The organism is Celeribacter baekdonensis, from assembly GCF_900102315.1.
GTDB classification, from domain to species: Bacteria; Pseudomonadota; Alphaproteobacteria; order Rhodobacterales; family Rhodobacteraceae; genus Celeribacter; species Celeribacter baekdonensis.
On the sequence record NZ_FNBL01000002.1, the window covers coordinates 1 to 57,327 of the forward strand.

A 57,327-nucleotide genomic window follows, 5' to 3' on the forward strand; every position below is an offset into this window, starting at 1 on the left:
CAACAGCGGCGGTCAGAACAACCCAGTCAACGGTCACAGCACCGTCTTCGTCGCGGGAGAATTTGTTTGCAAGTTTGAAGAATTTCATTGGTGTTCCCTCCAAGGATACATTTCGATTTTTTTCCACGTCTCAGCGTTTGGAGCGTTGGCGTTTCCCGTGCCGTGTGCCGCTCTGTCTTGCTTTTGATGAGGCTATATGGCCTTTGAACTGGGGCAGGAGTTGGGCAGCATTGGTACGTTTTTGGACCCTCGAAAATTTTATGGAATAATCTGATTAACACATTGAAATCATGTAATAAAAAATTTTAACTATTTTGCATAAAAATGCTTTTTTGGTGTTTTTAGAGTTAAAATTCAAATTTGATTGAGTCTGATTGTCGCTAAATCACTGGCAGAAAGGCATGATTTTTGCCAAACTGGGGTCAATAAAAGCACGCGAAGCCAAAGACGTGCCCACCCCGAGCCGTAAAAGTCAGAGATATGTTCATGATCACCGCAGTTGCGCGCAGAGTTTGCGCCATCGGGTTTAAGGCGGGTGCCGCCTTGGCGCTGACGTCTTTTATATGTGTTGGCGCTTGGGGAACGCCCAGCCTGGCGCAAGAGGCCGACCCAGAGACCGCGCCCAAGACCTATGTTCCGCCCCCGCCTTGGCCCGACGTCAAACCCAAGCGCATCGGTGTGCCCACGGGCGGAGCTGGCACGCTGATCACCGTGCAAATCCGTCCCGGCATGAAAACCGTCACGGCCCCGCCCAAACCGGCGGCTGTGCCAGAGGGCCTGCCAGAGGCGCCCAGTGTCGATCTGATGGCGTGGTATTGGAACGCGGTGCCGCATGATCTGTTTGGTGCCGGCCCCGAGCGGTTCGGCGCGGCTTTGGCGGCGCTGGATCTGTCTGAGGCGCGGGCCGTGCCAAAACCCAGCTTTCAACAGATCACCGATCTTGCCAATCGCTATGGCACGTCCTTGTTGCTGCATTCCATCGGCACCAAGGTCAGCCCGGCCTTGGCTTTGGCGGTGATTTCGGTTGAATCTTCGGGGAAAGAAGACGCAGTGAGCGGGGCAGGGGCGCAGGGGCTGATGCAGCTCATTCCCGACACCGCCGCGCGGTTTGGCGTTGATCCCACCAACCCCGATCAAAACATCAAAGGCGGCATTGCCTATCTCGATTGGCTGATCAATGAGTTCAATGGGGATGTGGCGCTGGCGCTGGCGGGGTATAATGCCGGCGAAAACGCGGTCAAATCCAACAACGGCCCGCCGCCTTACGCCGAAACCCGCGCCTATGTCCCGAAAGTCTTGGCGGCGTGGCAGGTGGCCAAGGGCCTCTGCGTGACCCCGCCCGAACTTTATTCCGACGGTTGTGTGTTTGCCACCAATGCGGTGCGGGCACAAAACTAACAGATATGACAAAGGGGCCGCAAAGGCCCCTTTTTATTGTTTCTCTGTCGTCCTCAGATCGACATTTTCTTAAAGATAAATTCCGGGATGTGCCGGATGATCAACATGATGTAGCGCCAGAAAAACGGCGTGTAGATCACGTTCTTTTTCTTGGCGACCGCGGTCAAAATATCACCCGCCACGGCATCGGGTGACGCGACCAAAAACATCCCCTCGATCCCCCAGGTCATCGCCGTATCGACAAACCCCGGTTTCACCGTGACCACATGGCCGCCCGCGCGCGTCAACCGATTGCGCAGACCGGACAGGTAGGTGGCAAAACCCGCTTTCGCCGAGCCATAGACGTAATTGCCACTCCGGCCCCGGTCGCCCGCCACCGATCCGACGCCGACAACCGTACCTTGGCCGCGTTCCTCAATGTGAGGCGCAAGCATGTGCAGAAAGGTGGCCGGGCCGGTGTGGCTGTCGGTGACAACACCTGCGATCAGCGTCGGGTCGGCGTCAATCGCGTCTTGTTCCGGCATCGAGCCAACGAAGACCGCGCAGTTGATCACGCCCTCTTCCGTTGTTGCGCGCTCAATAATTGGCGCAAACGTGTCTGTGTCGCGGGCGTCAAAGGGCAATGCCTCGGCGCACACAGCACCGCGTGCCAGACAATCGGCCGCCGTGGCCGCCAGATCGTCCATGTCTCGGCCACATAAAAACAAGGTCGCGCCCTCTTTCGCCAATCTGCGCGCCATCGCACGCGCCATGGATGAGGTTGCGCCCAAAATGATCCAGCTCTGTTGCATCATGCCGCTCCTGTGCCATCGCGCAGGCCCAACCGGCGCACGAGGTCTGTTTCAAAGGCGCGGTCCGGGTCGGCTTTCGTCACCGCTTTGGCCCATGTGTCCTGGTCCGGGTACATGCCCGCGATCTGTGCGGCGCTGGCCACGCTGTCCTTGGCAAAATAAATCCGCCCGCCCGCGTCATGCGCCATATCGGTGAGTTCGGAAATCAACTCTTCCGCACCATCGCGATTGGGGAAATCGACCGCCAAAGTATAGCCCTCCATCGGGAAGGACATATAGCCGCCGCGCCCCGCGCCCATCTTTTTGAGCACCGCCAAAGGCGAGGCCAGACCGGATGTGCCGATCCGTGTCAACATCGCGCGCAGCACCTCGACCTGATCCATCGGCACAACGCATTGGAATTGGTGAAAGCCGCGTTTGCCGTAGAGCCGGTTCCAATTGTGGATCGCATCAAGCGGGAAGAACGGGTCAGTGATGGGTTTGACCGAGGTGCGGCCCTTGGCCGGAACCCGGCGGAAATACAGCTCGTTGAACACCCGCACCACGGGGGCCGACAGCGCCCAGCTCGGGGCATTGAACGGTACAGATTTTGCCGCATCGCGGCTTTTGTTGATGCCGGAGGTGATTTCGCCCTCCTCTAAAATTCCACGCCCCAACCGCGCGCCGGTGGCGGTCGCGTCGATCCAACCGACCGTGTAATCGGTGCGGCTCTCATCAAAGGCCACAAGAAATGCGTCCAACCCATCAATGCGGCGTTCGGTCAGCACCATCATGTCGCCTTTGCAGGGCATGAGTTGGATTTTCGCACGCGCAATCACCCCGGTTTGACCCAGACCACCCACCGTGGCCTGCCACAGATCAGGGGCGGATTTCGGGGTTATTTTGCGGGTTTTCGCACCTTGGATCAGGGTGATCGCGGTCACATGCTGACCAAAAGACCCCATCACATGATGGTTTTTGCCATGCACATCATTGGCGATACAGCCGCCGACCGTGGCAAACCCGGTGCCCGGCATCACCGGCGGAATCCAGCCTTTGTTGGCAAAAGCGCGGCCCAGATCGCCGATCGGCATCCCGGCTTCGACCTCGACGATCCCGGTGGCGGGATCAAAGGCAATCACCCGGTCCAGCCGGGTCATGTCATAGGCGCGGCCTTCGTCATTGAGCGCGACATCGCCATATGAGCGACGCATGCCAAAGGCGGGCGCGCGGGTCTCAGTCAGATCGCGGATCAGGGTCGAAAGACGTTCGGGGCGGGCCACCAAACCAGAGGCCACGCGGGCGCGACCCCAGCCGGTGTAGGTGAGTTTATTCCAGGTCATGTTGGACCTTCTTTGACAGGCGTTCAGCGAAAGGGAAAACCACAAGGCCGATGAGAATGGCGAACCAAAGCGTGGTCAGGCGAATGAGGGCGGTGGCGGGCACGGACATGGCCAAGGGCACGCCTTCGAGCGACAAAAGGGCGATCATGGCGGCCTCCGCGCCGCCAAGCCCGCCGGGTGCGCCGGTCAGCCCGCCCGCCAATGTGGCAAACAAAAAGATCGCGATGGCACTGGCGGCGTGAACCTCGGCACCCATCCAATGCAGCAAGAGATAAAAGGCCACCCCTTCGGCCAACCAGCCGCAGAGGGCCAGGGTCGAACCCGCAAACAAGGTGCCGCCTTTGGAAAAGGGTTCAAGCGAGCGCGCGGCGCGGCGGATGCGGGCGAACAGCCGCGGGGCCTTGCCCGTGCTGCGGTGGCCGAATTGGGCGAGGCTGGCCAAAAGCCGGGGGCGTGTGGCGATAAACGCCGCCAAAAGCGCGGCCATCACCACCGGCACACCACCAGAAATTCGCGTGCCAGAGGCCAAAAGCGCCGCCCCCATCAACACGGCCATCGCCGCCAGATCAGAGGCCCGGTCGACCAAAACAAGCGGTGCTGTGCGTTCAAACGCCCAGCCGGTTTCGCGTTTGATCCAGCGCATCCGCACCAATTCTCCGACGCGCCCCGGCGTGACCGTCATGGCAAACCCGCCCAGAAAATGGCGCAGGTTGGTGGCCAAGGAGAGCGGCAATCCGAGGTGGCGGGCAAAGAGGTGCCAGCGCAGCCCACGAAACAGGTAATTGACCAGAGAGAGCGCCAAAAGTGCGGCACCTTGCGGGATCGACAGCTTGGTGATCTGGGCGCGGACCTCGTCCCATCCTGTCGCCGTCACAGCGCCGGTCAGACCCACCGCAAGCAAGGCCAAAAGGCCCAGCATGAGCGCGCTGTCGCGCAAACGTGGGGACATGTTCGATGCCTTAGGTTTGGCAGATATGGGACGCTGCTCGGCGGTCATGGACATTTTGGGCTCTGTGTGTGGCCTGATTTCCCGATGTTTTAGCGACAAATTGGGGCAAGAATATGATGCTGTTTCTAATTTTAGAACAATAAGGTCATGAAAAACGACATGAAAAAGCGCGGCCACCCGTTTCGGCCGCCGCGCCTTGTTTTGAATTTAGATATTCACAGAGGACTTAGTCGACAATCGTCGCCTCGGTCGCAGCGCGCAACTCGGCCTCGGTCACGCCATCGGCGCATTCGACGATTTTCAAACCGCCCTCAACCACGTCCAAAACGCCCAGGTTGGTGATCACCCGGTCGACCACGCCCAGCCCGGTCAGCGGCAGGGTGCATTCCTTCAACAATTTGCTCTCACCGTGTTTGTTGGTGTGGTCCATCACCACCACAACCCGGCCCACGCCCGCGACCAAATCCATCGCGCCGCCCATGCCTTTGACCAGCTTGCCGGGGATCATCCAATTCGCCAAATCGCCTTTCTCATCGACCTCCATCGCGCCCAAAATCGCCATCGCGATCTTGCCGCCCCGGATCATGCCAAAGCTGAACGAGCTGTCGAAATAGGCGGTGTTGGGCAGTTCGGTGATGGTCTGTTTGCCGGCGTTGATCAGGTCCGCGTCCTCTTCGCCCTCATAGGGGAAGGGGCCCATGCCCAACATGCCGTTTTCAGACTGAAGTGTCACGTTGACGCCTTCGGGGATGAAATTGGGGACCAGGGTCGGGATGCCGATGCCAAGGTTCACATAGGTGCCGTCTTCGAGTTCCAATGCGGCGCGCGCCGCCATTTGATTGCGATCCCACATGGCTTAGGCCTCCTCACGCTTGCGCAACGTGCGCTGTTCAATCCGCTTTTCGTGGTTGCCCTGAATGAGGCGGTGGACATAGACGCCGGGCATGTGGATGCAATCGGGGTCGAGACTGCCCGTTGGCACGATCTCTTCGACTTCCATGATGCAGACCTTGCCACACATTGCGGCGGGTGGGTTGAAATTACGGGCGGTTTTGCGGAAAATCGCGTTGCCGGTCTCGTCGGCTTTCCACGCTTTCACGATGGAAATATCGGCAAAAATGCCCTCTTCCAAAATATAAGTCTCGCCGTTGAAATCTTTGTGTTCTTTGCCCTCGGCGATCACCGTGCCCACGCCGGTTTTGGTGTAAAATCCTGGGATTCCAGCACCACCGGCGCGCATGCGTTCGGCCAAAGTGCCCTGCGGGTTGAACTCAAGCTCCAACTCACCAGAGAGGTATTGCCGCATGAATTCAGCGTTTTCACCCACATAAGACGACATCATTTTCTTGATCTGATGTGTCTCCAACAGCTTGCCAAGGCCAAAGCCATCGACACCTGCGTTGTTGGAGGCAATGGTGAGGTCCTTGACGCCGCTTTCCACCAGCGCGTCGATCAACAACTCAGGTATCCCGCACAGTCCAAACCCCCCGGCTGCGATCAACATCCCGTCGTGCAAAAGCCCCTCTAAGGCCTCTGTGGCGGAGCCGTATACTTTCTTCATTACTCTCTCCCGTTTCGTTTGGCGCAATTGGAATGAATAGGATGCGGGCTGTCAATGGAGGATGCCGCGCTGCAACAAAATGGTGCAGCAAAAAGGGCCCGGTGAGGGGCCCTTTGGCGGATGGGATCTTGGGCTGGGTGGTGTTTTGCCCGGTTTACGCGTCTGGGGCCTTGGCCGCGGGTTTCTTGGCTGCGGGCTTTTTCGCGGCGGTTTTTTTGGCCGCCGGTTTCTTTGCGGCTGCCTTTTTCGCCGGGGCTTTCTTTTTGCCGCCCTTGGTCGCTTTTTCCGCAATCAAGGCCACCGCCTGCTCCATCGTCAGGTCTTCGGGCGTGATGTCCTTTGGCAAGGTCGCGTTGACTTTTTCCCATTTGACATAGGGGCCATAGCGGCCTTCCATGACGCTGATCGCGCCACCGCTCTCTGGGTGATCCCCTAATTCTTTCAACGGCTTGGCTGCCGCAGACCGACCCCGCCCCGGATTGTTGCGCTTGTCGGTGATCAATTCAACCGCGCGGTTCATGCCGCATTCAAACACATCGTTCGGGTCTTTGAGATTGGCGTAAACGGGCTTTTCGTCGCCCGGCAGTTTGTGCATCAAATAGGGGCCAAAGCGCCCGAAATTGGCGGAAATCACGCCGCCTTCCGGGTGTTCGCCGATTTGGCGCGGCAGGCTTAGAAGCGTGAGCGCCTTTTCAAGGTCCATCGCATCCGCGTCCCAGCCTTTCGGCAAAGAGGCGCGTTTGGGCTTTTTGTTCTCTTCCGAAACTTCGCCGCGTTGGACATAGGGGCCAAAGCGACCCGAGCGCAGTGAGATTTCGTTGCCGTCTTCGTCCTCGCCCAAAATCCGGTCGCCCGCTTCGGCGGCGTCGCCACTGATCGGGCGGGTGTAGCGGCATTCGGGGTAGTTCGAACAGCCAACAAAGCCGCCCGAGCGCGAGGTTTTCAGGTGCAAGCTGCCTTGGCCACAGAGCGGACAGACGCGCGGGTCGCTGCCGTCTTCGCGCGGTGGATACAGCTGCGGGGCGAGGGCAGCGTCCAATTTGTCGAGCACTTCGGAAATCCGCAGCTCGGAGGTCTCGCCAATGGCCGCCGAAAAATCGCGCCAGAATTTCGCCAAAACCTCTTTGTAATCGAGCGCGCCGGCTGAGATTTCGTCGAGTTCTTCTTCGAGATTGGCGGTGAATTCATAGCCGACATATTTGCGGAAGAAATTCATCAAAAAGATCGTGACGATCCGGCCTTTGTCCTCGGGGATCAGGCGGTTTTGTTCTTTGCGGACATATTCGCGATCCACGATGGTGGTCAACACGGAGGCGTAGGTCGAGGGGCGGCCGATGCCCAACTCTTCCATCCGTTTGACCAAAGTCGCCTCGGTGTAGCGCGGCGGCGGGTTGGTATGGTGTTGCAGGCCCAAAACGGCATCTTCACCGGCCAAAATGGCCTCTTTGTCGGCGGCTTGCGCTTTGAGACCGCCCGCGACACGTTTTAACGCTTCGCCGTCCATGATTTGCGGCAGGCGACCTTCGTCATCCTCGTCCACATCGTCGCGGCCCTCGGTGTAAACCGCCATAAACCCATCAAACACAATGACTTGACCTGTGGCGCGCAGCACGACCTCGTGGTCATCGGAGGTGATGTCTACGGTGGTCCGTTCAAGGCGCGCCGCCTCCATTTGCGACGCAATGGTGCGTTTCCAGATCAGGTCGTAGAGTTTGCGTTGATCCGCGTCCGTCAGCTTGGCCTCATCGGGGGAGACAAACATATCGGTCGGGCGGATACATTCGTGCGCCTCCTGGGCGTTTTTGGCTTTGTTCTTATAAATCCGTGGGTTGGCGGGCACATAGCGGTCGCCATAGCGGGCTTTGATCGCGTCGCGCGCCTGTGTCACCGCTTCGGGTGCCATGTCGATCCCGTCTGTCCGCATATAGGTGATGAGGCCGGCCTCGTAGAGGCGTTGCGCGGCGTTCATCGCTTGGCGCGCGTCCATGCCGAATTTGCGCGACGCTTCCTGTTGCAGGGTCGAGGTCATGAACGGCGCAGAGGGGTTGCGCGAACCGGGTTTGGCCTCGACGGAGGCGACTTTGAGCGCGCGCGAACTGACCGCTTGCACGGCCATCTCGGCGGTGAGGCGGTCTTTGAGGTCGAATTTATCGAGTTTCTTGCCCGAAAGCTGGGTCAGCCGCGCTTCAAACGTTTGTCCGCGCGGGGTCTCCAAAAGGGCCTTAACGGTCCAGTATTCTTGCGGATTGAAGGCTTCGATTTCGATCTCACGCTCGACGATGAGGCGCAGACACACCGATTGCACCCGTCCGGCCGAGCGCGCGCCGGGCAGTTTGCGCCAAAGCACCGGGGAGAGGTTGAAGCCGACAAGGTAATCCAAAGCGCGGCGCGCCAGATAGGCGTCGACCAGCGGCACATCGACTTGGCGCGGGTGTTTCATCGCTTCCAGGATGGCGGTTTTGGTGATGGCATTGAAGGTCACGCGCGACACGGCGGTGGATTTTTTGATCGCCTTGCGTTTGGTCAGCGCCTCTTGCAGGTGCCACGAAATCGCTTCGCCTTCGCGATCAGGGTCCGTTGCGAGGATCAGTTCGTCGTCGTTTTTGAGCGCATCGGCGATGGCTTTGACGTGTTTGCGACTGTCCGCGCCGATCTCCCAGGTCATGTCGAACTCATTGTCGGTGTCGACAGATCCGTCTTTGGCCGGAAGGTCGCGGACGTGGCCATAAGAGGCGAGGACGGTGTAATTGCTGCCGAGATATTTGTTGATCGTTTTCGCCTTGGCCGGGGATTCAACAACAACAACTGGCATGGACTGTCCTTCGGGTTATGGTCTCTTGGCCTTATGGCGGCGGAAAATGGGGTCTGCAATGACTGATTGTCAATGTGGCATCTACGGTTTTTTTGCGCCAAGGCAAGGCCGTTTTACCCATCATGCGGCATGATGTCCGCGCGATACCTAAAGGTATCGGGACGAAAAACCGGGTCTCAGCGGTTTGGGAATTTTTTGTGACACGGGTGAGGGCAGGGGCGTGTGAGCCGGGGTGCGCTGTCATCCAAGCGCCAAAAGCCCGCCGGGTTTGCGGAAGATACGACCATCGAGTTCGAGGGTGAGAATTTCAGAACTGAGTTGATCCGCCGGGATGCCGATGTCGCGGATCAGGTCGTCTTCGGGCAGGGGCGCGCCGGAGAGGCGGGCGAGGATTTCGGCGTGGAGCATGGTGTGGTCGGTGAATGCGCGCGGTTCGGGGCGCGGTGTGACGGGGATCGCGGTTTTCGGCGTGTGGTGTACGGTTTGGGCCAAGGGCGAGGCGGCGGCCAGCGTGTCGATCACATCGCGCGCGCCACGCACCAAAGTGGCCCCATCGCGGATCAACATGTTGCAGCCTGCGGTGCGCGCATCAAACGGATGCCCCGGTACGGCCATGACCTCGCGCCCCTGATCCAGGGCATTGCCTGCCGTGAGCAGTGACCCCGAGCGCGCCGCCGCCTCGATCACCACGGTGGCATGAGACAGGCCGGAGACGATGCGATTGCGCATCGGGAAATGCCGGGCAAAGGGTTTCATGCCAAAGGGCTGTTCCGAGATCAAAAGCCCGGTCTCGGCGATTTTATGGTAAAGATCGGTGTTCTCGGTGGGGTAGATCACATCAAGGCCCCCCGCCAAAACGGCGATGGTGCCGCTTGCAAGCGCCGATTCGTGCGCCGCCGCGTCAATGCCACGGGCCAGACCGGAGGTGACGGCAAAACCTTCGTCGCCCAATTCGCGCGCCAGAGTGCGGGCAAAGCGCACGCCCAATGATGAGGCATTGCGCGCACCGACCAGCGCCAGAGAGGGGCGTTCAAACAGCGATATGTCGCCTTTGACCCAAAGTGCGGGTGGAGCGTCATCAATCAATGCGAGAAGGGCGGGATATTCGGGATCGGCGCGGGTGATCAAACGCGCGTCATGTTTGCGACCGGCTTTCAATTCGGCCTCAACGACACCACGCGGACAGGTTTGATAATCGGATACACCGGCTTGTTTGGCGATTTCAGGGAGGGCCTCAAGGGCGGCGCGCGCATTTCCATGTTCCTCCAGCATCCGATAAAAGGTGCTGATACCAACGCGGCGGGAGCGCAAGAGGCGGAGCCAATCGACCCGATCTTCCACGGTGTGGGGTGGGGTGAGGGGGTGGTGGGAAGGGATGAACTCCAAGGCCAACTCTCTCCGTCTCTTGCCCTTTCACATTGCCGCAAATTGGTTAACGAGGCGTTACCAAAACCAAGAAAGATTGCATTTGAGCGGAATGATCTTGATTTTTTTTACCATACCGACCGCACCTCGGTCTCGCCCCATACAAAAGGGCGACCTCTTCGGTCGCCCTGTTCATAAAGGTTAACGTGACAAGGTTAACGTGATCCCGCCCAAGATTTGGCCCAGGCTTGGACGAGACTTGGGCCAAGCGCGGGGACGATCAGGCCGATCCGCCCACGGTCAGCCCCCCGATCAAAAGCGTCGGTTGCCCCACGCCCACCGGCACCCATTGTCCCGATTTGCCGCAATTTCCGACACCGGGGTCGAGCGCCATGTCATTACCAATGGCGCGGATGTTGCGCATGGCGGTGGCCCCATCGCCAATCAGCGTCGCCCCCTTGACCGGGGCGCCGACGCGGCCGTTTTCGACCCGATACGCTTCGGTGCAGTTAAAGACGAATTTGCCGTTGGTGATGTCAACCTGCCCGCCGGAAAAGCCCACGGCATAAATCCCGTCTTTGATCTCGGAGACGATCTCTTCGGGGGCGGCGTCTCCGCCGAGCATATAGGTGTTGGTCATCCGTGGCATCGGCGCATGGGCGTAGCTTTCGCGGCGACCATTGCCGGTGGGGGCCACATTCATGAGGCGGGCGTTTTGGCGGTCTTGCATGTAGCCGACAAGGATGCCGTCTTCGATCAGGGTGGTTTTGGACGAGGGCGTGCCTTCGTCATCGACCGAAATCGACCCGCGCCGATCCGGGATTGTGCCATCGTCCAAAACGGTGACGCCCTTGGCGGCGACCTGTTGCCCCATCAGACCGGCAAAGGCGGAGGTGCCTTTGCGGTTGAAATCGCCCTCAAGCCCGTGCCCGACCGCTTCGTGCAACAACACGCCCGGCCAACCATTGCCAAGGGCCACGTCCATGACGCCCGCAGGGGCGGGGACGGCCTCAAGGTTGACGGTGGCGATGCGCAGGGCCTCGCGGGCCACGGATTTCCAATGGTCGGGCTGCAACAGGCCGTCAAAGCCATAGCGCCCGCCACCGCCAGATGAGCCACTTTCGCGGCGTCCGGCCTGATCGACAATGACCGAAATATTGAGCCGCGCCATCGGGCGGATGTCGGAGACAAGCGTGCCTTCGGGGCGCAGGATGAACACCTCTTGATGCGAAGCGGCCAGCGTGGCGGAGACTTGCACCACGCGCGGGTCGAGGTCGCGCAGATAGGCGTCAATCTCGCCCAATGTGTCGATTTTGACCTCGAAGGCCGCGCCGTCGAGCGGGTTCTCGTCGGTGTAGAGTTTGACATTCGTGGCGCGCGGGCCCGCCGCCATGGAGCCGCCGCCATCGCCCACCGCAAGACGGGCGGTTTCAGCGGCGCGTTTGATCGCGGCTTCACTGATTGTGGTGGAATGGGCGTAGCCTGCGGTTTCGCCGCGCACGGCGCGCAGGCCGAATCCCTCGGAGGCATCATAGGATGCGGTGCGAATCCGTCCGTCGTCCAAAACGATGCCTTCGGAGGTGCGCCGTTCAAAGAACAGTTCGCCATCATCGGCCCCATCCACGGCTGCGCGCAGAATCGCCAGCGACGTGTCGAAGTCGAGTGTGTTTGTAAATGGGTCAAAACGTCTCGATGGCATTGATTTTTCTCCCTTGGGACTTGATCTAGATCAAAAAAACCGCTCAAAGCGGCGGGGAATTCTTGTCCCGTCGCGTCTAATATGGTTTTTGATGGGAAAGACTCAAACGAAAACGCACCCGCATGAACGGGGCGGCATCGACAGGCACCCGCCTTCGACTGCAATAATGGGAAGAGAGAATGCGCACAAAACCCCTTTTGTCCGGCTTGGCGGCCGTTTTTTTCGCAACCCTTGGCGCGACACAAGCCTTTGCCCAAGACGCTGGTGAGCTTTTGGGCGCGCCAGTCTCCGGGAAAATGGGCTTTCAGCCCGCCGCGACCGAGTTGGCGCGCGATATTCACGGTCTGGATCATATGCTGAACTGGATCATCGGTGCGATTGTGCTTTTCGTTGCGCTTTTGATCCTTTGGGTGATTGTGCGCTACAACACGCGCAGCAACAAAACCCCCGCGACCTTCACCCACCACACTCAAATCGAGGTGGCCTGGACGATTGTGCCGATTTTGATCCTTGTGGTGATCGGGGCCTTCTCGCTTCCGGTTCTGTTCAAGCAACAGGAAATCCCCGAAGGCGACATTTACATCAAAGTGACCGGGTATCAGTGGTACTGGGGCTACGAATATGTGGACGAAGGGTTTGCCTTTGACAGCTACATGATCGGTCAACCGGCCACGGGCGGCGAGTATATGCGCACGCCTGAGGTTGAGCAGATGTTGGTCGATGCGGGTTACACCCCTGATCAGTTCCTCTTGGCAACGGATACACAGGTTGTTGTCCCGGTTGGCAAAACCATCGTCATGGGCGTGACCGGCGCGGATGTGATCCACAGCTGGACCATCCCGGCCTTTGGCGTGAAACAGGATGGCGTGCCGGGTCGTGTGGCTGAACTTTGGTTCAAAGCCGAGAAAACCGGCACTTTCTTTGGTCAGTGTTCCGAGCTTTGCGGCAAAGATCACGCCTTTATGCCGATCACGGTGAAGGTTGTGTCCGAGGAAGACTACGCCACATGGTTGGCGGGCGCGAAAGAAGAATACGCCTCGATCGAGACCGCTCCGAGTGCTGTCAAATTGGCCTTGGCCGAGTAAGCGTCTTTCATGATTTCAGGTGAGGGCGGGTCAACCGCCCCATCTGGCATATAAGTCCCACGCACGAAAACGCCCTGTCCGCACAGACATAGACCCCACAGGCACAGACCCAAAGGGGCAGGTTTGAAACGACAGGGCCAAGGAATAGGTAGACGCGATGACTGACGCGACGATCAATATGGACGACAGCCGCGAGGCCGGGTTTGGCGATTATTTCGCCTTGCTCAAGCCGCGTGTGATGTCTCTCGTCGTGTTCACCGCCTTCGCGGGCATGATCGTCGCGCCCGGGGGCATTCACCCGTTTATCGGCTTTTTCGCTATTCTGTGCATTGCCATTGGCGGCGGCGCGTCCGGCGCGCTGAACATGTGGTATGACGCCGATATTGATCGGGTGATGAAACGCACGCAATCGCGGCCGATCCCGTCGGGAAAAGTCGCCCCCGAAGAGGCGCTGGCGATTGGCCTGACGCTTTCGGCCTTCTCGGTGGTCATGCTGGGGCTTGCGACCAATTGGGTCGCTGCCGGGCTTTTGGCCTTTACGATTTTCTTTTACGCTGTCGTCTACACGATGTGGCTCAAACGTTCGACGCCGCAGAACATCGTGATCGGCGGGGCCGCTGGTGCCTTTCCTCCGATGATCGGCTGGGCGGCTGTGACGGGTGACATCACCCTGCCGTCGGTGTTGATGTTCATGCTGGTGTTCATGTGGACGCCGCCGCATTTCTGGGCTTTGGCGTTGTTCATGAACGCGGATTACGACAAGGCGAAAGTGCCGATGTTGACAGTGACCCATGGCAAACGCGTCACCCGCAATCACATCCTGGCCTATACCGTGCTTTTGGCGCTGACCGCAGGTGCGATGTTCCTCACACCCTTGGCGGGCTGGGCCTATCTGGCGGCTTTCGTCGCGCTCAATGGCTTGTTCCTGAAGGGCGCGATTGTGATTTGGCGTCGCAACGAAGAACAGGCCGAGGCCGATGGTTACAAGGCGGAGCGGGCGTTTTTCAAACTGTCTCTGGCCTATACGTTCCTGCATTTCACCGCATTGATGCTGGACAAAGGGCTTATGGCCGCGGGCCTTGGAGGGCCGTTTTAAGATGGCAATCACCAAACTTCACGAAATTCACACCCGCCGGCGCTCGCGCAATGTTGGGCTTGGGCTGGCCTTGGGCGTATTTGTGATTTTGATGTTGGGGCTGACCGTGGCCAAAGTCACCGTGATCGACCCGGCGATCATGCAACGGGAGATTGCGAAGTAATGGCACTTCAGGGACCGCAAAAAACAGTTGTGCAACTCGTGGGGGTCGTTGCCCTCATGGGGGGGCTGGCTTGGGCGTCCGTGCCGTTTTATAGCTGGTTTTGCGCGGTGACCGGCTTTGGCGGCACCACGGCTGAGGCCTCGACAGGTTCCGATGTGATTCTGGACAAGACGATCAAAATCCGGTTTGACGCCAACACCGACCCGGATATGCCATGGGAATTCAAACCGGTTGAGCGCACGATGGAACTGCGGATTGGCGAAACCGGGCTGGCCTTTTACGAGGCTTATAATCCAACGGATCGTACCATTGGCGGCACCGCGTCCTACAATGTCGCCCCCTTTGAAGCGGGCGGGTTTTTTACCAAAATCGACTGTTTCTGTTTCACAGAACAGGTGCTCAAACCGGGGGAGCGTGTGCTGATGCCCGTGACCTTTTATGTCGATCCCGAAATCACCACAGACCGGGATGCGAAGTTCGTACAACGCATCACCCTGTCTTATACCTTTCACGAAACCGACCTGCCCGACGACTATGCCGCTCTTGAGAGCGACGCAGCCCCGGTCTCAGGTTTGAACTAAGCTCGCATACGGGCAACCACCTCAAGGGAGAGGGACGCACATTATGGCGCATGAAAAGAACCACGATTACCACATCCTGCCGCCGTCGCCGTGGCCGCTCATGGGCGCTGTCGCAGCTTTCACCATGCTGTTTGGCGCCGTTCAGTGGATGGCCAATGACAACCCGTTCATTTTCCTGATCGGCTTTGTCGGCGTTTTGTATGTGATGTGGAGCTGGTGGTCGGACACGATCAAAGAAAACCAAGCGGGCGATCACACTCCGGTGGTCCGCATCGGCCTGCGCTATGGCTTTATCATGTTCATCATGTCCGAAATCATGTTCTTTGCTGCATGGTTCTGGGCGTTTTTCAAACACACGCTCTACCCGATGTCTGAGTATCCGGGCGCGACCTATGTGCCGCCAGAGATCATTCCGATCGACGCGTTTCACCTACCGCTGATCAACACGCTGATCCTGCTGTGCTCTGGTGCCGCTGTGACCTGGGCGCACCACGCTTTGGTGCATGGCAACGTGCGCAAAGACATCATCGCCGGTCTGGCCATCGGTGTCGGTCTTGGCGGCCTGTTCACCGTATTCCAAGCCTATGAATATTATGAGCTTTTCGTACATGAAGGCTATACGTTCGGTGGCGATTTCTTCTTTGGCTCCTTCTTCATGGCGACCGGGTTCCACGGCTTCCATGTCATCATCGGCACGATCTTTCTGACCATCTGTCTGGTGCGGTCGATGAAGGGGCATTTCACCCCCGACGACCACATCGGTTTCGAAGCGGCGGCTTGGTACTGGCACTTTGTGGACGTCGTTTGGCTGTTCCTCTTCGTGGCGGTTTACATCTGGGGCCAATAAATTAGGCACAGATCGGATGAGTATTTTGCTCACGGTAAAGACTTGATAGAAGGGCGCGATATTCGCGCCCTTTTGCGCTGGACCAGTTTTGGAGACGGCATGCTCAAACGAATGATCTTTCCCACCCTGATCGGCGTGATCGGCTGTGGCATCCTGATCTGGCTCGGGACATGGCAATTGGCGCGGATGGAGTGGAAGGCGGGTATTTTGGCGGAAATCACCGCCGAGATCACCGCCGATCCGGTGCCCATGCCCGCCGTGGTGGACCCGTCGATGAAATACCTTCCGGTCACGGCCGAGGGGGTGATTGGCGATGAGGAGTTGCATGTCCTTGTGTCGCGCAAACAGATTGGTGCGGGCTATTTGATCGTAGCACCTTTGACGCTCAAAGAGGGGCGGCGGGTGTTGTTGGATCGTGGCTTTGTGGAAGAGATGGCCAAGGATGCGCCGCGCCCCAAAGGGGCTGTGTCTGTGGTCGGCAACCTGCATTGGCCCGATGATATGAACAGTTCGACGCCGGAGCCGGATCTGGGCCGCAACATCTGGTTTGGCCGCGACATCCCGGCGATGGCGGCGGCTTTGGGCACCGAGCCGATCCTGATTGTCGCGCGCGACAGCACGGGAGAGGGGATCGAGCCGATCCCGGTGGGCATCGAAGGCATCCCCAATGACCATCTGCAATACGCGATCACATGGTTTTCGCTGTGTCTTGTCTGGTTTGGGATGACTCTCTTCCTCTTGTGGCGTATCAGAACCCGAAAAGTTTAAAGTGGCGGACACAATGCGTTATATCTCGACCCGCGGCCAAGCGCCGGTGCTCTCATTTGAACAAGCGATGCTGACGGGGCTGGCCTCCGATGGCGGCCTTTATGTGCCGGAAACCATCCCGACACTCAGCGCGGATGAGATCGCAGGTCTGGCTGGAAAATCCTATGAAGAGGCGGCGTTTATCGTGATGCGGCCCTTCATCGGCGACACGTTCACGGACGCCGAATTCAAAGAGATCATCGCCAAGGCTTACGATGGGTTCAAACATGACGCCCGCGCGCCCTTGGTGCAACTTGGCCCGAACCATTTCCTGTTGGAGTTGTTCCACGGGCCGACCTTGGCGTTCAAAGATTTCGCCATGCAACTGATCGGACAATTGTTCCAAGCCGCCCTGTCGCGCTCTGGCAAACGCGTCACCATCGTTGGCGCGACCTCTGGCGATACCGGGTCGGCGGCGATTGAGGCCTTTAAAGGCTTGTCCAACGTCGATGTGTTCATCTTGTTCCCGCATGGCCGGGTCTCTGACGTGCAGCGCCGGCAAATGACCACGCCGCCCGAGGCCAATGTGCATGCGCTCGCCGTTGAGGGCGATTTCGACGATTGCCAAGCGGCGCTGAAAGAGATGTTTGCGGACATAGAGTTCCGCGATCACGTCAAATTGGCGGCGGTCAATTCGATCAACTGGGCGCGGGTTTTGGCGCAGGTGGTGTATTATTTCACCTCCGCCGTCTCATTGGGCGCGCCGCATCGCGCGGTGTCGTTCACGGTGCCGACCGGCAATTTCGGTGACATTTTTGCGGGCTATATTGCCAAGCGCATGGGCCTTCCGATCAAGGATCTGGTGATCGCCACCAACCAAAACGACATCCTGCACCGCACTATGGTGACGGGTGCCTACACGAAAGAGGGCGTGACCCCTTCGATCAGCCCGTCGATGGACATCCAAGTCAGCTCCAACTTTGAGCGTGCTTTGTTTGACGTCTATGACCGTGAAGGCGCGGCGATTGCGCAATTGATGACGGAACTCAAATCGGGCGAATTCAAAATCTCTCAAGGCGCGATGGATCGCCTGCGCGACACGTTCACCTCTGGACGCGCGTCCGAGGACGAAACCTCCGCCACGATCAGTGCGATGCATGCCCGCACGGGTGAGGTTTTGTGCCCGCACACGGCCGTCGCGGTCAAAGTCGCGGGAGATCACCTCTCGGATGTGCCGATGGTGTCGCTGGCGACCGCCCATCCGGCCAAATTCCCCGCCGCCGTCGAAGCCGCCTGTGGCATCCACCCGGCCTTGCCTGCACATATGGCCGACCTGTTTGAGCGCGACGAGCGCTTTACTGTGGTTGCCAATGACCTAGATGGCCTGAAATCTCTCATTAAGGAGCGTCTCGCTTGAGCCCACGCACCCATACACTGCCCAACGGATTCCGCATTGTGACGGAACTTCAACCCTCGATGCAAAGCGCCTCGATCGGCGTCTGGGTCATGGCCGGTGGGCGGCACGAACGCGTTGAACAAAACGGCATCGCGCATTTCCTTGAACATATGGCCTTCAAGGGCACCGAGCGGCGCACGCCGTTGCAGATCGCCGAAGTGTTGGAAAACGTCGGCGGGTATCTGAACGCCTATACCTCGCGCGAGGTCACGGCCTATTACGCACGGGTGCTCAAAGACGATGTGTCTTTGGCGCTTGATGTGATCGGCGACATCGTTCTCAACCCGATCTTCGATCCGCGTGAGTTGGAAGTCGAACGTGGCGTGATCCTCTCGGAAATCGGTCAGGCGCTTGATACACCTGACGATGTGGTTTTCGATTGGCTGCAAGAGGCGACTTTTCCGAAACAGGCACTTGGCCGCACCATTTTAGGCCCTGCCGAACGGGTGCGTGCCTTTTCGCGCGATGATCTGGCGGGATTTGTCGAAGAACATTACAGCCCCGAGCGGATGGTTCTTTCTGCGGCGGGCAATATTGATCACGACCGGATCGTTGAGGAGGCCACCGAGATTTTCGGCGGGTTGACATCGCATGGCCGCGATCACGCCGATCCGGCGCGGTTTGAGGGCGGTGAATTCCGCAAGGTCAAGAAACTCGAACAGGCGCATTTCACCTTGGCCTTTGAGGGGCCGGGGTATCGCGACGAGGACATCTATATCGCCCAAACCGCGACCACCGCTTTGGGTGGCGGCATGTCTTCGCGTCTGTTCCAGGAACTGCGTGAAAAACGCGGGCTGTGCTATACGATCTATGCGCAATCAGGGGCCTATGCCGACACGGGCATGACCACGATTTATGCGGGCACGTCGGGCGATCAGGTCGGCGAATTGGCCGCACTGACGATTGACGAAATGAAACGCGCCGCCGATGAGATGACCCTGGTTGAGGTCGACCGCGCCCGTGCACAGATCAAAGCGGGACTGTTGATGGGGATGGAAAGCCCATCCTCGCGCGCCGAACGCAATGCGCGGATGATTGGCATCTGGGGCCGGGTGCCTGCGGTGGAAGAAACCGTCAAGCGCATTGATGCGGTGACCTTGGACGGGGTGCGCGATTTCTTGGCAAAGATCGGCACAAGCCGTGCGTCCATGGCGCTCTATGGCCCGGTCAAAGGCGCGCCCGATTTGGCAGACCTGCGTGAAAGGTTCGCCGCCTGATGTTCCAACGCCGACCGAAGGTGAGGATTGACACGGAGCGCCTTGTGCTCCGTTTGCCTTTGCATTCGGATTACCGCGCGTGGGCGGCGCTCAGGGGCGAAAGTGCCGGGTTTTTGCAGCCTTGGGAACCGACCTGGGCCGAGGATCATTTGGCGCGCAAAGCCTTTACCAACAGGGTGTTTTGGGCCGAGCGGTCGTATAAATCGGATGCGGCATTGGCGTTGTTTTTGATCCGGCGTGCAGATCAGGCCTTGGTCGGAGCGCTGACGCTCGACAACATCCGCCGTGGCCCGTCACAAGCGGGCACCATTGGCTATTGGATCGGCGCGCGCTATGCCCGCCAAGGTTATATGAAAGAGGCCATCGCAGGCATGGTGCATCACGCCTTTTCACGGATGGATCTGAGCCGGATCGAGGCGGCATGTTTGCCTGAAAACACCGCCTCGCGCGGGGCTTTGGAAAAGGCCGGGTTCAAATACGAAGGCGTGGCGCAATCCTATCTTCAGATCAACGGGCGCTGGCGCAATCACGTTCTTTATTCGGCACTGCGCCATGATCGGCGTGGGCCAACCACTGTGGGTTTGGCGTAAGCGCGGCCCAAACGGCGTTTGATTTTGGCAGAGGAGCTTGATCCATGACCCAGCCCGCCACTCCCGCGTTTCTGGACCGTCTTGCGGCGGCATTGCCCGCAGGTGCGCTGCGCGCACGCCATCCCGGCGAGTTGGAGGACCCGCGCGGGCGCTATCATGGCCAAGCGGCGGTGATCGCCTGTCCTGGCCGCGTCGAAGAGGTCTCGACCGTGGTGCGGATGTGCCATGAGGCGGGCGTGGGCGTTGTGCCTTCGGGCGGCGGCACCGGGTTGGTCTTGGGGCAGGTGGCCTATGACGGCCCTGCGCCGGTGATCCTGTCCTTGGAGCGGATGACGGCGATCCGCGCGGTCTACGCATCAGAAAACGTGATCATTGCCGAGGCGGGCGCGATCTTGGCCGATGTCCAAGCCGCTGCCGATCAGGTCGGTCGTCTGTTTCCGCTGTCGCTGGCCTCCGAGGGCTCCTGCCGCATCGGTGGCAATCTTGCGACCAATGCGGGCGGGCTGAATGTTCTGCGTTACGGCAATGCGCGTGATTTGTGTTTGGGGCTTGAGGCGGTGATGCCGGACGGGTCGATTTGGCACGGTCTCAAACGCCTGCGCAAAGACAACACGGGCTATGATCTCAGGAACCTGTTGATCGGCGCTGAGGGCACATTGGGCGTGATCACAGCGGCCAGTTTGCGCCTTTTCCCGCGCCCGGATCACGCGGCCGCGGCGGTGTTTGTTGTGTCGTCACCGCAAGCGGCATTGGAGCTTTTGGCCATGGCGCAAGCGATGATTGGCGAAGGCATTTCCGCCTTTGAACTGATGTCCGGCATGGGGTTCGCGTTTCTGTCGGAGACGATGCCCGATCTGCGACAGCCGTTTACATCCCCGCCGGAGTGGTGCGTGTTGATTGATCTGGGTCTGTCCGGGGTCAGTGACCCCAAAGAGCGGCTCTCCGCCCTGTTTGAGGCGGGCAGCGCGGCCGGGCTGGTGAGCGATGGTGTTTTGTCGCAAAACGAGGCCCAGCGTCAGGCCTTTTGGGCGTTGCGCGAAAACATCCCCGAGGCCAATCGGCGCATTGGCTCGATCTCGTCGCATGACATTTCCATCCCGCTGTCGCGCATCCCGGATTTTATCCCGGAAGGCATTGAACGGCTTGGAAAAATCGCTGACATCCGGGTCAATTGTTTTGGCCATTTGGGCGATGGCAACCTGCATTATAATGCCTTCCCGGCCAAGGGGCGCAGCCGCGCCGAGTATGAAAATGTCCGGGGCGCGGTAAAGGCCTGTGTGCATGATCTGGTGGCCGAATATGACGGTTCGATCAGTGCCGAACACGGGATCGGGCGGTTGAAAATGGATGATTTGGAACGCTATGGCGATCCGGTCAAATTGACCATGATGCGGGCAATCAAAGCGGCGCTCGACCCGAAAGGCATCATGAATCCGGGTGCGGTTTTGCGCCAGATCGACGATCAGTTTGAGTAAAAAGCTACGCCCTGACCGGGGGGGGGGTCAGGGCGCGTGTGATCACTCACATGTGGTGCAAACAGCGTCCCGGCTCCTCGGGACAGGGCAATGATTAGGCTTGATTCCTTACCAAACCGTTCACATCCCCTCAAATTGGCACAGGGCATGAATGTCATAGCCTAAGTTTTCCAAAACGGCCCGCCCGCCCAGATCCGGCAGATCGACGATAAAGGCACAGCCGACAATTTCGCCGCCCAGACGTTCGACCAATTTGATCCCCGCCGCCGCCGTGCCGCCCGTCGCCAAGAGATCATCGACCACAAGGATTTTCTCGCCCGGTTGGATCGCGTCGTCATGGATTTCGACAATCGCCTCGCCGTATTCGAGTTTGTATTCCTCGGAAATCACCGTGCCCGGCAGTTTGCCTTTCTTGCGGATCGGCACAAAGCCGATGGAAAGTTGGTGAGCAATCGCGCCGCCCAAAATAAACCCGCGCGCCTCAAGGCCGACGACCTTATCAATCTGCATCCCGACATAGGGCGCAAGCATCTGATCAATCGCCAAACGCATCCCGCGCGGATCGGCAAAGAGCGTGGTGACATCGCGAAACATGATCCCTTCATGCGGAAAATCAACGATGGTGCGGATGTAATCTTTGACGGTTTTCATTGAGATTCCTTTTGCTTACGCGCGTTTGAGCGTGGCGGACAGCGCACCCATCCCGATCAGGGCCGCGCCGCCGGTCCGGGTCAAATTGCGCAACACGCGCGGGCGTTGAATGCGCCCGCGCATCTTATTGGCCAAAAGCGCATAGGCCAGCGCATTGAGCACAGCGAGCCCCACGAAGGTGACGATCAGGGCGGCGAATTGCGGCGCAAGGGCTGTCTCGGGCCGGATGAATTGCGGCACGAAGGCGATGAAAAAGCCGATGGATTTGGGGTTGAGCGCGGTGATCAGGGCGGCATGACCAAACACATGTGTGGCGCTGACCTGATCCATCTGGGTCACATTGCCGAGGCTGGCTTTGGGGGCCGAGCGCAGCATTTTGACGCCAAGATAGAGCAGATACACCGCGCCAACCCATTTTAGCGCAACAAAGGCGGTAGCCGAGGCGGCGACCAGCGCGCCAAGCCCCAAAAGCGAGGCAGTCATGGCGATCAAATCGCCCAAGGCGACGCCCAAAGCGGTGGCGACGGCGACTCGTTTGCCTTGGGTCAGCGCATAGGACAACACCAAAAGGATGGTCGGGCCGGGGATGATCAGCAACACGAAAGAGGCGGCGGCGAAGGCCAGCCAAAGATCAAAACTCATGTCTTATCCTTTCAAAACGCGCCCTGCGACGGTTGAGAGTTTTTCGATCACAGCCGGATCGCGTTTGTCCGGCGCGGTCATGATGGAAAAATCGAGCGCGCGGTCACAGCCGTGTTCGCAGGGCGCGTAGGCCTCGGACAGCAGCGCGGGCAGGGCCGCGACAAGTGCTTTGGCGTGGTGGGTGTTGGCCTTGAGCGTGGCAAAAATCGCGGTGATGTCGACCGCGCCGTGATCCGGGTGCCAACTGTCATAATCGGTGACCATGGCGACGGAGGCGTAGCAGATTTCGGCCTCTCGGGCGAGTTTCGCCTCGGGCATATTGGTCATGCCAATCACGTCACAGCCCCACTCGCGGTACAGTTTGCTTTCGGCCATCGAAGAAAACTGCGGTCCTTCCATGGCGAGATATGTGCCGCCCATGTGGACCGCCACACCTGTGGTGCGCGCCGCCTCATAGGCCAGCCCAGACAGGCGTTCACAGACCGGATGGGCGGCCGACACATGGGCGACGCAGCCGGTGCCAAAGAATGATTTTTCGCGCGCGAATGTCCGGTCAATGAATTGATCGACAATGACAAAATCTCCCGGTGCCATCTCTTCGCGAAAACTCCCCACGGCGGAGACGGACACAAGATCGGTGACGCCGAGTTGTTTCATCGCATCAATATTGGCGCGATAATTCACGGTGCTGGGCGATTGCACATGGCCGCGTCCATGACGGGGCAGAAAGGCCATTTTGACGCCTTCCAAGGTGCCGGTCAAAACCGCATCGGAGGGCGCGCCCCAAGGGGTGTCGATCTGTTGCCATGTGGCTTGTTCCAACCCGTCGATCTCATAGACCCCCGAGCCGCCCATCACACCAATCATTCGCTGCATTGCTGTCTCCTTGCATGGCCAGTTGATGCAAGTTTGCGGCGCAGAAAAAGGGCGCGCAAGGGGCAAAGTCTCCCGCCCGCCATGTGGCAAAGGATAAGACCGCTCAAAGGTCGATCATCCCCCAAAGCCACGCGACAGATCGGGCGGGTTTGAAACCATAGCCACTCACGGAGCGAAAGAGCCAGTCGAGTGCAATCAACGCCCGGATCACGCCGCCGTCAAACAGGTACATCCACTCATTATGGGAATAGGTACGGTTTCAAGTGGGCGTCTCGACCCGCTGCACCCAGACCGATTGATACCACAATTCTGCGGGCGCTTGTGATTCCATAAAGGCGATGTCGTAGGCGTCACGACCGACCGAGATGATCGCCATGTCATCGGCGTGGCACATGCCCGTGGCGTCGACCAAATGCCACGCGCCACTGAGCCAGACTTCGGCAACGGCGTGGAAATCTTGTGGCGTGACATAGGGGCTATAGGTGGCGACCATGCGGGCGGGGATTTGGGCGGCGCGGACCATCGAACACATCAGATGGGCGTAATCACGGCACACGCCTTGGCGTCCGGCGAAGGTTTCCAACACATTGGTGTCGGTATCGGAGCTTCCGGGGACATAGGACAGGTTGGTTTCGATCCAATCGCGGATCGCGGCCACCTTTTGCCCACCGGAAAGCCCGCCAAAGCGTTTGCTCACAAAACTGACGAATTTATCCGACTGGCAATAGCGCGAGGGCCGCAGGTAGGGCACGACCTCGCTCGGCAACATATGCCAGGGTGCGGCCACAAGCCCATCAAGGGCGACGCGCGGGCGGGTGATGTCCAACAGCGCACTGTAATTGAGCAACATCTCATAGCCTGGAATGCGCGCAAACACCCGCTCCCCCACATTCGAATCCCCGACGATCCGGTTGACCTCAGCATCGCCAATCAACAGGCTTTCATAGGCGATCTCCTGGCCCGGCGCATGAGCCGCCTCAAGCGCCAAAAACACCGTGTTCGGGTTTGGAAAGCGGTAGGTCATCGCGACGTCGATTTGAATGCGCATTCCGTATCCTATGGGTGTGGCTGAATAAGTACAAAGCTGACAGGGGTGGGGAGAAGCTGCCCCCTCTCTTTCTGCCGTATCTGGTCTTGGATCGGCTTTCAACGAGAGTCAGAGGTCCGTGGTCTCGGCCCGTTGGAAGACGCGTCATTTTCACAAAACGGTTGCGTTGAGGATGCCGCTTGACCGTTTGATAGGCTAACCCGGAAGCGTCACGATGATCGCGCTCTTGCTGGTCGCCACGACCGTGTGTTCGTATTGTACGACGGGGGCGCTTGGGGTGCTGTAAAGGGTCCAACCATCCTCGCCTTGGTCGGCCCAAAGCCCACCTGTGGACAGAAACGGTTCGACGGTAAGCACAAGCCCTTTGCGGATGCGGCGCTTGTCGTTTCGGGTCGGCCAAGTGGCAATTTCCTCAGGGTCTTCGTGCAGCGCCCGGCCCACGCCATGGCTGGCGAGATTGCGGATCAGCGTATAGCCCCGCGCCTGTGCAAAGCGGCCAATGGCAGTGCCGATGCCCGCCAAGGGTTTGTCTGCGCCCACCTGTGCGATCCCGATCTGCATCGCGCGTTTGCCATCGCGGCACAGGCGGTCCAGTTTGGGCGATCCAGTTTTGGACGACAGGGGGGCAAGCCGATGGGTCGCGCCGGTGTCGGCAAAATAGCCATTTTTGGAGGCCGACACATCAATATTGACCAGATCGCCGGGGGCGATCACCCGGTCTCCTGGGATGCCATGGGCGATTTCTTCGTTCACGCTGATGCAGGTGGTGCCCGGAAACCCATATGTGGTGCGCGGCGCAGACATCGCACCTTCGCGTTCAAGACATGCGCTGCCGATGTCATCGAGTTCGCGCGTTGTCATACCGGGTTCCATCGCTTTCGACATGGCTTGCAATGTGTTGGCGACAATCCGGCCGATGTCTTTTACCCCGTCCAACTCGTCTTGCTGGGTGATCGTCATGCTGGGCGTGTCCTTCTATTGACGCGCTATTGACGCGGTGTGTGTCCGGGCAGGCGCATCTGTTTTGCATGGGCGCGCCTCTCAGTCATGCATTCAATCATTCGGTCGAGTCAATTCAAACACCGTGGTCACCTCGGCATAATCGCGGTAGCCAAGGCGCGACAACATCCGGGCTTTGATCACGTCAAACCGCCCGTCCACCACGCAGTCCGGGCGGATGTGGATGGCGACGACCATGCCAAAGACGACATGGTTGTCCTTGCCGTCGAGTTGCACAATCTGGGTCATTTTACATTCGAGTGCGGCGGGTGCGTCTTCGACCCGCGAACAGGCGATGTCGCGACAGGGCGCGCGTAGGGCCCCGGAATGGGTGAATTCGTCCTCATCAAACGCCAAGGATTCGGAGGAGGCATTCATCACGGAGATTTGCGCCGCACTCACCAGATTGACGCAAAACTCTCCGGTCTCGCGAATGTTGCGGATGCTGTCTTTGCTGCCGACCGAGGCAAACATCACCTGCGGCGGGACATAGGCGACGGCATTGAAAAACGAGTAGGGTGCAAGGTTTTCAACGCCCGTGGCCGAACGCGACGAGATCCAGCCGATTGGGCGCGGCGACACGATGGCGTTGAACGGATTATGCGGCAGGTCGTGGCCCTCGGTCGGTCGATAAAACATCTTGGCGCTGTCCTCTTCTTCGCGTTGCCCCTCATCTAGCGCCGTGTTAAAGCCTTTTCAATTCACTTGAGGCAGGGGTTCCTTGAAAAGGCCCGCGACATCAGGCTGTTGCACGGCGTTTTACGAAAATCACTGGGGTCGATTTTCGTAAAACGCTTTCGCAGGATTTCGAGCCAAAATCCGGGCGCATTGCGGGTTCGGCCAAAGAAGGACAGGGGCAGGGGCAGGCGTGTATCAGCTCGAAGTTGAAACGGCGGATGATTACTGGGAGGTTGAGAACCTCTATGACACCTGTTTCGCGCCTGGGCGCGAACTGTTGTCCTCCTACCGATTGCGGGATGGCGTTGAAAAAGTATCCGATCTTTGCCTCGTGGCGCGCGATCCCGATGGGGTTTTGGCCGCGGTGATCCGGTTTTGGCCGATCCGGGTGGGCGCGGGCGAAGATCGCGCTTTGCTGTTGGGGCCCGTGGCGGTTCACCCGACGCGGCAAGGCGAGGGTTTGGGCGGATTGTTGATCACCGAAGCCATGGCCGAGGCGGTCAAACTGGGCTGGGAGCGGGTGCTTTTGGTGGGGGATGAACCCTATTATGGCCGCTTTGGTTTTGAAAAACTGGACCATGTCGAAATGCCGCCGCCGACCAACCCGGATCGGGTTTTGGGCGTGGCATTGCGGCCCGGCGCATGGGATCATGTGTCCGGTCTGGTGCATAAAGACGATTGAGCGCCCATCTGGGACTTGGCAAAGCTGGCGAGTCCCCCCAATTATCATACATGAAACAAAAAACACCCGCCCTGACCGACGGTGATAACGTCGTGTTGCAAGCTCCGACCCCGGAGACCATTCGCGCCCTTGCGCGTCGGCTCAAACGTGCCAACACGCCGGGGATGCAGCTTTTGAACCTCGTAGGCGGTACGGCGGACGGGTTGTTTGGCAAATTGCCAAAACCTGTGCGCGCACATCTTGAAACGGCAACCCTTTCGGCGCTTGAACTGGCCTTTGATGGCGCGGCGCGCGGGCGGCGCACGGTGAAGGGCAGCGCGTGGATGTCGCGGGCTGTGACCTCCGGTTTGGGCGCAGCGGGTGGGGCGGGCGGATTGCCAACGGCCCTGGCCGAATTGCCGGTGACCACGACCGTGCTTCTTCACGCCATTCAAAATGTGGCGGAAGAATACGGGTTTGACCCCGAGCGAGAGGACATCCGTAAGGCCTGCATCCAAGTGTTTGCCGCTGCCGGACCTTTGGAAAGCGATGATGGTGCCGATCTTGGGTTTTTGGCAACGCGCACGACCTTGACTGGCGCGACATTGAACGGGATCATCGCGCGTGTTGCGCCGCGCCTGTCTTTGGTGCTGGGACAAAAACTCGCGGCGCAAACCGTGCCGATTTTGGGCGCTGTTGCCGGGGCGGCAACCAATTACGCCTATACCGCCTATTATCAGGACATGGCCCATGTCAGCTTTGGCATGTTGCGTTTGGCCGAGGACAGCGATCAGAGTTTTGATCAGCTCAAAGAGCTGTTGCGGGCCGAAATGAAGCGTTAACTCATAAATTTAAGCAATCATGCCTTGGTTGGCGAGATGGGCGATCAAATCTGCGCGCACCGATTGCGCGCCGCGTGCGGCAGCTTGGTCGATCACGGCGGTCACCTCACCGAGATCAAGCCGACGCAACACGGATTTCACCGGACCAATTGAGGCTGGGCGCATCGAAAGTGTGCGCACGCCCATGGCGGTCAGCGCGATGGCCTCAAGCGGACGCCCGGCATCTTCACCACAAAAGGACACTGGCGTCCCAAATCGGTCACAGCGGGCGACGATTTGGCGGATGAAGCTGAGGAAGGAATAATTCAGCGTGTCATAGCGCTTGCGGACCCGTTCGTTTTCACGATCTGCGGCAAAAAAGAACTGTTTCAGGTCATTGCCGCCGATGGAAATAAAGTCGGTTTCCTCGAAAAACCGATCCGGGGCAAAGGCCAGCGAAGGCGTTTCCAACATCGCGCCGACTTTGATCGCACAGGGCGGGACGTGGCCGAGTTTCGCCTCGCTTTCCAGAACTTCCATCAGGATTGCACGGGCTTGGCGGAATTCTTCGAACTGGGCCACGAAAGGGAACATAACGGTCAGCGGGCGGCCTGCGGCGGCGCGTGTCAGGGCCTGAAGCTGCATCCGCATGACGCCACGTTTGTCCAACCCAACCCGGATCGCACGCCAGCCCATCGCCGGGTTCGGCTCGTCTTGCGGCTTCATATAGGGCAGCACTTTATCGGAGCCGATGTCGAGAGTGCGAAACACCACGGGCTTGCCGCGCGCGGCGTCCATGACTTGCGCGTAGATCGTTGCCAACTCGCCCCGACGCGGGACTTTGTTGCGGATCAGGAATTGTAATTCGGTGCGAAACAGCCCCACGCCCTCGGCGCCAGAGGTGGCCAGAGACGGCAGATCGGCCATCAGCCCCGCGTTCATATGCATGGCGATGGTTTTGCCACAGGCGGTTTCGGCCGGCAGGCCCACGAGACCAGCATAGCGTTTTTGTGCCTCGGCCTGCATCGCGATTTTGTCGCGAAAGGCAAGGGTGACAGTGTCGTCGGGCCGCAGGTGTGCGATGCCTTGATCGCCATCAATCAGGATCGCATTGCCGTTCAACGCCTCGGTGGTGATGCCCTCGGCATGGATCACCAAAGGGATCGCCCAGGCGCGCGCCACCACGGCGGCATGGGAGCCAACGGAGCCCTGTTCCAACACGATGCCCTTGAGGTTCTTGCCATAATCCAACAACTCGCCGGGGCCGATGTTGCGGGCCACGAGGATCGGGTTCTCGGGCATTTCCGCCCCGGTCTCTGACCCCTGTCCGGTCAGAATGCGCAGCAATCGATTGGACAGATCATCCAGATCATGCAGCCGCTCTCGCATATAGGGGTCGGGGGCGGTGGTCAAACGACCCCGCGCGGTGGATTGTTCTTTTTCAACGGCGGCCTCGGCAGAGAGGCCACGGTCGATATCCTCTTCCATCCGGCGCATCCAGCCGCGCGAATTGGCGAACATCCGGTAGGCCTCAAGCACCTCGCGCTGGTCTTTTTCCGCCGGTTCCACGGTGGCGAGCATCCCGTCCACCGAGAGGCGCAGCGTGTCGATCGCGGCTTTGAGCCGGACTTTTTCGGCCTCGGGATCGTCGGCCACCGGGTTGGTCACAACGACGCGCGGTTCGTGCAGATAGACATTGCCCTCGGCCACGCCCTCTTGACCTGTTGCGCCCTTGAACATCACCGGGTGTTGATGCAGCGCGGCCATGCCGCCTTCTTCGGAAATGAATGCGCCGAGTTCGGTCATCTCGGCCAGAACCATGGCGACCACTTCAAGCGCATAGATTTCATCGCCGGAAAATTCACGCGCTTCCTTTGATTGAACCACCAGGACGCCTAAGATTTCACCCAGACGTTGGATTGGCAGACCAAGGAAAGAGGAATAAATCTCCTCGCCGGTCTCGGGCATATAGCGAAAGCCGCGCTCAGAGGGGGCGTCGGCGGTGTTGACGATGCGGCGGGTCCGCGCGACACGGCCGACAAGCCCTTCACCGACGCGCATCCGGGTTTTGTGGACGGCTTCGGCCTTGAGACCTTCGGTGGCGCAGAGTTCAAGCGTGTCAGAATCGCGAAACAGGTAGATCGAACAGACTTCGGTATACATGCTGTCGGCGATCAGATGGGTGATGCGGTCCAGGCGGGTTTGGCCAGCACTGCTTTCAGCAAGCGTGTCGCGCAGCCGACCAAGCAATTTCCGGCTCTCAGATTCCAGATGTTGGGGCATGTCCCGCCGTTCCCTTCGCGCCTGTTTTCAGCGTCTCATGTTTAGAGCACAGACGTGGCGCTTGCCCAGAGGAAATCAACCTTAAGAGTGGTCGTGAGCAAAGAATTGCGCGGAAAAAGTGCAGAAAAATCTGAGCCTTGATGCTGCATGCGCAGAAAGATGACGGGTCATTTGCCGCGGCGGGCCTGTCATTTTTCTCTGGTAAATCCGTGCCCCGAGGTGATTTCGATCCCTGTCGCCACCGCATTGACCGTCTCTACGGATCTCAGCCCCAAGATCGGGGGCGGGGTGATTTTCTCCGAAGTGGACCATGTCGGAAAAGTGACACAGCAGGGACCGAAGCCGCGATCCGAGGTGGACCTCCTGCCCATGCTGGCCGATGTGCTGGCTGACTGTGCTGGCCGACTGTCAGGACGTGACCACGACATGCGACCATGACGGTGCGCCCGGTCACGTCGGGTGGCGGTCAACAAAGGGGGGGCGAATGCGGGCCAAAGTGGTGACCCAAGGCCAAGGCGTCTGGCAGCAGGGCAAGGACAGGCCGCTGTCAGACATATCAATGTTGCGGGCGTTCCGCCATAAACCCGTGAGTCAGGTTTATGGCGGAATGCTTTAGGCCTTTAGGCTTTGTCGAGTTCGAACGCGTCGTGCAGGGCCTGAACCGCCAATTCAGTGTATTTGCGGTCGATCAGCACGGAGATTTTGATCTCGGAGGTGGCAATGACCTTGATGTTGATGCCCTCGTCCGAGAGCACTTTGAACATCTTGGCGGCCACACCGGATTGCGAGCGCATCCCAATGCCAACGAGCGAGATTTTCGCAACGGTTGTGTCGGAAATCAGCTCTTCAAAATTGAAATCCCCGCGCTCTTTGGCGGCATCCAGCGCGGCTTTCGCGCGGGCCACCTGATCCACCGGGCAGGAGAAGGTCATATCGGTACGACCGTCTTCGGAGATGTTTTGGATGATCATGTCGACGTTGACACCGCTTTCGGCCAAAGGCCCGAAAATGGCGGCGGCGATGCCGGGACGGTCAGCAACCGACACGAGGGTCATTTTGGCTTCTTCGCGGGAGGCGGCGACGCCGGCCACAGGTTTGTTTTCCACGATATCCTCCTCGGCACAGATCAAAGTGCCAGCATTGGGGTCATATTCCTCGAACGAGGACAGCACACGCAGTTTGACGTTAAAGCGCATCGCCAATTCGACAGAGCGGGTTTGCAACACTTTCGCACCAAGCGACGCCAGTTCAAGCATCTCCTCAAAGGCGATTTTCTCGAGCTTGCGGGCTTTGCTTTCGATCCGCGGATCGGTTGTGTAAACACCGTCCACGTCGGTGTAGATGTCACACCGCTCCGCGTCAAAAGCGGCGGCAAAGGCGACGGCGGTGGTGTCAGATCCCCCCCGGCCCAGCGTGGTGATCCGGCCCTCATGCGAGAGACCTTGAAAACCCGCGACAACCGCGACTTTCATGCCTTCGCCGAATTTGGCCAGGATATTGTCGGTCGGGATCTCTTCGATCCGCGCCGCGCCATGGGCGGAATTGGTCTTGAGCGGCACTTGCCAGCCCTGCCAGGAGCGCGCGGGCACATCCATCTCTTGCAAGGTCAAAGCCATCAGCCCCGCCGTCACGTTCTCACCCGAGGACACCACGGCGTCATATTCGCGCGCGTCGTACATCGGCGAGGTTTCATTGACGAAGCCCACGAGTTTGTTGGTTTCGCCCGACATGGCAGAGACAATGACGATCACGTCATAGCCATTGGCAACCTCACGCCCCACGCGCTTTGCGGCGCGGCGGATGCGGTCAAGCGTGGCGACGGATGTTCCGCCGAATTTCATCACGAGAATTGGCATGATGTGCCCCGTTCCCCCGTTAAATTTAACCACGTCGTCCTAAGAGACCTTGGGCGAAAGCGCAAGAGCGGCGCGTGCTGGTATGTGAGTATTTTTACAGCAATGAAGCAGCGGGTGCGGCACTTAATAGGCGTGCGCGCGGCCATCCCATGTTTCGAAACAGCCGGTTGTGGTCAAAGACAGGGCCGCAAACCGATCTGAAAGGCCTTTTGCGGATTGCTCCGCGCTGATTTCAGCCTCCGTGCCGCCCATATCGGTTTGCACCCAGCCGGGGTGATAAATGCCGACCGCGATGCCGTCAGATTTGAGATCGGTGGCAAGATTGCGCCCAAGGTTCAGTGCGGCGGCTTTGCTGGCGCGGTAGATATAAGAACCGCCCGGCGCGCGGGTGTGCGAAGCCATTTGCGAGGAAATAATGGCGATCTTACCGCCTGTCTTATCGTGGGTGGGTTTGAGGGCAGGCAGGAAGGCCTGAACCGTCAGAAACACGCCGGTGACGTTGACGGCAAATTCTGTCGCCCACATCTCGCTTGGGTATCCGTCGGCAAGCGACTGATCTTTGTCCAAGTACAGCCCGGCGTTGCAGACCAAGAGATCGATGGCCCGACCGGATAGGGATTTTGCCAAGGCAGCGGGGCCATTCGGGTCCAACAGGTCGAGCGGGCGCAATCCGTTGCCGCCCTTGGTCGACGTGCCGATGACCTCATAGCCCCGTGCCGTCAGCTCCTGCGCCATCGTGGCACCGATGCCGCGCGACGCGCCGGTGATCAGAGCGGTTGGGGATTTGGCTGTCATGTCAGTCAGTTCATCTTGCGTTTGGACAGGAAGGGCAGGGGCAAAATCGGCACACCGTCTTCGAGCAATGCTTTGGTGTCCTCAAAGTTTGCCTCGCCGTAAATCGCGCGCGCCGGGGCGTTGCCAGCATGCATTTTGCGGGCCTCATCGGCGAATTCGACGCCGACATAATCGGAATTCTGTTCCACTTCAGCACGCAGCCGCGCCATGGCGCGTTCAATTTGCTCAGGCGCGGGCTGATCCGGCGCGAGGGGGCTGGTGTGTGAGGTGATTTGAGCGGGGGCCGGGTCTGGCTGGGCCGAGGGCGTGTCCCCGGTGACACGCGTGGTGCTTACGGTTGGGGCCATCATCGCCTTGGCGACCTTTTCCGAGCCACAGATCGGACAGCTCACCTGCGCCTGTGCGCAGAGCGCGTCAAAGGCGTCAGCCGAACGAAACCAGCTTTCGAACTGATGGTCTTGGTCGCATTTGAGCATGTATCGGATCATAGGGGGGCGATCATAGGGAAAGGGTCGGGTTCAAACATATCGCCCGTCTCCGGGCTTGGCAATCATGTGGGGCATTGCGCCAAAAACTCAAGGCACTGACAGCGCGACGATCAGAGGCGATAGTGACGCGGATCGAAATGGCGGATGATCTGAGCCAGTTCCGGGTCATCAACCATCGCCACGGCCTTTTTGAGGGTCACCCATTTGCGCTTACGTTGATCGGCTTCGGGATATTTGTCAAACACCCAGCGCGCTTTGAGTGGAAAGACGGCAACGACACAGGGCATCGGGGGCTGTCCATCGCGCGGATATTTCAGGTAGGAATACAGCCCAATGCAAATCGGCGCAGGGCGGCCTTTTATGCCCGCCTCTTCCCAGGCTTCGGTGGCGGCGGCCTGAACCGGGGTTTGACCATCCATCGGCCAGCCTTTTGGGATGATCCAGCGCTTGCGACGGCGCGATTTGATCAGCAAAACCTGCACCTTGTCTTTGCGATAGCGCCACACCAATGCCCCAAATTGGGTGCGCACACTGTCTTTGGTGCTGCGCCCGAGTTTGACCGGATGCTGTCTGGCTCTGATCATCGACATAGGTCCGTGGTTCTCCTGCCCCTTGCTGAGTGCAACAGACCCTCCCAAGCCCAATCACACCCCAACGTAGACGAGCAGTACCAAAGCCACATGACACTCGGAAAGAAAAATCGCATCTCAAAGATATGAGCCGCAAAAAACGCTTATCGCAATGCTTGTAATTTGGGCACATCGGCCAAAGCGGCCCAAAACGCCTCTTGCTGAGCGGCGGCCCCGCGCAAAGGCGCAAGTGCTGCATGGGCGGCCTCTGCCATGGTTGCCGTTTGGGGCGGGTCATTCATCAGCGCACGCACAGCCTCGGCCAAAGAGGCCGCATCGGTGATTTCAATTGCCGCCCCCGCCGTGTCCAAAGCCCGGTAAGCCGACATATGGTTTGAGACAAAGGGGCCATGCAGGATGGCAGTGCCGCATTGGGCCGGTTCAAACGGGGTGTGACCGCCGAGATTGATCAAAGAGCCACCAATGAAGCTGATGCTACACAGCCCGTACCACAATGGCATTTCTCCCAAACTATCCGCCAGATAGACGGGCGCATCGCCAAGGGTATCGCCTTTCGAGCGGCGGGCAAAGGCAAACCCGGCGCGGGTCAATTCGGTTGCGATACTGTCGGCACGCGCCGGGTGACGCGGCGCTAAAATCAGCCGCGCATGCGGGTGGGTTTGGCGCAGGTCATGAAAGGCCTCAAGCACGGGGCGCTCTTCGCCCGGATGGGTCGAAGCGGCCAAAACCGTGGTGGCGCGGTCAAACTGCGCCGCAATGGGGTCGGCGTTTTTGAGCGGCGAGATGTCAATGTCGACCGTACTTTTGAGGTTCATTTTGGGCAAAAGGGCTGCGGGCGGCAGGCCCAGCTGTAACAGGCGCTGTTCCGAGGCGGTGTCTTGGGCGGCAAGGCGGGTGATGGCGGCGATGGTGGGGCGGATGACGCCGCCAAAAATCGGCGTCATTTTTTCCCAACGCTGGGCGGAGCGATCCGACATGCGCGCCCCTGCCACAATCACCGGGATGGCGTTTCGCGCCAATAGGGCAAAGCGATTGGGCCAAATTTCGTTTTCGATCGACACGAGGGCTGCGGGTTGTGTCGCGCGGATGAAGCGGCGCAACACCGGGCGCAGATCGAAAGGGGCGAGCCGGACGGTGACGCGCGGCAAGGCCCAGTCGCGGACCATTTTACGTGCTGTGACGGTGTTGGTCGTGACCAGAATCTCAAGGCCAGGGGCGCGGCGCAGGGCCTCTTCGATGAGGGCGCGCGCACCGGTGAGTTCGCCATTTGAGGCCCCGTGGACCCATAGCTTTGGCGCGCAGGACGTCGGGCGGGTGGACAGATCCGCCCCAAAGCGTTCGGTCAAATCCGACAGGCGTTCGCGACCACGCAGCAGTTGGCGCAGCATGAGCAGCGCGAAAAGCGGGCTGAGCGCGGTCAGAAGAAGGCGATAGATCAGCAAAAAGCCCCCGATGGCAATGGGTTTGGTCGATGCGATTGGTTCGCTCCGGCTTACGCGGGAGGCGCAGAGTTGGCAAGCGCGTTGGCAATCGCGTTGCAATCGGGACCTGTCTCGCACAGGCCCGAGGATTGGCTGGCTTGAGGATTGGCAGGCTTGAGGAATGGCAGGCGTGAGAACTGTCCGGGGTAAAGCGCGCCCCTAAGCAAAATCAGGGGCGCGGGATAGTGAGTGCGCTTACTGCGCCACGCAATCGGCAAAGTAATGCGACACGCCGTCTGGGCCGATCTCATGCACCAGACCATGAATGTCGGTTTCAAACCCTGGACATTCGCGCGCGAATTCGCGGTTGAATTTCAGGTAATCAACGATCTTTTTGTTGAACACCTCGCCCGGAACCAAAAGCGGAATGCCGGGCGGGTAGGGGGTGACCAGGCTGGTGGTGATGCGGCCTTCGAGATCGTCAATCGGCACGCGTTGCGTGGTGCGTTGGGCGATATGGGCGAAGGCATCAGAGGGCGTCATCGCCGGGGTGTGATCGCTCAGATAGATGTCGGTGGACAGGATCGCCACGTCATATTTGGCGTAAAGCGTGTGCACATGTTGGCACAGATCGCGCAGGCCCATTTGTTCATAGCGCGGATGCTTGGCGCAAAATTCCGGCATCGTGCGCCACAGGGGTTGGTTGCGGTCATAGTCGTCTTTGAACTGTTGAAGCGCCGCCAACAGCGTGTTCCAACGGCCTTTGGTGATGCCGATGGTGAACAGGATGAAGAAGCTGTAAAGCCCGGTTTTTTCAACAACCACCCCATGTTCGGCCAAGTATTTTGACACGATTGAGGCCGGGATTCCGGTGTCTTCAAACCGCCCATCCAAATTCAGGCCGGGGGTGATCAGCGTGGCTTTGATCGGGTCGAGCATGTTGAAACCCGGTGCCATATCGCCAAAGCCATGCCATGCGTCTTTGCCGTCCACCGGTTGAACGCCATCGGCGTCGGTTCGTTTGAGCACCCAATCCTTGGTCGCGCCCATGCCCTCGTCGCCGATCTCATCGGGGCCCCAGACCTCAAACCACCAGTCGCCCTCACCGAACTCGGCGTCGACCTTGCGCATGGCGCGGCGGAAATCAAGCGCCTCAAGGATGCTTTCCTCCACCAAAGCGGTGCCTCCCGGAGGTTCCATCATCGCCGCCGCCACATCGCAGGACGCGATGATCGAATATTGCGGACTGGTCGAGGTGTGCATCAAATAGGCTTCGTTAAACAGGTGCCGATCCAGTTTGGTATCAAGCGAGTCCTGCACCAAAACCTGACTGGCTTGCGAAATGCCCGCCAGCAATTTGTGAATGGATTGCGTGGCATAGGTCACGGAATGCTGGTTGCGTTCGCGTTTGCGGCCCATTGCGTGATAGGTGCTGTAAAACGGGTGAAAGGCGGCGTGGGGCAACCAGGCCTCATCGAAATGCAGGTTCTCGACATAGCCATCGAGCAGGCCTTTGATGGTCTCGGTGTTGTACAACACGCCATCATAGGTGGACTGGGTCAGTGTCATGATCCGGGGTTTGACCGCATCGGCATCAACGCCCGCAAGCAACGGGTTGGCGCGGATTTTGGCCTTGATCGCTTCGGGTTCAAATTCGGATTGCGGGATCGGACCGATGATGCCGTAATGGTTGCGCGTGGGTTTCAAAAACACCGGAATGGCCCCGGTCATGATGATCGAATGCAGGATGGATTTGTGGCAATTGCGGTCGACCACAACCACGTCGCCGGGGGCCACGGTGTGATGCCAGACCATTTTATTCGAGGTCGAGGTGCCATTGGTGACGAAAAAGCAATGATCGGCGTTGAAAATGCGCGCGGCGTTGCGTTCAGACGCGCCAATCGCCCCGTTGTGGTCCAAGAGCTGACCAAGTTCCTCAACCGCGTTGCACACATCCGCGCGCAGCATGTTTTCGCCGTAGAACTGGTGATACATCTGGCCGATGGGCGATTTCAAAAACGCCACGCCGCCGGAATGTCCCGGGCAGTGCCATGAGTATGACCCGTCTTCGGCATAGTCCAACAGCGCCTTGAAAAACGGCGGCTGGATGCCTTCGAGGTACTGTTTCGCCTCGCGGATGATGTGGCGGGCAACGAATTCCGGCGTGTCTTCAAAGGCGTGAATGAAACCGTGCAATTCGCGCAGGATGTCATTGGGCAGATGGCGCGAGGTTTTGGTTTCGCCATAAACGTAAATCGGCACATCGGCGTTTTTCCACCGCACTTCCTCGATGAAATTGCGCAGGTTCAACACCGCCGGATCAAGATCGGGACCGGGGCTGAACTCTTCGTCATCAATCGACAACAAAAACGCGCTGGCGCGCGATTGTTGTTGGGCGAATTGTGACAGATCACCGTAGCTGGTGACGCCCAAGACCTCAAATCCCTCGCTTTCAATCGCCGTCGCCAAGGCGCGGATGCCAAGGCCGGAGGTGTTTTCGGATCGAAAGTCCTCATCAATAATGACGATGGGAAACCTGAATTTCATGACATTCTCCTATCGGGGCATTCGATGATATTTTGATCAAACGAATAAGGGGTTTGCCCCGGATTTTTGTGCGCGGTTGCGCCGGACTATGGTGCGATTTGCACGGCTATGTCCAGACGCCGTCATCAACGCAGAAGTGTTGTTGTGCGGGTGCTGGAGGGCGGGGGGTGTGTGCAAAGCCGGGCGCGCACAGACAGGTTGCAACGCGCCCAGAAGGTCCATGGAGCCCCCTGTCAGTCGCCAATCCGTTGCCAGGTATCGCTGCCAATGACGCGACAGCCCTCGGGGCTCACGCCCAACGTCGCAACAGCCACATCGGGCAAGATGATTTCAATCGTATGGTCAAAACGGATCAGATCAGGACGGACCACGTCCAGCACCAATGACAAACGCGATCCGCCTCCCGCGCCCTGTGGGATTTGGTCAAAAACTTCGGGCGACACGTCGGTCTGCCAGCGGTTTTTCCCGGTTTGGGTCCAGCGAGCCTTCATCGTGTGCGACATCTCTAATGTGTTGGGATCAAAAGGGGAGGAAAACGTCATTCGGCGGGTGTCCCCCGTCATCCCCGGCAGCGCGCCGGGCGAGTTTGGGAACGCTTGCGCCACCATCGGCGGACAGCCTTCCATGCGGGTCGGACCGATGTTGGCCTGCCAAAGACCATCGCGCGGGCCGCCCCCCTCTGGGTCATCCGGGAACAGAACCACGGGCGTGTTGGGCGTGGCGGGTTCACCTTCGGGGAACAGGTCTTCGGGCAGGCCGGGCATATTTGGGCGACAGCGGGCCGGGCCGACAAAGGCGACCCGCTCGGCCCCAACCAAGACCTGTACTTCGGCGAGCGTCACCTCGGCCAGATTGATGTTTCGCGTGGTGCGGGCGTTTGCGTCGATCAAAACTGCATGGCCTTCGACATACTCATCGACGATGGCCGCCATGCCGCCGCTGGCATAGACGTCCGTGGCAGGCGTTTCATAGGTCAGCGTGTCGCCGCGAAATGTCAGGATCGGCGGATTGCAGCTTTGCGCGAAGGCAGGTGCGGCGGCCATCACCGCAAGACATGTCAGAATGGCACGCATGGGTCAGTTTCCTTCCAGTTGCGACAGCAAAGCGTCAAGGGCGGCGGGGTTGGTGATCGGTTTTGGCGCATCGACTTTGTCGGCAATGGCGTTGCGGACATCCGCCGCGCCGCCCTGCACCAAGGTGGAGGCGATCAACCCGATCTCATCGGTTGCGATGTAGGGCGTGAATGCGCACAGCGTTCCGACACGGGTCGCAACACAGCCGTCTCCCCCGCTCTGGTTCAGCCCGATCCGCTTGGCATTGCCGGCGGGGTCTTTGTCGGTGAACCAGGTGGCGACGGTGCCATCCGCCTGACGGGTCATCACCTCGACGGACCAGCTCGGCGGCAGGACGCCTGCGATCTGCACATTGGGCTGTTCAAAGGGGCAGGCGGCCTTCAGAGGACAGCGCCGCAAGACCTCACCGGGCACATAGGGTGATGCCGTGGGTGATGCCGTGGGTGACGCCGTGCCTCCGGTGGCCAGCGTGCCCAAAACGTCCCCCATATCCGGCATCGCGCCGTTGCCACTTGTCGCTGCCCCCGCCGCTGCGCCCATCAGGGCCTCCATTGCGCGCGCGGCATTGGGGTCCTCTTTGGCCAGATCTGAGATGATATTCGCCATCGCTTCGGCCGGGCTGGGCAGGTTGCGTGGCGCGGTATCGCGCAACAGCAGTTTGAGCATGTCAAACGCCGCCAAGGTCTCTGCGCTGGCGGGCTCAAACCGACAGAGTAGGCCGGGCTGGACCTCAAGGCAGGGACCGTTCGTCTCCAACCACTGACGCGGGTTCAGGATGACGGCGTTCTCGGGCGCATCAGGGTTGAAAAAACTCATACGGACAAGCCCCCGATCCCCGCCTGCCACATAGGCTTCGCGGGTCGGAACATCGGTGACCCAGCCTGCGGGAAGGACGCCGATGATCTGTGCCTCGGGGTCCTCGAAACTGCACTGAACCGCATCGTCACAGGTAAATCCGATGTCATCTGAGAGGGGCGGTTCGACCTCGATGGGCATGTCACGCGGGATCGCGAAAGAGACCGGCCCGCTGGCGCTGACGGTGATTTGGCCAAAATATGTCGCCCCATCGGCCAAGCCGTTGACCCCCCAAATGCCTTCATCCAGCGCCGTGGTCCACGGTCCGGCAATGGCGGCCCCCGAGGCGACGGGGGGTTCGCCCGCGCGACCGATAGGAATGAGCGTCCAGTCAATGGGCTGACCCTGCGCCCCGTCGGCGGCAATCTCCACCTGCACCACACCCGATCCGGGGTGTGGCGCATCCTCGCCCATGCCGCAGCCGGTGTCGTCATCACAGCGCGCGGCTTCGGTCATTTGGGGCGTCGGTGCGGTGGTGCTTGTGTCTGAGGCAGCACCTATATCTGTCGCGCGGGCTTCCTCGTCAAAATCCACCACAGTGCCAACCGTCAAGGGCAGGCGGGCCGCAACCTGATGTGCGTCATCTAGGCCGCCAAAAATATAGACCAGCTCATATTCACCCGGCTGTGTTGGTGCCAAAAGCGGCTTGGCAGGGCCATAGCGATTGTCGAAAAACTCGGCCAGGGTGACCGTGTTGTCCCAAGACAGGCGTTGGTCGTTCAGCCGAATTTCAAGCCAATCGTCACTGCCCATGCCGCCCGCGATGGTCACCGGAATGTCGGCCCCCGGTTCCACGGCGGGCGGGGCGGTCAATGTGACGTCCGGGCGCTCCACAAAGGTCACGACAAAGGTTTTCATCACCGCGTCTATCGGCAGGTCGGCGTTGCGACTGAAGGTCAAAAGATAATCGCCCGGTTCCGGCGGCGCACGAAACGCCCCGACATGGCCGCCAAGGGTGCTGTCTTGGCTCGCATAATCATAGCGCCGATCCGTTGTGGTGGCGGCATCCAGAGGCAACAGCGAGAGGATGAAATCACCACCGCCGGTGGCCAAGCCTTCCTGACGCACACGGTAGGGCAACAGCGCATTGACCCCCGCCCGAAACGCGCCTGTCGGAGCGGGCATGTCGAGTGTGGGCAACAGGCCCTGAAACGGCACATAAACGGTGCGGTTGTCCCCGGCGGCCACGGGCACGACGACCTCGCCATGGCCCATCTCGCCCGCATCGGCGATGATCCGGTAGTCACTGGCGATCAGGTCCACGGGCAGAGCCGCCGCTTGGGTGAAATCCAAGGTGCCAACGGCGCTGATGGCCCCGGTTGCCAGGTTTTCGGCACTGAATTGCACGCGGTCCGGGCGTCCGGCACTGTCGGCGCGGATGGTGAGATTGAGCGTCGCATGATCCGCGGGCAGGTCATCGACGACAACGGGAGCCGTGGTGCGGATCAACGCGTCGGCCAGTTCGGCGCCGGATTGGGTCGACAGCATAAGCCCGCCCGTGGTGTCGGCGACGCAGGCGATCTGGGCCATTTCGGTCTCGGTCAGGCCAAACCCCACCACATGCGCGCGCACAGGGATGCCCATCGCGGCCAAACCGGACGCGACCGCGCAGACATTGCCACCACAGGTTTCCAACCCGTCCGTGACCAGAACGATATCCGCCTCTTCGCTGGTCGCCGGGATTTGCGTCGCCGCAAGTTGCAGGGCGTCGGCCAAGGGGGTCTTGCCGCGCGGGTTCAGCGTCCGCAGCCGGGCGCCCAAGCCCGCAGGGTCTTGTCGCCCGACCGGGGCCAGCACTTCGATGTCCGTACAATCGCCTTTGCGGGTGTGACCATAGGCGATGACACCCAAAGGCTGTGCCGGATCACGCGCCGCCAAAAAATCGCTCAACACATCGCGTGCCACTTCGATCCGGGAGGTGCCATCGTCCAATTGCGACCACATCGAACCGGAGGCGTCCAGGATCAGCACCGAGGCCCTGTCCTGAGCCGTTTCCTGAGCCGATGCCATCACCGGGAGCGACAAGAGGAGAGAGGCCATCAGCCCCTTAAACGCTGTGCGCATTTTAAAGTCCTTTGAACGATTCGTGACTTGTGACACCAAAATGTCCTTGAAACAGACCCGCTCTCCCGCTTTATTTCAATGTATGGTTTTCCATAGGTCTCGCGATGCATGTCGAAGATATCTACCATCTGCTTGCCACAGGTGCGTGTCCCGAGACCTGTTGGGGCGCCATTCGGCGCTATCTCGATCATCTGGGATTTGATCGCGTCATCTACATTGCCCAGAACGGCGTGGCAGACGGGCCCAGTGTGCGCACAACGATGCCGGACAGGTTTCAGAGCTTTTATGTGGGCAATGGCTACGCGCAGGACGATCCCTTCTTACAGTATTGCCTGTCCTCGCCCGTTCCTGTTGACACCGGCAAAGCCCATATGGATCAATACGCGTATCTGACCGGGCGGCAAAAAGACCTGATCGCGGCGGCGGGCGATGTGGGGTTCAACGCCGGGTTTTCTGTGGCGACACGCTATCCCACGACGCGCAGACCCGAAGGCTGGAACCTTGGCTCCAGCCAGTCGATGCATGAGGTCGAGGCGATCAAGAGGGCGCATCTCGCACAGATCAAGTCTGTGCTGTTTGGGCTGAGTGGTCGGCTTGCCACAGATGGCCCGACCGTTGTTCTGAGTCCGCGCGAGACCCAATGCCTTGATCTTCTCAGCGCGGGATTGCGGATCAAGGCGATTGCAATGGAGCTTGGGATCAAACCCGTCACCGTCGACATGCACCTGTCTAATGCCCGCAAAAAAATGAACGCGCCGACGACGAAATATCTGCTCAAGACCTATTGGGACGCAAAGGCGCGACGTCACGGGTGCGGCTGAGTGAGAGGCGCAATTGAACGAGGCCCCTGTCGGTGTTGGGCCAGCGGCCCCCGCATGAGCGCGCTTAGATTTATTATGATGAATTAGGCTCTACCCAAGCCCTGCCGCCTCGGTTAGAAAATTATCATGATGAAAAATACAGCCCCTCCGATCAGCCCGAAAGTCACCGATCCGAAAGTCACCGATGCACCGCGCGCGCTTAAACGGTCGCGTCCTGTTCAGGTCGCTGATCAGATCAAGCGTTGGGTGGTCGAACGCGATTTGCGCAAAGGCGACAAGTTACCCAACGAGGCCGAAATGATCGCGCAATTCAAAGTGTCAAAAGGCACGGTGCGCGAAGCGATGCGCATCCTTGAAGCGCAGGGGTTGATCGTCACCAAGACCGGTCCCGGCGGCGGCAGTTCGGTGGGCGAGGTGAGCAAGGATCGCGCCATGTCTTTGCTCGGCAATTACTTTTACTTCAAGGATCTGTCCCTGTCTGACATCTACCAAATCCGCAAATTGTTGGAGCCGGAAATGGTGGCCAATCTTGCGGGCCATTTGGATGACAGCACTTTGGCGGAATTGCGCGAGATGGCGCATCAGTACCCTGAACCCGCGCGTTCGCCCGAAGAGGAAAAGCAACAGCACATCTCTTCGCTGGCCTTTCATGCGCGGCTTGCGGAGGCTTCGGACAATGACTTGTTGGGCTTTGTCATCGCTTTCATGGCGCGGATTTTGGCGGATTTGACGGTTTATCGACGGTTATATGCCGCGCCCAACAAAGAGCTATGGGAACGGGGGCGGCGTCACCAAATTGAACTTGTCGATGCCTTGGAGCGCGGCGACGGTCCGGGCGCGCGCGCGATCATGCTGTCGCATATGAAGGGTGCTGAAACGATGATGAACGCTCAGGAAATGCGGATCACCCGCGAGTTTATGGCCGAAACTCCAACACCCTGAAATCTTTCGAAAAAATCACCTTTCGTAAAATCTGTGTCTCAGGGTTTCGCGAAATGCTTCAGGCCTGTTTTCTACGTGATCGGCGCGGGCGCGACAGGGCCGACCGGCGCACGCGTTCGGTCGGTTTTGACCGGGACTTCCCCCAACCAATGCGCATAGGGCGGCTGGCTGACCTTGTTGGCAAGGGCTGCGAGATCGTCCAGCGGCGTGTCGCTTTGATCAATCCTAAGGTCGATTGGCGGGGCCAACGGGTTGAGGATCAAGAGGGCGGCGGATTGCAATCCGCGTACGTCGCTGCCTGCGGCTTCGGCTGTGCGCAGGGCGGACAAAAGCCGGGTGGCGGGGGTGCCGGTGCTGTTTCGGAAACTTTCGGCCATCGCCTCTAAGACAGCGCGTGATTGGATCATGTTCCCGGCCACAATCAGGTTTGGGGTGGCGATGACATCGGCAAAGGCAACGCTTTCAGCCCCGGTGAATCCCGCCGTGTCGCCGGAGCGGTCCAGCACAGAGAGTTGACGATGATCGCGGCCTGTGTCCGCCGCGGTCAGCGATGCGACCACATCGGTGGCGGCCGCTCCGGCGTATAATTGGCGCATGGCATCGTCGCGCCAGAACGTACTGGGCGCGGTGCCTTGAGAGGCGCAAAGCCCCGATTCGATGTCGCCCCGCAACACCCAGCCCCCAACGCACAGGCTGCCCGTCGCGGCGGCCCCTGCGTAAACGCCTGTTTTTTCGTCATATGTGAGAATGGAAAATGTCATGGTGCGACCTCTAACACATTTGCCTTGAATTTATCATGAGAATTTGTCCAAATGCAATTAATCATTATAAATAGAATGCAACAGAGAGGATATCCCATGACTTTCCGAGCCCCTTCACGTCGCGCCTTGTTCGCGGCGACTGCGGCCGCGGCGCTGATGCTGTCGCTGGGCGGCGCACAGGCGCAAACGCCCGAGAATGTGCTGATCGTCGGTCAAATCGCGGAGCCGCAGGCGCTTGATCCGGCGGCGGTGACGGCGGTCAATGATTTCCGCATCCTGATGAACATGTATGACGGCTTGGTGCGCTACAAAGACGGCACGCTTGAGGTTGAACCCGCCTTGGCCACCGACTGGACGATTTCCGAGGATGGCACGGTCTACACCTTCACCCTGCGTGAGGGCGTGATGTTCCATGATGGTAGCGCCTTCGACGCAGAGGCCGTGAAGTTCAATTTTGAGCGGATGTTGAAGGAGGATCACCCCTATCACAACACCGGCCCGTTCCCGCTTGCGTTCTTCTTTTCGGCGGTCGAGAGCGTTGATGTGATTGATCCCCTGACGGTGGCCTTCACGCTCAACGCCCCCTACGCGCCATTTTTGTCCAACCTCGCCTATCCAACCGGCCTGATTGTCTCGCCCGCTGCGGTCATGGAATATGGTGTCGATTTTGGTCGTCATCCGTCGGGCACGGGGGCGTTTTCCTTTGGCGAATGGCGCAGCAACGAGGCCGTCGTCGTGCAGGCCAACCCCGAATACTGGGACGGCGCACCCAAGCTTGAAACCGTGGTGTTCCGCCCGATCACCGATGCCAACACCCGTTCGGCCGAGATGCTCGCAGGCGGGATTGATCTTATGGTCGAAGTGCCGCCCGTGGCACTGAGCGAGTTTCAAAGCGACGCCTATACCGTCTATGAACAGGCGGGGCCGCATGTCTGGTTCCTGATCCTCAATGCCAAAGAAGGCCCCTTTGCCGACAAGCGCGTGCGTCAGGCGGCGAACTATGCGATCAACAAAGAGGCGATCGTCAATGACGTGCTTGAAGGCACGGCAGAGGTCGCAGCGGGCCCAACGCCGCCCGCGTTTGCCTGGGCGTATAATGCCGATCTCGATCCCTATCCCTATGATCCCGCGCGGGCGCAGGCCTTGCTCAAAGAGGCGGGGGCCGAAGGCGCGGAGCTGACATTCTATGTCACCGAAGGCGGCTCTGGCATGTTGGACCCTGTCGCCATGGGCACCGCGATTCAGGCCGATCTGGAGGCCGTGGGGCTCGACGTGAAAATCGAAACCTACGAGTGGAACACCTTCCTGGGCAATGTGAACCCCGGCCTTGAAGGCAAGGCGGATATGGCGGAAATGGCATGGATGACCAATGATCCGGACACGCTGCCCTTCCTCGCGTTGCGCACCGAAGCCTGGCCCGACAAGGGCGGGTTCAACTCCGGCTATTATTCCAACCCCGAAGTGGACGCCTTGCTTGATGCGGCCCGTGTCGAGACCGATCAGGACGAACGCGCGCGGCTCTATCAAGAGATGCAGGTGATCGTGCAAGACGACGCGCCTTGGGTGTTCGTGGCCAACTGGAAACAAAACGCAGTCACCTCTGATCGCGTTGAGGGCTTTGCTTTGCAGCCTTCGTTCTTCCTGCTTTTGGATGATGTGACCAAAAATTGAGGGCAGGCGGCGCGATCTCTTGCGGGGTCGCGCCACAGTGAGGGGACGATCACATGACCGGATATATTCTCAAACGGCTCGTCTCGGCGATCCCGGTGCTTTTGGGCATCAGCGTGATCGTGTTTTTGATCATGGCGATGATCCCCGGTGATCCGGCGACGGCGATCCTTGGCTCTTATGCCACGCCTGAAAACGTCGAAAAACTGAACCGTGATCTTGGTTTGGATCAGGGCTTGGTGCCGCGTTATTTCATTTGGCTCGGCCATATGGTGCAAGGCGATTTCGGCCGCAGCTTTGCGCTCAACCGTCCGGTTTTGGACGAGGTGCTTGACCGTTTCGGGGCCACGCTGATCCTTGCGGGCACGTCTTTTGTGTTGTGTTCGCTCTTGGGCGTGGCGGCGGGCGTGGTGTCCGCCGCGCGTCAATATGGATGGGCCGACAAGGCGATCACCTTTGTCGTGCTCGTGGGGATTTCGATCCCGTCGTTTTTCCTCGGCATGATGATGATCCTGATCTTTGCGGTGCAATTGCGGTGGTTTCCGGTCTCTGGCATGTGGCCCATTTATGGCGATCGCACGTTGTGGGTGTTGCTCGATCACCTGTTCATGCCTGCCCTTGCGTTGGCGGTGGTGGCGACCGGGGTGATTGCGCGGCTGGCGCGCTCTGCCATGCTGGAAGTTTTGCGACAGGATTTCATCCGCACGGCGCGGGCCAAAGGCGTGCGCGAAGGGCGCGTGATCTGGCGCCATGCGTTGCGCGCGGCGATGGTGTCGATCATTCCGGTCTTGGGGATTCAGGCCGGGTTTGTGTTGTCTGGCGCGGTCTATATCGAGATGGTGTTCCAATGGCCCGGCGTGGGCCGGATGTTGGTCGATGCCATCCTGAAGCGGGATATTTTGCTGGTGCAGGGCGGGGTGGTGTTCATCGCGGCCTGTTATGTGATGTTCAACATCATGGTGGATGTGGCGCAGGCCATGCTCGACCCGAGGATCAAAACATGAGGGGCTTTTTGACATTGCTGGCGCGTAACCGATTGGCGCTTGTCGGGCTGATCGTGATCGGCTGTGTCGCGCTTTTGGCCCTGATCACGCCGCTTTTGCCACTGGCCAACCCGAATGTGATCGACACGCCCAATCGGTTTCAGCCGCCGTTCAGCGCCGGGGCGGTTTTGGGCACCGACCATTTGGGCCGCGATCTTCTCAGCCGGTTGCTCTGGGGCACCCGCCTGAGTCTTGCCATGGGATTGGCCGCCGCGATGATTGCCGCGACCATCGGTTCGGCCATTGGCATCATCGCGGGCTATTACGGCGGGCGCACCGATAATGTGATCATGCGCGGTGTCGATATGTTGATGGGGTTTCCTTATATTCTTCTGGCGCTGGCGATTGTGGCCGCTCTTGGGCCGGGCCTGATGAATGCGCTGATCGCGGTGGCTGCGGTCAATGTGCCGTTTTTTGCCCGTAACATTCGCGGTATCACCGTTGGCATCGCGCATAAGGAATTTGTCGATGCGGCGCGGCTGTCGGGGATGCGCAACCGCGACATCATCCTCAGCGAAGTGTTGCCCAATGTCTTGCCGGTCATCGTCATCGCCATGTCGACGACCGTGGGCTGGATGATTTTGGAGACGGCGGGGCTGTCGTTCCTTGGTCTTGGCTCGCAGCCGCCGCAAGCGGATTTGGGGTCGATGCTGGGCGAGGCCCGTTCGGCGCTGATCACCCATCCACACACCTCGATTGTGCCCGGCGCGATGATTTTGGTCATTGTGATGGGGATCAATCTTTTAGGCGACGGCGTGCGCGATGCGCTTGATCCGCGGTTGAAATCCGGCGCGCTGAGCCGCCCGATGCCTGCCACCACTGTGGATCGTCACGGCCCTGTGCCCACGGCCCGGACCGACAGTCTTTTGGATATCGTCGGGTTGCGCACGGAGTTTCGGGTGCGTGATCGCGTGTATAAAGCTGTGGGTGGCGTCGATCTACATGTTGAGCAGGGCGAATGCCTTGGCATCATCGGCGAAAGCGGGTCCGGCAAATCGGTGACCGCCCTGAGCGTGATGGGGCTTGTCGCCTCGCCTCCGGGTGTGATCACTGGCGGTGCGGTGCATTTCGACGGCACGGACCTTATCGGTGCGCCTTATGAGGTGTTGCGCGCTCTGCGTGGGCGTCGTGTGGCCTATATTTTTCAGGACCCTTTGGCGACATTGCATCCGCTTTACAAGGTTGGCGATCAGTTGATCGAAGCGATCCAGACCCATGACCCCCTGTCGAAAGAGGCGGCTCGCATCCGCGCGATTGATCTGCTCAAATCGGTGCGTATCCCCAATGCGGAGAGCCGGATCGACAGCTATCCCTATGAAATGTCTGGCGGAATGCGCCAAAGGGTTGGGATTGCCATGGCGCTGGCCAATGACCCCGACGTGATCATCGCGGACGAACCAACCACTGCGCTTGATGTCACCGTGCAGGCGCAAATCCTGTCGGTGCTCAGCGACCTGCGGCGCGAGCGTGGCTTGGCGATCATTTTCATCACCCATGATTTCGGTGTTGTCGGCCAATTGTGCGACCGTGTGGCGGTGATGTACGCAGGCCAGATCGTTGAGGAAGGTCCGACCGAGGCGGTTCTGCGCAACCCGCACCACCCCTACACCAGCCGCCTGATCGATTGTGTGCCGACCTTGGGCGGCGGGCAGCGCAAACTGGCCGCGATTCCGGGGCTGCCGCCTGTTGTGGACAGATTGCCCGTGGGCTGTGCTTTTGCCGAGCGCTGTGACAAGGCCGATCCCACCTGCCGCGCGGATGCGATTGCGCTCATGCCAACGGGGGCGGGCCGCAAGACCCGCTGTCTTTTCCCCGAAACCAAACAGGAACGCATCGTATGAGTGAGGCCCTGAAACTGACCGATCTGTCAAAGTCCTTTGCGGTTGGCAAACGTCTGTTTGGTCCGCCCAAAGCGATGGTTCATGCGGTGCAGCCGCTGGATTTGACCGTGACAACCGGGGAGACCTTGGGGATCGTGGGCGAGTCTGGCTGTGGCAAATCCACACTGGCAAAAATGCTTGTGGGCCTTTTGCCGCCCACCACCGGCCAGATTGAAATCGAAGGGGCGGTTTTGGACAATGCCGATCCCGCACGCTTTGGCAAGCGCATCCAATATGTGTTCCAAGACCCGATCAGCAGCCTCAATCCGCGCAAGACCATCCGGCAGATCATGGAGGTGCCCCTGCGGCGGTTGCATCACATGGACAAAGCCACCCGTGCCGCCCGCATCCGCGAGATTTTCGCCGCCGTGAACCTGCGCGAGGAGTTTCTTGATCGCTATCCGCATGAGTTTTCCGGCGGTCAGGCGCAACGGATCGGCATTGCCCGCGCCTTGGCGGCCCAAGCGCGGATCTTGATCCTGGACGAACCGGTCTCGGCGCTTGACGTATCGGTGCAGGCGCAGGTTTTGAACCTGTTGGCGGACCTCAAGGAGGCGTTCGGCCTGACCTATCTGTTCATCAGCCATGATTTGGCGGTGGTCGAAGCGGTCAGCGATCGCATCGCGGTGTTGTATTTCGGAGCGATTGTCGAAGTGGGGTCCGCGCGCGAGATTTTTGCCAATGCACGCCACCCCTACACCGCGCTTCTGGCCGCAAGTGCCCCCGAGGTCGGTCGCCCGATTGTGGCGCCCGAGACTGCGGCCACCGAATTGCCCGATCCGTTGTCGCCGCCTTTGGGCTGTGCGTTCAACGAGCGCTGTGGCTTTGCAACGGATCGGTGTCGCGCCGAGAAACCGGCGCTGACCACCGATGAGACCGGGCGCGCCTTTGCCTGTTTCAACCCACTGGCCACAACGCGCTGAACCAAGGGCGATTTTCCGATTGGCGAAGGATGCGCACGCGTCCACAGGCAGGGCAGAGATCTCTGGCCGGGACGGGGGGTCGTTGTTTTTAGACTTCACAGCGCCGATGATTCCCATTAGGACGAACCCGCTTTGGTCCGGGCGGTTCGCCGTCCGGTTAAAAGGGAATGTGGTTCGGTTCACCCAATGGGTGCCAAGTCCACAACTGCCCCCGCAACTGTAGGCGGAGAGCGAAGCCGGAAAATGCCACTGTCGCACATTGGGCGACGGGAAGGTTCGGCCAAGCGATGACCCGTGAGTCAGGAGACCTGCCAAGGTGCTCACCCTGTTCGGACGCGTGGGGCGTGCCGGGCTGCGGACGTTCCGCATGTGGTGATTTCACCGTCTGCGGGGGGTCACTTTCCCTCGACTGGCATTTGTTCAAATCCGCGACCTCAAAGGGTCGTTTTCGAGGGTTATACATGAATCGCTTTACTTTTCTGGTCGCATCCGCCGGCCTTTGTGTGATTTCCGCGCCGGGTGTCGCGCAGGAGACATTCGTTTTGGATGAGATCATCGTCACCGGCGGGTTGTCCCCGATCGCTGCCGAAAAATTTGGCCGCGCCGTCAGTGTCGTGACCGCAGAAGACATCAAAGAGCGCGGCATCACCACGGTGCAGGATGCCCTGCGTGCTTTGCCCGGCGTATCGGTCAACGGCACTGGCACAAGTGACACCCAAGTCCGCATCCGCGGCGGCGAGGCCAACCACACGCTGGTCCTGATCGACGGCATCGCCGCCGCCGGGGGGAATGGGGAATATACGTTCAGCGGTCTGGAAACCGCCAATATCGAGCGCATAGAGGTGCTGCGCGGGCCGCAATCGGTCTATTACGGCTCAAACGCCTCCGCCGGGGTGATCAACATCATCACCCGCAAAGGCACGGAGGGCACGACACTGAATGGCAGTCTTGAGGTTGGCTCCGGCACCACCGCGAGCACCTTTGTGGCACGGCGGGATGCGCAGGGCGGTGTGTCTTTGGCACTGTCGCACATGGATGATCCGGGCTTTGACCAATCGGGCGATGGTGGGGAAAAGGACGGGCTGACGCGCTCCACCGCGATCCTGTCGGGCGATTATCAGGCGACGGATGAATTGAAACTGGGGTTCACTCTACGCCGTTCTGAAGAACGTTACGAGTATGACAGTGCAAACTGGCTGGCGAGCGATGCGGACAGCTATATGATGGATGATCCAACGCAGTATGCCAATCGTGATGAGCTGACGGCTGGCGTCTTTGGTGAATATAGCATGAGGGAGGGGCGATTGACCCACCGTCTGGCTGTTGAAACGACGCAAAACAGGTTGAAAAACAATGGCGGAGCCACCACCAAAACCACCACAGATGCGGTAAAATACCGGCTCAGCTATGGCCTCGACGGCGCGGTGGATCAGGCGGATCAGCTTCTGAACCTATTGTTGGAACATCGTGAGGATGACAGCAGTTCCAACCCGACCTATGGCCGCGCGGCGACATCCGTGGCACTCGAATATCGCGGTAGCTTTGCCTCGGGGCTTGATGTTCAGGCCGGGGCGCGGTTTGACGACAACGACGTGTTCAAGGATGCGACAACATGGAATCTCGGCCTGTCCTATCTCATGGACAACGGTGTGCGGCTGCATGGCTCTGCGGGCGAGGGCGTGGTGAACCCCACCTATTTCGAACTCTATGCCGATGCCTTTGGCTACACCGGGAACCCGGACCTGCAACCGGAGCGCAATCTCAGCTATGATCTCGGTGTCGAGCTGCCGATTTTTGGCGACCGGGGGACAGTGGATGTGACCCTGTTTAAAGAGCGCCTGACGGATGAAATTACCTCTGTCAGCACCGATTCGGGGCGCACCTTTATCAACCAGACCGGGAACAGCGATCGACGCGGCGTTGAGATCGCAGGCGTGCTTGACGCCACCGATGCGCTGTCTCTGCGTCTTGGCTACACCTATCTTGAGGCCAAAAACCCCGACAAAACCGTCGAGATTCGCCGTCCGCGCCATGAGTTGACACTTGGCGGCACGCTGGACGCCTTTGGTGGGCGTGGTTCGGTTTCGGCCGATCTGCGCCATGTTGCGGGCAATTACGACACGCAGTTCTGGGGGAGCTATCAAACGGTCAAACTGCCCAGCTCCACCACCGTCAATCTGGCGGCGCACTATGATCTGACAGATCGTGTGCAACTCACCGGGCGGGTCGAAAATCTCTTTGATGCGGATGCCACCGAGGTCTGGGGCTATGCCACGCGGGGTCGCGCCGTTTATGTCGGGCTCAATGCACAGTTCTAGGTCCGCCCTTGGTCTCGTTCTGTCGGGGGTGCTGGTGTGCAGTGCCCCCGTCCTTGCCCCCGTCATGGCGCGTGCAGAGATGCCCGCGCGCGTTGTCTCAATGAACCTGTGCACCGATCAGCTTGCGATGATGCTGGCGGCTCCGGGGCAATTGAGGTCGGTGTCGTTCTTGGCCTCCGATCCGCGCTCTTCCGCGATGGCGGAGGAGGCCGCATCCTATCCCGCCAATCGTGGGCAGGCCGAAGAGATTTACCTGATGCAGCCCGATCTGGTGGTCGCGGGGGCGTATACCTCCCGCGCCACCGTCGCCTTGTTGCAACGTCTGGGGGTCCAGGTCGAGATTTTCGCGCCTGTCACCGCACTCGACGACGTGCCCGCACAGATCACGCGGATGGGCGATGTTTTGGGCCAACAGGACAAGGCCGCACAGATCATCGCGACCTATGAGGCGGATTTGAAAGCCTTTCAGCAGGAAAGCGGGCGCAGCCCCACTGCCGTGCTCTATGAGGCCAATGGCTACACCTCAGGGGCGCAAAGCCTGTCGGGGCAAATTTTGGCCACGGCAGGGTTCACCAATCTGGCCAATGAGGCCGCTTATGCCTGGGGCGCCAACATGCCGCTTGAGGTGTTGGTGATGAAAGCCCCCGAAGCGGTGATCACCAGCCGATCCTATCCGGGCGGCTCGCGCGCCGAGGATATCCTGAGCCATCCGGCCCTGCGCGCCACCCAAGACCGTCGCGCAGAAGGCAGCGTGTCCGATAGCGATTGGGTCTGTGGCACACCTTATGTTTTGCGTGCGGTCGCGCAGATGGTAAGCCTGCGCCATACGCTGACAAACGGAGAGGATTGATGCGCCTCTATGTGATCCTTTTGATCCTGATGGGGACGCTGTTTGGCGTGGCCTTGATGATCGGCCCGGCAGGCATTGCGCCGCTGGACAGTCTGCGCGCGCTGATCTTTGGCGGTGACGGCCCCATGACGCTGGTGATGCGCGAAATCCGCCTGCCGCGCGCGCTTTTGGCGCTGATGATCGGGGCGGCGCTTGGAATGTCGGGGGCGGCGATGCAGGGCTATCTGCGCAACCCTCTGGCCGATCCGGGGCTGATCGGCGTGTCAGGATCGGCGGCTTTGGGGGCGGTGATCGCGATCCAAACCGGCATCGCGGCCACCACCACCTTGGCGCTGCCGGTTTCGGCATTGGTGGGCGCGTTGGTCGGCGTGGTCCTGGTGCTGATGCTGGCGGGGCCACGCGGCGGATCGCTGACGCTGATCCTTGCGGGCATTGCGATTTCGGCCCTCGCCGGGGCTTTGACCTCCTTGGTTTTGAACCTGTCGCCCAATCCTTTCGCGGCCAATGACATCGTGTTCTGGATGATGGGGTCGCTGGCCGATCGTTCGATGACCCATGTCTGGCTGGTACTGCCGCTGATCGTCGTGGGGCTGGGGATGTTGGCGCTGATGCGCCGGGGGCTTGATGCGCTCACATTGGGCGAAGATGCGGCGCAGGCGATGGGGATCAACCTTGCCCAATTGCGCCTGTTGTTGGTGCTTGGCACGGCCTGTGTGGTCGGGGCCTCCACCGCCGTGGCGGGCGCGATTGGGTTTATCGGCCTTGTGGTGCCGCACATGCTACGTGGCTGGGTCGGCGCTCGTCCGGGGCGGCTTCTTTGGGCCTCAGCCCTTGGTGGCGCGGTGATGCTCCTGGCGGCGGATATCGCTGTGCGGGTGATTTTGCCCATGCGCGATCTGAAACTTGGCGTGGTGACGGCACTGGTCGGCGCGCCGCTGTTTCTGCATTTGATCTATCGCACGCGGAGGGGGCTATGACGTTGCTTTCCGTCAAAGGACTTGCCGTTTCGCTTGGCGGCAGGTCGGTGTTGCAAGACGTCTCCCTGACTGTGGACAAGGGCGAGGTCGTTGGGTTGATCGGGCCGAATGGCGCGGGCAAGACCACGCTTATGCGCGCCATTTTGGGCCTTGTGCCGCATCAGGGCCGCTCGTCTTTGGCGCAACTGTCGCCGCGGGCGCGGGGGCGCGCCGCCGCGTGGATGCCGCAAACGCGCGAGATTGCTTGGCCGGTGTCGGTTGAAACGCTGGTGGCGCTGGGCCGCACGCCGCATCTGGCACCGGGGCAACGCGCCAGTGCCGAGGACCGCGCGGCGGTGGATCGGGCGCTTAAGCGGATGGGGTTGCAAGAGTTCCGCCACCGTATCGCCACCGCATTGTCGGGCGGCGAACAGGCCCGTGTGCTGATGGCGCGCGCTCTGGCGCAAGACGCGCCGCTTTTGATGGCGGACGAGCCGATTGCCGGGCTGGACCCGGCGCATCAAATCTCGACCATGCGCACGTTTGCATCGCTTGCCGCCGAAGGTCAGGCGGTGATCGTGTCCCTGCATGATCTGGGTCTTGGGGTGCGTCATTGCACGCGGCTGATTGTGTTGGATCAGGGCCGCATCGTCGCCGATGGCGCGCCGACCTCGGTGCTGACGCCTGCGCTTTTGCGCGACACATTCGGCATCTCGGCTTGGTTTGAAACCACGCCTCAAGGTGCCGTTTTTCAGCCGCTGGAGGTGCTGGAATGACTGTCGCCCTGAACCGGCCTTGGCTGTCTTTCGATCTTGGGCAGGACATGCAGGTGCTCAGTTGGGCGCTGAACCGTCCGGGGTTTGTCACCGCGCGGCGCATCCTGTGGCGCGAGGTGCGCAACGCCGATCTGAGCGAAACGCTGGATGCGCGCGCATGGCTTTGCGGTGAGTTGGCCGGGCTTGGCGCGCAAGACGCCGTGGCTTTTTTGACCTCGCGCGATGTGCGCCGTTTTCAAAAATCCGAGGTCGAGGTGGACGGCATGTGCGCCACCTGTGTGGTCACGGTTGGCCTGTCCAATGCCGAACGTGTGGGGATGCGCGTGGTGCGGCCTCACGATGCCTGGGGCACGATCAACATCGCGGTGCGGCTGAGCCATGGTTTGTCGCAGGCCGGGTTGATCGAGGCGCTCACGATCATTGCCGAGGCCCGCACCGCCGCCATTCTTGACGCCGCCTTGCCGCTTGAGAGCGCTGGCGGCACGGCCACCGGTTTGGCCACTGGCTTGGCCACCGGTTTGGCCACTGGCACGGGCACCGATTGTATCGCGGTCGCCGCACCTGTCGGGACCGACGATTATGCTGGCCTGCACACGGCGGTGGGCGAAGCGATCGGGGCCGCCGTCTATCGCGCCACGCTTCAAGGCGCTCAGGACTGGCTGGTGGATCGCCAGCATGTCTCATAGGGCTTGTCGCGGGCACACATCTGAGAAACATCACAAAGTTCTGCCTTTTGCGTCAGTGGCTTTGTCTCTGCCCTCGGAACCGGCATCGAAAGCAGTCTTTCGCTGCGCCATGTAGGTGTGTCGGCAATGCGGGACTGAGCGGGCTTTCGCTTCGCATAGGCCAATGACGGCAGCCAGCCCAATCCCGACCTTCATGCACGGTGCAGCGATGACCGTGCTGCAGGCGCGAAGGCACCCGATAGTTTCCCGAAAGCTGCCATTGGTATTGGTTGTGGTGAATGTATTCGACTACTTCCACCACGTATCGTAAGCTACCGCCCCGGCTTGCACAATCCCGACAACCATCAGAACTGCCGTCAGCCAGAAGATACGGTTTTGCGTATTTCTATTGTCAGCATGACGCTGTTCTTCGAGCTCGAAGCTGGTGACCGTGTTCAGCGCCTGCGGTCTGAGCTTGTAACCATGGTGCTGCGTCGTTTCGAGATCTTGCGCCTCCTTCATCGAATCCAGAAGGAGCGTGTAGTAGGTCATCAGTTCTTCTTTATCAGACCGATGAACCCAGCGAACCGTATAGAAGTGGGTCAGCAAGCTGGTCGGATGTGTCTGGAAGGCTCGATTCTTGACCGTCTCTGAAAGAATGTAGCGCAGCACCTTCATTCGATCATGACGAGTCAGCTTGCGCTTGTTGAAGCGCGATTGCAGATATCGGTCGAATGTCACCCGTATCCAGGGCCGGCAGCTCCATCGGTAAAGAAAGAACTTCGGAAGGCCGATTGTGTAAAAGGTCCAGCCTCGATAGTAGTGCTGGACCCATGGCTGGAACTCTGCCAGTTCGCTAATGTCGAGGGATCGTTCCTCAGTGAAATTCTGACCGTCGAGCGACCACTTCCCTCTCACCTGATCATCCACGAGGTCGACGACGAGGAGCCTTGCCTCGCCCGCGCTGTCGAGCATGTAGACCAGATAGGTGTCGTTCTTCAGAGCCTCGTCACCCGCGAGCGGTATCATCCCTTTAAATGGTTTCGCTAATGCCGCCTGAATGACATGCCGTAAGGCTAACTGCCGAATCCTCGCTGGTATACCCATCCCGCCTCCGATCAATGTCCTTGAAGAAGAAATAAGTCATATTTCGTCTCACGTCTCCCTATTCCGTTCGGATATCTTGAGGGCCACGGTGCATGGAGCTTCGACCATGGTCCACATCCCTTCCATTCGATGATGCTTGGTGCCTGCATGTGCGGCGAAGGTCTGCTCCTTCCATTGCTCGTGCAGCATTGGACCGCTGCAAGTCTGGCAGATCCCTAAGACTTTGCAAATGTCACTATCTGCGCATAGCAGACATCCGTGTCTGGCGCAGCATACGGTACAATGGGCTCGATGGGGTAAAAAGCCATGTTCGTTTGAGCGTCTATTGTAATGTTATTACATTTTGTATAATCAGAGTGTGCGTTATAAAGTAACATGGAATCAACGATGCCCGGACCCACAGTCTCGCCCACCGTCTTGCCCACAGTCTCGCCCACATGCCGCGCTGATCTGTCTTTTCAGGGCAATCTAATGTGATGTGATTACATATTTGCACCTCCCACCACCCCAAAAGCACCGCGCCCTGTCAAAGCAGCGGCGCGCATGACGAAAGGTATCAAATGCAAGATGCAGTTATCATTGGCGGCAGCTTCGCGGGATTGACCGCAGCGCTTCAACTTGGGCGCGCCAGCCGATCCGTCACAGTGATCGACGCCGGGGCACCGCGCAACCAAAGCTCATCCGCCGCGCATGGTGTGGCGGGGTGGGACGGTCTCTCGCCCAGTGCAATCCTTGAACGGTTCCGAGCCGACCTGAGGGCCTATCCGAGCGTCACGCAGCGCAGCGGCACGGTGACGGCAATCCATGGCGGAGATGGCGCGTTTTCGGTGACGCTTGCGGATGGCGAAAAAAGTGCCGCAAAACGCATCATTCTGGCCCATGGCGTGCGCGATATTTTACCGGACATCCCCGGTCTCGCACAGGCATGGGGGCAGACCGTGCTGCACTGTCCCTATTGCCACGGCTACGAGGTCAAGGGCGCAGCGCTGGCCGTTCTCGCCACACATCCGATGAGCGCACATCAGGCCTTGATGTTGCGGGCCGATTGGAGTGCGCAGGTCACCCTGATCACCGGTGGCATGGCGGGGCTTGACCTCGACGCACTGGCCACGGCA

General features: G+C 59.7%; 53 protein-coding genes and 1 riboswitch (1 of these 54 only partly in view). Of the genes, 27 read left to right on the top strand and 26 right to left on the bottom strand.

Translation table 11 applies throughout. From position 1 onward, the window contains the following. Together BLT54_RS22740 and BLT54_RS04120 are read left to right on the top strand one after the other, a co-directional pair. Window positions 1-269, top strand: a 269-nt coding sequence (locus BLT54_RS22740) for a hypothetical protein (RefSeq protein WP_218129369.1), incomplete at its 5' end; no start/stop codon positions are given. Window positions 270-480: 211 nt separating this feature from the next. After that, window positions 481-1,398 (top strand): lytic transglycosylase domain-containing protein, encoded by a 918-nt coding sequence (locus tag BLT54_RS04120; RefSeq protein WP_074641533.1) that lies wholly within the window; start codon window positions 481-483, stop codon window positions 1,396-1,398. 53 nt (window positions 1,399-1,451) lie between these two features. Here BLT54_RS04120 and BLT54_RS04125 read toward each other — a convergent pair whose 3' ends face one another. The 8 genes from BLT54_RS04125 to tldD form a co-directional block, all read right to left on the bottom strand. Continuing rightward, a complete protein-coding gene (locus tag BLT54_RS04125; RefSeq protein ID WP_074641535.1) occupies window positions 1,452-2,189 on the bottom strand; it encodes an SDR family oxidoreductase in 738 nt (245 codons plus the stop codon). Continuing rightward, the gene (locus BLT54_RS04130) at window positions 2,189-3,511 is read right to left on the bottom strand and encodes an FAD-binding oxidoreductase (protein ID WP_074641537.1); all 1,323 of its coding nucleotides are present in this window, start codon (window positions 3,509-3,511) and stop codon (window positions 2,189-2,191) included. Before BLT54_RS04130 ends, BLT54_RS04125 begins: the two co-directional genes overlap by 1 nt. Next, window positions 3,498-4,460, bottom strand: a complete 963-nt coding sequence (locus BLT54_RS04135; RefSeq protein WP_074641539.1) for a lysylphosphatidylglycerol synthase transmembrane domain-containing protein — start codon at window positions 4,458-4,460, stop codon at window positions 3,498-3,500. Before BLT54_RS04135 ends, BLT54_RS04130 begins: the two co-directional genes overlap by 14 nt. 226 nt (window positions 4,461-4,686) lie before the next feature. Continuing rightward, window positions 4,687-5,313 carry a 3-oxoacid CoA-transferase subunit B gene (locus BLT54_RS04140; protein ID WP_009571105.1) on the bottom strand — a complete coding sequence of 209 codons (627 nt, stop codon included), beginning with the start codon at window positions 5,311-5,313 and terminating at the stop codon, window positions 4,687-4,689. A gap of 3 nt (window positions 5,314-5,316) precedes the next feature. Then, window positions 5,317-6,021: a CoA transferase subunit A gene (locus tag BLT54_RS04145; RefSeq protein ID WP_074641541.1), complete on the bottom strand. Its 705-nt coding sequence runs from the start codon at window positions 6,019-6,021 to the stop codon at window positions 5,317-5,319. A 154-nt stretch (window positions 6,022-6,175) separates the two neighbouring features. Then, the gene (gene topA, locus BLT54_RS04150; RefSeq protein ID WP_074641543.1) at window positions 6,176-8,833 is read right to left on the bottom strand and encodes a type I DNA topoisomerase; all 2,658 of its coding nucleotides are present in this window, start codon (window positions 8,831-8,833) and stop codon (window positions 6,176-6,178) included. A 240-nt stretch (window positions 8,834-9,073) separates the two neighbouring features. Then, window positions 9,074-10,225: a DNA-processing protein DprA gene (dprA, locus tag BLT54_RS04155; protein WP_074641545.1), complete on the bottom strand. Its 1,152-nt coding sequence runs from the start codon at window positions 10,223-10,225 to the stop codon at window positions 9,074-9,076. Window positions 10,226-10,478: 253 nt separating this feature from the next. Further along, complete coding sequence (gene tldD, locus BLT54_RS04160) at window positions 10,479-11,897, bottom strand: metalloprotease TldD (RefSeq protein ID WP_074641548.1); 1,419 nt, start codon at window positions 11,895-11,897, stop codon at window positions 10,479-10,481. Window positions 11,898-12,076: 179 nt separating this feature from the next. Between tldD and coxB the strand changes: the two genes are divergently transcribed. The 10 genes from coxB to BLT54_RS04205 all read left to right on the top strand — a co-directional run bounded on the left by coxB (window position 12,077) and on the right by BLT54_RS04205 (window position 21,154). Beyond that, window positions 12,077-12,982 (top strand): cytochrome c oxidase subunit II, encoded by a 906-nt coding sequence (gene coxB / locus BLT54_RS04165; RefSeq protein WP_074641550.1) that lies wholly within the window; start codon window positions 12,077-12,079, stop codon window positions 12,980-12,982. A gap of 157 nt (window positions 12,983-13,139) precedes the next feature. After that, window positions 13,140-14,078 (top strand): heme o synthase, encoded by a 939-nt coding sequence (gene cyoE, locus BLT54_RS04170; protein ID WP_074641552.1) that lies wholly within the window; start codon window positions 13,140-13,142, stop codon window positions 14,076-14,078. 1 nt (window position 14,079) lies between these two features. Further along, window positions 14,080-14,241 carry a hypothetical protein gene (locus tag BLT54_RS22110; RefSeq protein WP_009571098.1) on the top strand — a complete coding sequence of 54 codons (162 nt, stop codon included), beginning with the start codon at window positions 14,080-14,082 and terminating at the stop codon, window positions 14,239-14,241. Further along, window positions 14,241-14,822, top strand: a complete 582-nt coding sequence (locus BLT54_RS04175) for a cytochrome c oxidase assembly protein (RefSeq protein ID WP_074641555.1) — start codon at window positions 14,241-14,243, stop codon at window positions 14,820-14,822. Before BLT54_RS22110 ends, BLT54_RS04175 begins: the two co-directional genes overlap by 1 nt. A gap of 43 nt (window positions 14,823-14,865) precedes the next feature. Continuing rightward, the gene (locus tag BLT54_RS04180) at window positions 14,866-15,669 is read left to right on the top strand and encodes a cytochrome c oxidase subunit 3 (RefSeq protein ID WP_074641557.1); all 804 of its coding nucleotides are present in this window, start codon (window positions 14,866-14,868) and stop codon (window positions 15,667-15,669) included. A gap of 99 nt (window positions 15,670-15,768) precedes the next feature. Next, window positions 15,769-16,437 carry an SURF1 family protein gene (locus BLT54_RS04185; RefSeq protein ID WP_074642388.1) on the top strand — a complete coding sequence of 223 codons (669 nt, stop codon included), beginning with the start codon at window positions 15,769-15,771 and terminating at the stop codon, window positions 16,435-16,437. A 13-nt stretch (window positions 16,438-16,450) separates the two neighbouring features. Further along, complete coding sequence (thrC, locus tag BLT54_RS04190; protein ID WP_074641560.1) at window positions 16,451-17,833, top strand: threonine synthase; 1,383 nt, start codon at window positions 16,451-16,453, stop codon at window positions 17,831-17,833. Then, window positions 17,830-19,089: a M16 family metallopeptidase gene (locus BLT54_RS04195; protein ID WP_074641562.1), complete on the top strand. Its 1,260-nt coding sequence runs from the start codon at window positions 17,830-17,832 to the stop codon at window positions 19,087-19,089. The genes thrC and BLT54_RS04195 overlap by 4 nt, the downstream gene beginning before the upstream one ends. Then, window positions 19,089-19,679, top strand: a complete 591-nt coding sequence (locus BLT54_RS04200; protein ID WP_074641564.1) for a GNAT family N-acetyltransferase — start codon at window positions 19,089-19,091, stop codon at window positions 19,677-19,679. Before BLT54_RS04195 ends, BLT54_RS04200 begins: the two co-directional genes overlap by 1 nt. Window positions 19,680-19,723: 44 nt before the next feature. Further along, the gene (locus BLT54_RS04205; RefSeq protein ID WP_074641566.1) at window positions 19,724-21,154 is read left to right on the top strand and encodes an FAD-binding oxidoreductase; all 1,431 of its coding nucleotides are present in this window, start codon (window positions 19,724-19,726) and stop codon (window positions 21,152-21,154) included. A 120-nt stretch (window positions 21,155-21,274) separates the two neighbouring features. On the opposite strand, the gene BLT54_RS04210 is transcribed toward BLT54_RS04205, so the two are convergent. The 7 genes from BLT54_RS04210 to BLT54_RS04235 all read right to left on the bottom strand — a co-directional run bounded on the left by BLT54_RS04210 (window position 21,275) and on the right by BLT54_RS04235 (window position 26,009). Then, window positions 21,275-21,805 carry an adenine phosphoribosyltransferase gene (locus BLT54_RS04210; protein WP_425429325.1) on the bottom strand — a complete coding sequence of 177 codons (531 nt, stop codon included), beginning with the start codon at window positions 21,803-21,805 and terminating at the stop codon, window positions 21,275-21,277. A 15-nt stretch (window positions 21,806-21,820) separates the two neighbouring features. Further along, window positions 21,821-22,447: a LysE family translocator gene (locus tag BLT54_RS04215; RefSeq protein WP_074641570.1), complete on the bottom strand. Its 627-nt coding sequence runs from the start codon at window positions 22,445-22,447 to the stop codon at window positions 21,821-21,823. A gap of 3 nt (window positions 22,448-22,450) precedes the next feature. Beyond that, a complete protein-coding gene (locus tag BLT54_RS04220) occupies window positions 22,451-23,323 on the bottom strand; it encodes an S-methyl-5'-thioadenosine phosphorylase (RefSeq protein ID WP_074641573.1) in 873 nt (290 codons plus the stop codon). Window positions 23,324-23,426: 103 nt separating this feature from the next. Then, window positions 23,427-23,555 carry a hypothetical protein gene (locus tag BLT54_RS23010; RefSeq protein WP_281241868.1) on the bottom strand — a complete coding sequence of 43 codons (129 nt, stop codon included), beginning with the start codon at window positions 23,553-23,555 and terminating at the stop codon, window positions 23,427-23,429. A 27-nt stretch (window positions 23,556-23,582) separates the two neighbouring features. Beyond that, window positions 23,583-24,371 (bottom strand): transglutaminase-like domain-containing protein, encoded by a 789-nt coding sequence (locus BLT54_RS04225; protein WP_074641575.1) that lies wholly within the window; start codon window positions 24,369-24,371, stop codon window positions 23,583-23,585. Between the two features lie 195 nt (window positions 24,372-24,566). Continuing rightward, window positions 24,567-25,331 (bottom strand): type I methionyl aminopeptidase, encoded by a 765-nt coding sequence (gene map, locus BLT54_RS04230; RefSeq protein ID WP_074641577.1) that lies wholly within the window; start codon window positions 25,329-25,331, stop codon window positions 24,567-24,569. A gap of 93 nt (window positions 25,332-25,424) precedes the next feature. Continuing rightward, a complete protein-coding gene (locus tag BLT54_RS04235; protein WP_074641579.1) occupies window positions 25,425-26,009 on the bottom strand; it encodes a flavin reductase family protein in 585 nt (194 codons plus the stop codon). 229 nt (window positions 26,010-26,238) lie between these two features. Between BLT54_RS04235 and BLT54_RS04240 the strand changes: the two genes are divergently transcribed. After that, window positions 26,239-26,730 carry a GNAT family N-acetyltransferase gene (locus BLT54_RS04240; RefSeq protein WP_074641581.1) on the top strand — a complete coding sequence of 164 codons (492 nt, stop codon included), beginning with the start codon at window positions 26,239-26,241 and terminating at the stop codon, window positions 26,728-26,730. A gap of 50 nt (window positions 26,731-26,780) precedes the next feature. Then, window positions 26,781-27,551: an EcsC family protein gene (locus tag BLT54_RS04245; protein WP_176832824.1), complete on the top strand. Its 771-nt coding sequence runs from the start codon at window positions 26,781-26,783 to the stop codon at window positions 27,549-27,551. A 9-nt stretch (window positions 27,552-27,560) separates the two neighbouring features. On the opposite strand, the gene ptsP is transcribed toward BLT54_RS04245, so the two are convergent. Then, window positions 27,561-29,813 carry a phosphoenolpyruvate--protein phosphotransferase gene (ptsP, locus tag BLT54_RS04250; RefSeq protein WP_074641583.1) on the bottom strand — a complete coding sequence of 751 codons (2,253 nt, stop codon included), beginning with the start codon at window positions 29,811-29,813 and terminating at the stop codon, window positions 27,561-27,563. A 159-nt stretch (window positions 29,814-29,972) separates the two neighbouring features. Between ptsP and BLT54_RS04255 the strand changes: the two genes are divergently transcribed. Further along, window positions 29,973-30,251, top strand: coding sequence for a hypothetical protein (locus BLT54_RS04255; protein WP_143026740.1), 279 nt, complete (start codon window positions 29,973-29,975; stop codon window positions 30,249-30,251). A 182-nt stretch (window positions 30,252-30,433) separates the two neighbouring features. Here the strand turns inward: BLT54_RS04255 and BLT54_RS04260 are convergent, their stop codons facing one another. The 8 genes from BLT54_RS04260 to BLT54_RS04295 all read right to left on the bottom strand — a co-directional run bounded on the left by BLT54_RS04260 (window position 30,434) and on the right by BLT54_RS04295 (window position 41,502). Beyond that, window positions 30,434-31,669, bottom strand: a complete 1,236-nt coding sequence (locus BLT54_RS04260) for an aspartate kinase (RefSeq protein WP_074641587.1) — start codon at window positions 31,667-31,669, stop codon at window positions 30,434-30,436. 123 nt (window positions 31,670-31,792) lie between these two features. Further along, window positions 31,793-32,464 (bottom strand): SDR family NAD(P)-dependent oxidoreductase, encoded by a 672-nt coding sequence (locus BLT54_RS04265; protein WP_074641589.1) that lies wholly within the window; start codon window positions 32,462-32,464, stop codon window positions 31,793-31,795. 5 nt (window positions 32,465-32,469) lie between these two features. Next, window positions 32,470-32,952 carry a DUF1178 family protein gene (locus BLT54_RS04270; protein WP_074641592.1) on the bottom strand — a complete coding sequence of 161 codons (483 nt, stop codon included), beginning with the start codon at window positions 32,950-32,952 and terminating at the stop codon, window positions 32,470-32,472. Between the two features lie 110 nt (window positions 32,953-33,062). Continuing rightward, window positions 33,063-33,542 (bottom strand): NUDIX hydrolase, encoded by a 480-nt coding sequence (locus BLT54_RS04275; protein WP_074641595.1) that lies wholly within the window; start codon window positions 33,540-33,542, stop codon window positions 33,063-33,065. Window positions 33,543-33,685: 143 nt separating this feature from the next. Then, the gene (locus BLT54_RS04280) at window positions 33,686-34,984 is read right to left on the bottom strand and encodes a 3-deoxy-D-manno-octulosonic acid transferase (RefSeq protein ID WP_143026741.1); all 1,299 of its coding nucleotides are present in this window, start codon (window positions 34,982-34,984) and stop codon (window positions 33,686-33,688) included. Between the two features lie 234 nt (window positions 34,985-35,218). Continuing rightward, complete coding sequence (locus BLT54_RS04285) at window positions 35,219-37,510, bottom strand: arginine/lysine/ornithine decarboxylase (protein WP_074641597.1); 2,292 nt, start codon at window positions 37,508-37,510, stop codon at window positions 35,219-35,221. A 233-nt stretch (window positions 37,511-37,743) separates the two neighbouring features. Further along, window positions 37,744-38,583 carry a hypothetical protein gene (locus tag BLT54_RS04290; RefSeq protein WP_074641599.1) on the bottom strand — a complete coding sequence of 280 codons (840 nt, stop codon included), beginning with the start codon at window positions 38,581-38,583 and terminating at the stop codon, window positions 37,744-37,746. A 3-nt stretch (window positions 38,584-38,586) separates the two neighbouring features. After that, window positions 38,587-41,502, bottom strand: coding sequence for a vWA domain-containing protein (locus BLT54_RS04295; RefSeq protein ID WP_074641602.1), 2,916 nt, complete (start codon window positions 41,500-41,502; stop codon window positions 38,587-38,589). 104 nt (window positions 41,503-41,606) lie between these two features. Here BLT54_RS04295 and BLT54_RS04300 point away from each other — a divergent pair, with 104 nt between their 5' ends. After that, a complete protein-coding gene (locus tag BLT54_RS04300) occupies window positions 41,607-42,323 on the top strand; it encodes a helix-turn-helix transcriptional regulator (protein WP_074641604.1) in 717 nt (238 codons plus the stop codon). Between the two features lie 129 nt (window positions 42,324-42,452). Then, window positions 42,453-43,265 carry a FadR/GntR family transcriptional regulator gene (locus tag BLT54_RS04305; RefSeq protein ID WP_074642395.1) on the top strand — a complete coding sequence of 271 codons (813 nt, stop codon included), beginning with the start codon at window positions 42,453-42,455 and terminating at the stop codon, window positions 43,263-43,265. 71 nt (window positions 43,266-43,336) lie between these two features. On the opposite strand, the gene BLT54_RS04310 is transcribed toward BLT54_RS04305, so the two are convergent. Continuing rightward, a complete protein-coding gene (locus BLT54_RS04310; RefSeq protein ID WP_074641607.1) occupies window positions 43,337-44,026 on the bottom strand; it encodes a DUF1028 domain-containing protein in 690 nt (229 codons plus the stop codon). A gap of 96 nt (window positions 44,027-44,122) precedes the next feature. On the opposite strand from BLT54_RS04310, the gene BLT54_RS04315 reads away from it, so the two are divergent. The 9 genes from BLT54_RS04315 to BLT54_RS04355 all read left to right on the top strand — a co-directional run bounded on the left by BLT54_RS04315 (window position 44,123) and on the right by BLT54_RS04355 (window position 55,126). Then, window positions 44,123-45,697, top strand: coding sequence for an ABC transporter substrate-binding protein (locus tag BLT54_RS04315; protein ID WP_074641609.1), 1,575 nt, complete (start codon window positions 44,123-44,125; stop codon window positions 45,695-45,697). Window positions 45,698-45,750: 53 nt separating this feature from the next. Further along, window positions 45,751-46,698, top strand: a complete 948-nt coding sequence (locus BLT54_RS04320; RefSeq protein ID WP_074641611.1) for an ABC transporter permease — start codon at window positions 45,751-45,753, stop codon at window positions 46,696-46,698. Continuing rightward, entirely contained in the window at window positions 46,695-48,578 is a 1,884-nt protein-coding gene (locus tag BLT54_RS04325) for a dipeptide/oligopeptide/nickel ABC transporter permease/ATP-binding protein (RefSeq protein ID WP_074641613.1), read from the top strand. Before BLT54_RS04320 ends, BLT54_RS04325 begins: the two co-directional genes overlap by 4 nt. Beyond that, the gene (locus BLT54_RS04330; RefSeq protein WP_074641615.1) at window positions 48,575-49,540 is read left to right on the top strand and encodes an ABC transporter ATP-binding protein; all 966 of its coding nucleotides are present in this window, start codon (window positions 48,575-48,577) and stop codon (window positions 49,538-49,540) included. The genes BLT54_RS04325 and BLT54_RS04330 overlap by 4 nt, the downstream gene beginning before the upstream one ends. A 116-nt stretch (window positions 49,541-49,656) precedes the next feature. Continuing rightward, window positions 49,657-49,870, top strand: a riboswitch (cobalamin riboswitch). 131 nt (window positions 49,871-50,001) lie between these two features. Further along, window positions 50,002-51,858, top strand: a complete 1,857-nt coding sequence (locus BLT54_RS04335; RefSeq protein WP_074641617.1) for a TonB-dependent receptor plug domain-containing protein — start codon at window positions 50,002-50,004, stop codon at window positions 51,856-51,858. Next, entirely contained in the window at window positions 51,845-52,708 is an 864-nt protein-coding gene (locus BLT54_RS04340; RefSeq protein WP_074642399.1) for an ABC transporter substrate-binding protein, read from the top strand. The genes BLT54_RS04335 and BLT54_RS04340 overlap by 14 nt, the downstream gene beginning before the upstream one ends. Beyond that, a complete protein-coding gene (locus tag BLT54_RS04345; RefSeq protein WP_074641619.1) occupies window positions 52,708-53,685 on the top strand; it encodes a FecCD family ABC transporter permease in 978 nt (325 codons plus the stop codon). Before BLT54_RS04340 ends, BLT54_RS04345 begins: the two co-directional genes overlap by 1 nt. After that, window positions 53,682-54,440: an ABC transporter ATP-binding protein gene (locus BLT54_RS04350; protein WP_074641623.1), complete on the top strand. Its 759-nt coding sequence runs from the start codon at window positions 53,682-53,684 to the stop codon at window positions 54,438-54,440. The genes BLT54_RS04345 and BLT54_RS04350 overlap by 4 nt, the downstream gene beginning before the upstream one ends. Continuing rightward, complete coding sequence (locus tag BLT54_RS04355) at window positions 54,437-55,126, top strand: adenosylcobinamide amidohydrolase (protein ID WP_074641626.1); 690 nt, start codon at window positions 54,437-54,439, stop codon at window positions 55,124-55,126. Before BLT54_RS04350 ends, BLT54_RS04355 begins: the two co-directional genes overlap by 4 nt. A gap of 288 nt (window positions 55,127-55,414) precedes the next feature. Here BLT54_RS04355 and BLT54_RS04360 read toward each other — a convergent pair whose 3' ends face one another. Then, window positions 55,415-56,212: a hypothetical protein gene (locus tag BLT54_RS04360; protein ID WP_074641628.1), complete on the bottom strand. Its 798-nt coding sequence runs from the start codon at window positions 56,210-56,212 to the stop codon at window positions 55,415-55,417. Window positions 56,213-56,772: 560 nt separating this feature from the next. Here BLT54_RS04360 and BLT54_RS04365 point away from each other — a divergent pair. Further along, window positions 56,773-57,327, top strand: partial view of an NAD(P)/FAD-dependent oxidoreductase gene (locus BLT54_RS04365; protein ID WP_074641631.1) — the 5' portion only. Its footprint extends 363 nt past the window's final position; 555 of the gene's 918 nt are visible here — the first part of the coding sequence; the start codon lies at window positions 56,773-56,775; its stop codon lies off the right edge, out of view.

Coding starts and splice junctions, on each gene's coding strand:
- BLT54_RS04120 (WP_074641533.1), top strand. CDS start 481: ATGTTCATGATCACCGCAGTTGCGCGCAGAGTTTGCGCCATCGGGTTT.
- BLT54_RS04125 (WP_074641535.1), bottom strand. CDS start 2,189: ATGCAACAGAGCTGGATCATTTTGGGCGCAACCTCATCCATGGCGCGT.
- BLT54_RS04130 (WP_074641537.1), bottom strand. CDS start 3,511: ATGACCTGGAATAAACTCACCTACACCGGCTGGGGTCGCGCCCGCGTG.
- BLT54_RS04135 (WP_074641539.1), bottom strand. CDS start 4,460: ATGTCCCCACGTTTGCGCGACAGCGCGCTCATGCTGGGCCTTTTGGCC.
- BLT54_RS04140 (WP_009571105.1), bottom strand. CDS start 5,313: ATGTGGGATCGCAATCAAATGGCGGCGCGCGCCGCATTGGAACTCGAA.
- BLT54_RS04145 (WP_074641541.1), bottom strand. CDS start 6,021: ATGAAGAAAGTATACGGCTCCGCCACAGAGGCCTTAGAGGGGCTTTTG.
- topA (WP_074641543.1), bottom strand. CDS start 8,833: ATGCCAGTTGTTGTTGTTGAATCCCCGGCCAAGGCGAAAACGATCAAC.
- tldD (WP_074641548.1), bottom strand. CDS start 11,897: ATGCCATCGAGACGTTTTGACCCATTTACAAACACACTCGACTTCGAC.
- coxB (WP_074641550.1), top strand. CDS start 12,077: ATGCGCACAAAACCCCTTTTGTCCGGCTTGGCGGCCGTTTTTTTCGCA.
- cyoE (WP_074641552.1), top strand. CDS start 13,140: ATGACTGACGCGACGATCAATATGGACGACAGCCGCGAGGCCGGGTTT.
- BLT54_RS22110 (WP_009571098.1), top strand. CDS start 14,080: ATGGCAATCACCAAACTTCACGAAATTCACACCCGCCGGCGCTCGCGC.
- BLT54_RS04175 (WP_074641555.1), top strand. CDS start 14,241: ATGGCACTTCAGGGACCGCAAAAAACAGTTGTGCAACTCGTGGGGGTC.
- BLT54_RS04180 (WP_074641557.1), top strand. CDS start 14,866: ATGGCGCATGAAAAGAACCACGATTACCACATCCTGCCGCCGTCGCCG.
- BLT54_RS04185 (WP_074642388.1), top strand. CDS start 15,769: ATGCTCAAACGAATGATCTTTCCCACCCTGATCGGCGTGATCGGCTGT.
- thrC (WP_074641560.1), top strand. CDS start 16,451: ATGCGTTATATCTCGACCCGCGGCCAAGCGCCGGTGCTCTCATTTGAA.
- BLT54_RS04200 (WP_074641564.1), top strand. CDS start 19,089: ATGTTCCAACGCCGACCGAAGGTGAGGATTGACACGGAGCGCCTTGTG.
- BLT54_RS04205 (WP_074641566.1), top strand. CDS start 19,724: ATGACCCAGCCCGCCACTCCCGCGTTTCTGGACCGTCTTGCGGCGGCA.
- BLT54_RS04210 (WP_425429325.1), bottom strand. CDS start 21,805: ATGAAAACCGTCAAAGATTACATCCGCACCATCGTTGATTTTCCGCAT.
- BLT54_RS04215 (WP_074641570.1), bottom strand. CDS start 22,447: ATGAGTTTTGATCTTTGGCTGGCCTTCGCCGCCGCCTCTTTCGTGTTG.
- BLT54_RS04220 (WP_074641573.1), bottom strand. CDS start 23,323: ATGCAGCGAATGATTGGTGTGATGGGCGGCTCGGGGGTCTATGAGATC.
- BLT54_RS23010 (WP_281241868.1), bottom strand. CDS start 23,555: ATGTACCTGTTTGACGGCGGCGTGATCCGGGCGTTGATTGCACTCGAC.
- BLT54_RS04225 (WP_074641575.1), bottom strand. CDS start 24,371: ATGCGCATTCAAATCGACGTCGCGATGACCTACCGCTTTCCAAACCCG.
- map (WP_074641577.1), bottom strand. CDS start 25,331: ATGACGATCACCCAGCAAGACGAGTTGGACGGGGTAAAAGACATCGGC.
- BLT54_RS04235 (WP_074641579.1), bottom strand. CDS start 26,009: ATGTTTTATCGACCGACCGAGGGCCACGACCTGCCGCATAATCCGTTC.
- BLT54_RS04245 (WP_176832824.1), top strand. CDS start 26,781: ATGAAACAAAAAACACCCGCCCTGACCGACGGTGATAACGTCGTGTTG.
- ptsP (WP_074641583.1), bottom strand. CDS start 29,813: ATGCCCCAACATCTGGAATCTGAGAGCCGGAAATTGCTTGGTCGGCTG.
- BLT54_RS04255 (WP_143026740.1), top strand. CDS start 29,973: ATGACGGGTCATTTGCCGCGGCGGGCCTGTCATTTTTCTCTGGTAAAT.
- BLT54_RS04260 (WP_074641587.1), bottom strand. CDS start 31,669: ATGCCAATTCTCGTGATGAAATTCGGCGGAACATCCGTCGCCACGCTT.
- BLT54_RS04265 (WP_074641589.1), bottom strand. CDS start 32,464: ATGACAGCCAAATCCCCAACCGCTCTGATCACCGGCGCGTCGCGCGGC.
- BLT54_RS04270 (WP_074641592.1), bottom strand. CDS start 32,952: ATGATCCGATACATGCTCAAATGCGACCAAGACCATCAGTTCGAAAGC.
- BLT54_RS04275 (WP_074641595.1), bottom strand. CDS start 33,542: ATGTCGATGATCAGAGCCAGACAGCATCCGGTCAAACTCGGGCGCAGC.
- BLT54_RS04285 (WP_074641597.1), bottom strand. CDS start 37,510: ATGAAATTCAGGTTTCCCATCGTCATTATTGATGAGGACTTTCGATCC.
- BLT54_RS04290 (WP_074641599.1), bottom strand. CDS start 38,583: ATGCGTGCCATTCTGACATGTCTTGCGGTGATGGCCGCCGCACCTGCC.
- BLT54_RS04295 (WP_074641602.1), bottom strand. CDS start 41,502: ATGCGCACAGCGTTTAAGGGGCTGATGGCCTCTCTCCTCTTGTCGCTC.
- BLT54_RS04300 (WP_074641604.1), top strand. CDS start 41,607: ATGCATGTCGAAGATATCTACCATCTGCTTGCCACAGGTGCGTGTCCC.
- BLT54_RS04305 (WP_074642395.1), top strand. CDS start 42,453: ATGAAAAATACAGCCCCTCCGATCAGCCCGAAAGTCACCGATCCGAAA.
- BLT54_RS04310 (WP_074641607.1), bottom strand. CDS start 44,026: ATGACATTTTCCATTCTCACATATGACGAAAAAACAGGCGTTTACGCA.
- BLT54_RS04315 (WP_074641609.1), top strand. CDS start 44,123: ATGACTTTCCGAGCCCCTTCACGTCGCGCCTTGTTCGCGGCGACTGCG.
- BLT54_RS04320 (WP_074641611.1), top strand. CDS start 45,751: ATGACCGGATATATTCTCAAACGGCTCGTCTCGGCGATCCCGGTGCTT.
- BLT54_RS04325 (WP_074641613.1), top strand. CDS start 46,695: ATGAGGGGCTTTTTGACATTGCTGGCGCGTAACCGATTGGCGCTTGTC.
- BLT54_RS04330 (WP_074641615.1), top strand. CDS start 48,575: ATGAGTGAGGCCCTGAAACTGACCGATCTGTCAAAGTCCTTTGCGGTT.
- BLT54_RS04335 (WP_074641617.1), top strand. CDS start 50,002: ATGAATCGCTTTACTTTTCTGGTCGCATCCGCCGGCCTTTGTGTGATT.
- BLT54_RS04340 (WP_074642399.1), top strand. CDS start 51,845: ATGCACAGTTCTAGGTCCGCCCTTGGTCTCGTTCTGTCGGGGGTGCTG.
- BLT54_RS04345 (WP_074641619.1), top strand. CDS start 52,708: ATGCGCCTCTATGTGATCCTTTTGATCCTGATGGGGACGCTGTTTGGC.
- BLT54_RS04350 (WP_074641623.1), top strand. CDS start 53,682: ATGACGTTGCTTTCCGTCAAAGGACTTGCCGTTTCGCTTGGCGGCAGG.
- BLT54_RS04355 (WP_074641626.1), top strand. CDS start 54,437: ATGACTGTCGCCCTGAACCGGCCTTGGCTGTCTTTCGATCTTGGGCAG.
- BLT54_RS04360 (WP_074641628.1), bottom strand. CDS start 56,212: ATGGGTATACCAGCGAGGATTCGGCAGTTAGCCTTACGGCATGTCATT.